Source organism: Prosthecobacter sp., assembly GCF_044378005.1.
Taxonomy (GTDB): Bacteria; Verrucomicrobiota; Verrucomicrobiia; order Verrucomicrobiales; family Verrucomicrobiaceae; genus Prosthecobacter.
On record NZ_JBILYB010000005.1, the window covers coordinates 57672 to 102524 of the forward strand.

The 44853-nt window shown below is 60.3% G+C and carries 34 protein-coding genes; 26 read left to right on the top strand and 8 right to left on the bottom strand.

The features are described from left to right. The first annotated feature begins 103 nt into the window (after positions 1-103). The 3 genes from fabG to rsfS all read left to right on the top strand — a co-directional run bounded on the left by fabG (position 104) and on the right by rsfS (position 2649). Positions 104-850 carry a 3-oxoacyl-[acyl-carrier-protein] reductase gene (fabG, locus tag AC6FTP_RS01995; protein WP_497205226.1) on the top strand — a complete coding sequence of 249 codons (747 nt, stop codon included), beginning with the start codon at positions 104-106 and terminating at the stop codon, positions 848-850. Between the two features lie 39 nt (positions 851-889). Next, positions 890-2083, top strand: a complete 1194-nt coding sequence (gene lepB / locus AC6FTP_RS02000; RefSeq protein WP_497205227.1) for a signal peptidase I — start codon at positions 890-892, stop codon at positions 2081-2083. 86 nt (positions 2084-2169) lie between these two features. Then, complete coding sequence (rsfS, locus tag AC6FTP_RS02005; protein WP_497205228.1) at positions 2170-2649, top strand: ribosome silencing factor; 480 nt, start codon at positions 2170-2172, stop codon at positions 2647-2649. A 1-nt stretch (position 2650) separates the two neighbouring features. Here rsfS and AC6FTP_RS02010 read toward each other — a convergent pair whose 3' ends face one another. Continuing rightward, a complete protein-coding gene (locus AC6FTP_RS02010; protein ID WP_497205229.1) occupies positions 2651-3646 on the bottom strand; it encodes a substrate-binding domain-containing protein in 996 nt (331 codons plus the stop codon). A 158-nt stretch (positions 3647-3804) separates the two neighbouring features. On the opposite strand from AC6FTP_RS02010, the gene AC6FTP_RS02015 reads away from it, so the two are divergent. Together AC6FTP_RS02015 and AC6FTP_RS02020 are read left to right on the top strand one after the other, a co-directional pair. Further along, positions 3805-6450 carry a protein kinase domain-containing protein gene (locus AC6FTP_RS02015; protein ID WP_497205230.1) on the top strand — a complete coding sequence of 882 codons (2646 nt, stop codon included), beginning with the start codon at positions 3805-3807 and terminating at the stop codon, positions 6448-6450. A 67-nt stretch (positions 6451-6517) separates the two neighbouring features. Continuing rightward, positions 6518-7684: a S1C family serine protease gene (locus AC6FTP_RS02020; protein WP_497205231.1), complete on the top strand. Its 1167-nt coding sequence runs from the start codon at positions 6518-6520 to the stop codon at positions 7682-7684. Positions 7685-7702: 18 nt separating this feature from the next. On the opposite strand, the gene AC6FTP_RS02025 is transcribed toward AC6FTP_RS02020, so the two are convergent. After that, positions 7703-8503 carry a TatD family hydrolase gene (locus AC6FTP_RS02025; RefSeq protein WP_497205232.1) on the bottom strand — a complete coding sequence of 267 codons (801 nt, stop codon included), beginning with the start codon at positions 8501-8503 and terminating at the stop codon, positions 7703-7705. A 324-nt stretch (positions 8504-8827) separates the two neighbouring features. Here AC6FTP_RS02025 and AC6FTP_RS02030 point away from each other — a divergent pair, with 324 nt between their 5' ends. The 12 genes from AC6FTP_RS02030 to argF all read left to right on the top strand — a co-directional run bounded on the left by AC6FTP_RS02030 (position 8828) and on the right by argF (position 24764). Then, complete coding sequence (locus tag AC6FTP_RS02030; protein ID WP_497205233.1) at positions 8828-11248, top strand: DUF1549 domain-containing protein; 2421 nt, start codon at positions 8828-8830, stop codon at positions 11246-11248. Positions 11249-11353: 105 nt separating this feature from the next. Then, positions 11354-13783 carry a S8 family serine peptidase gene (locus AC6FTP_RS02035; protein WP_497205234.1) on the top strand — a complete coding sequence of 810 codons (2430 nt, stop codon included), beginning with the start codon at positions 11354-11356 and terminating at the stop codon, positions 13781-13783. Positions 13784-13830: 47 nt separating this feature from the next. Then, positions 13831-14652 (top strand): HEAT repeat domain-containing protein, encoded by an 822-nt coding sequence (locus tag AC6FTP_RS02040; protein WP_497205235.1) that lies wholly within the window; start codon positions 13831-13833, stop codon positions 14650-14652. A gap of 44 nt (positions 14653-14696) precedes the next feature. Further along, on the top strand, positions 14697-15947 hold the full coding sequence (locus AC6FTP_RS02045; RefSeq protein ID WP_497205236.1) for a polysaccharide lyase 6 family protein: 1251 nt from the start codon (positions 14697-14699) through the stop codon (positions 15945-15947). A gap of 579 nt (positions 15948-16526) precedes the next feature. After that, complete coding sequence (locus tag AC6FTP_RS02050; protein WP_497205237.1) at positions 16527-16859, top strand: hypothetical protein; 333 nt, start codon at positions 16527-16529, stop codon at positions 16857-16859. A 483-nt stretch (positions 16860-17342) separates the two neighbouring features. Beyond that, positions 17343-18875: a replicative DNA helicase gene (gene dnaB, locus AC6FTP_RS02055; RefSeq protein ID WP_497205238.1), complete on the top strand. Its 1533-nt coding sequence runs from the start codon at positions 17343-17345 to the stop codon at positions 18873-18875. Between the two features lie 85 nt (positions 18876-18960). Beyond that, entirely contained in the window at positions 18961-20280 is a 1320-nt protein-coding gene (locus tag AC6FTP_RS02060; protein ID WP_497205239.1) for a bifunctional UDP-3-O-[3-hydroxymyristoyl] N-acetylglucosamine deacetylase/3-hydroxyacyl-ACP dehydratase, read from the top strand. 41 nt (positions 20281-20321) lie between these two features. Further along, entirely contained in the window at positions 20322-21116 is a 795-nt protein-coding gene (lpxA, locus tag AC6FTP_RS02065) for an acyl-ACP--UDP-N-acetylglucosamine O-acyltransferase (protein ID WP_497205240.1), read from the top strand. A 6-nt stretch (positions 21117-21122) separates the two neighbouring features. After that, the gene (locus AC6FTP_RS02070; RefSeq protein WP_497205241.1) at positions 21123-21578 is read left to right on the top strand and encodes a deoxycytidylate deaminase; all 456 of its coding nucleotides are present in this window, start codon (positions 21123-21125) and stop codon (positions 21576-21578) included. Positions 21579-21662: 84 nt separating this feature from the next. Continuing rightward, entirely contained in the window at positions 21663-22520 is an 858-nt protein-coding gene (gene argB, locus AC6FTP_RS02075; protein ID WP_497205242.1) for an acetylglutamate kinase, read from the top strand. Positions 22521-22592: 72 nt separating this feature from the next. Next, on the top strand, positions 22593-23834 hold the full coding sequence (locus AC6FTP_RS02080) for an aspartate aminotransferase family protein (protein ID WP_497205243.1): 1242 nt from the start codon (positions 22593-22595) through the stop codon (positions 23832-23834). Positions 23835-23864: 30 nt separating this feature from the next. Then, positions 23865-24764, top strand: a complete 900-nt coding sequence (gene argF, locus AC6FTP_RS02085; protein WP_497205244.1) for an ornithine carbamoyltransferase — start codon at positions 23865-23867, stop codon at positions 24762-24764. Positions 24765-24823: 59 nt separating this feature from the next. On the opposite strand, the gene AC6FTP_RS02090 is transcribed toward argF, so the two are convergent. Then, positions 24824-26248: a sulfatase family protein gene (locus AC6FTP_RS02090; protein WP_497205245.1), complete on the bottom strand. Its 1425-nt coding sequence runs from the start codon at positions 26246-26248 to the stop codon at positions 24824-24826. A 111-nt stretch (positions 26249-26359) separates the two neighbouring features. Here AC6FTP_RS02090 and AC6FTP_RS02095 point away from each other — a divergent pair, with 111 nt between their 5' ends. Both AC6FTP_RS02095 and AC6FTP_RS02100 read left to right on the top strand, forming a co-directional pair. Next, the gene (locus tag AC6FTP_RS02095) at positions 26360-27322 is read left to right on the top strand and encodes a D-alanyl-D-alanine carboxypeptidase family protein (protein ID WP_497205246.1); all 963 of its coding nucleotides are present in this window, start codon (positions 26360-26362) and stop codon (positions 27320-27322) included. A gap of 51 nt (positions 27323-27373) precedes the next feature. Beyond that, on the top strand, positions 27374-28468 hold the full coding sequence (locus tag AC6FTP_RS02100) for a 6-phosphofructokinase (protein WP_497205247.1): 1095 nt from the start codon (positions 27374-27376) through the stop codon (positions 28466-28468). A 15-nt stretch (positions 28469-28483) separates the two neighbouring features. Here the strand turns inward: AC6FTP_RS02100 and AC6FTP_RS02105 are convergent, their stop codons facing one another. The 4 genes from AC6FTP_RS02105 to uvrA all read right to left on the bottom strand — a co-directional run bounded on the left by AC6FTP_RS02105 (position 28484) and on the right by uvrA (position 36640). Next, a complete protein-coding gene (locus tag AC6FTP_RS02105) occupies positions 28484-29878 on the bottom strand; it encodes an AsmA family protein (RefSeq protein ID WP_497205248.1) in 1395 nt (464 codons plus the stop codon). A 94-nt stretch (positions 29879-29972) separates the two neighbouring features. Further along, the gene (gene rpsI / locus AC6FTP_RS02110) at positions 29973-30365 is read right to left on the bottom strand and encodes a 30S ribosomal protein S9 (RefSeq protein WP_497204174.1); all 393 of its coding nucleotides are present in this window, start codon (positions 30363-30365) and stop codon (positions 29973-29975) included. 31 nt (positions 30366-30396) lie between these two features. Beyond that, entirely contained in the window at positions 30397-30831 is a 435-nt protein-coding gene (gene rplM / locus AC6FTP_RS02115; RefSeq protein ID WP_497205249.1) for a 50S ribosomal protein L13, read from the bottom strand. A 154-nt stretch (positions 30832-30985) separates the two neighbouring features. Continuing rightward, a complete protein-coding gene (uvrA, locus tag AC6FTP_RS02120; protein WP_497205250.1) occupies positions 30986-36640 on the bottom strand; it encodes an excinuclease ABC subunit UvrA in 5655 nt (1884 codons plus the stop codon). A 156-nt stretch (positions 36641-36796) separates the two neighbouring features. Between uvrA and AC6FTP_RS02125 the strand changes: the two genes are divergently transcribed. The 7 genes from AC6FTP_RS02125 to AC6FTP_RS02155 all read left to right on the top strand — a co-directional run bounded on the left by AC6FTP_RS02125 (position 36797) and on the right by AC6FTP_RS02155 (position 43041). Next, the gene (locus AC6FTP_RS02125) at positions 36797-37210 is read left to right on the top strand and encodes a response regulator (protein ID WP_497205259.1); all 414 of its coding nucleotides are present in this window, start codon (positions 36797-36799) and stop codon (positions 37208-37210) included. A gap of 134 nt (positions 37211-37344) precedes the next feature. After that, on the top strand, positions 37345-38505 hold the full coding sequence (carA, locus tag AC6FTP_RS02130) for a glutamine-hydrolyzing carbamoyl-phosphate synthase small subunit (RefSeq protein WP_497205251.1): 1161 nt from the start codon (positions 37345-37347) through the stop codon (positions 38503-38505). A 113-nt stretch (positions 38506-38618) separates the two neighbouring features. Continuing rightward, a complete protein-coding gene (gene scpB, locus AC6FTP_RS02135) occupies positions 38619-39359 on the top strand; it encodes an SMC-Scp complex subunit ScpB (protein ID WP_497205252.1) in 741 nt (246 codons plus the stop codon). A gap of 12 nt (positions 39360-39371) precedes the next feature. Beyond that, positions 39372-40505: a bifunctional chorismate mutase/prephenate dehydratase gene (locus AC6FTP_RS02140; protein ID WP_497205253.1), complete on the top strand. Its 1134-nt coding sequence runs from the start codon at positions 39372-39374 to the stop codon at positions 40503-40505. Positions 40506-40604: 99 nt separating this feature from the next. Continuing rightward, positions 40605-41096, top strand: coding sequence for a 3D domain-containing protein (locus tag AC6FTP_RS02145; RefSeq protein ID WP_497205254.1), 492 nt, complete (start codon positions 40605-40607; stop codon positions 41094-41096). Positions 41097-41099: 3 nt separating this feature from the next. Beyond that, on the top strand, positions 41100-41756 hold the full coding sequence (locus AC6FTP_RS02150; RefSeq protein WP_497205255.1) for an endonuclease III domain-containing protein: 657 nt from the start codon (positions 41100-41102) through the stop codon (positions 41754-41756). Between the two features lie 229 nt (positions 41757-41985). Then, entirely contained in the window at positions 41986-43041 is a 1056-nt protein-coding gene (locus tag AC6FTP_RS02155; protein ID WP_497205256.1) for an Mrp/NBP35 family ATP-binding protein, read from the top strand. Between the two features lie 1075 nt (positions 43042-44116). Here AC6FTP_RS02155 and AC6FTP_RS02160 read toward each other — a convergent pair. Continuing rightward, positions 44117-44752: a fibronectin type III domain-containing protein gene (locus AC6FTP_RS02160; RefSeq protein ID WP_497205257.1), complete on the bottom strand. Its 636-nt coding sequence runs from the start codon at positions 44750-44752 to the stop codon at positions 44117-44119. Positions 44753-44853: the final 101 nt, after the last annotated feature.

Below are 44853 nucleotides of genomic sequence, written 5' to 3' on the forward strand. Positions count from 1 at the left end.
GAAGAGGCGTGTTTCTAGGCTAGGACGAGCCGGGCACGATGAAAAGTTTAAACTTGGATTGTAACCGCCCTTGCCAGCCCATGACCGCCCTCCATGATGGCGCATGGGTAAACTCCAAGATAAAGTCGCCGTCGTGACCGGTGCCGGACGTGGCATCGGCAAAGCCATTGCAGAAAAATTCGCCTCTGAGGGGGCCAAAGTCGCCATTGTCAGCCGCACGGAAGCCAATTCCCAGGCCGCTGCGGAGTCCATCAACGCTTTGTATCCAGGTGCCGCCAAAGGCTATGCGGTGGATGTCGGCAACGGTGCCGCCGTGGCTGAGATGGGCAAGCAGGTGCTGGCCGACTTTGATCGTGTGGACATTCTGGTGAACAACGCCGGTGTCACCAAGGACGGTCTGCTCCTGCGCATGAGCGAGGAAGACTGGGACTTCGTGGTGGATACGAATTTGAAGGGCGCTTTCCACATGGTGAAGGCCTTTCAGCGCAGCATTCTGAAACAGAAAGGCGCACGCATCATCAACATCGCCTCCGTCATCGGCCTGATGGGCAACGCGGGTCAGGCGAACTACGCGGCGAGCAAGGCGGGCCTCATCGGCTTTACCAAGTCGCTGGCGAAGGAGTATGCAGGCCGTGGTGTCACGGCAAACGTCATCGCTCCCGGCTTCATCGCCACGGACATGACGGGCGTGCTGGATGACAAGGTGAAGGCGGCCATTTTGGAAAAGATCCCGCTGGGTGACTTCGGTCAGGCTGAGGACATCGCCGCAGCCGTTACCTTTCTGGCCAGCCCGGAGGCTCGTTACATCACGGGCCAGGTGCTCGCCGTCGATGGTGGCATGGTGATGTGATCTCACCGCGTTTCCCTCCTCATTCACACCGCTGACCTCATGTTCTTTTTCACACCTCGCTATCTCAAGCACGCCCAGCTCCTGCACAAAGGCGTCACCCGCTTCATCAACTACAAGCGCGACCTGCTGCCTGCGGCGAAGCTTGATGAGATCGAGACCCTGCGCAGCAGTCTCGAAGACGCGATGAAGACGAAGAACAAGGAGCGTCTGAAGATGCTCAATGAGGAGATCAACCGCGTGTGTGAAAAGGCCATGCCCGAGGCGGCGCCGAGTGAGATCGCTGACAATGTGGAGGTCATCTTTGTGGCCATCGTCATTGCCCTCGGCATCCGCGCCTACATCGCCCAGCCCTTCCAAATCCCGACGGGTTCCATGCAGCCGACGCTGAATGGCATCACCGCGGAGGCCACGGCGGAAGATCCGTCACCAGGTATCTTTGGCTGGGTGGGCTCCATCTTCTCCAGTACGCGTCACATCAATGTGGTGTCGGATCACACAGGGAACCTGCGAGCCAGGGAGCCGCTGACGGAGCATCGCTTCCTGATTTTCATGCCGTATTGCAAGCTGCACTTCGAGGACAAGCATACGATCACGATTAAATCCCCGAAGACTCAGCTGCTCAATGAACTCCAGCTTATCGAACATCTGAATGCCGATCCAGTCCTCACCGGGCGCGATACGCCTGATCGGCGCTGGGGGCGCGAGCTGCCCGGCGGACTGCCAGTCAAAGAAGGTCAGCTCCTCGCTCGTGGCGTGGTACACAATGGGGATCACGTCCTCGTGGACAAAGTTAGCTACCACTTCCGCTCACCGACGCGCGGCGAGGTGTTCGTTTTCACCACAAAGCATATCCGAGGCATCAACGTGCCCGCCGAGCAGGGCTCGCAACACTACATCAAGCGCCTCGCCGGTCTTCCGGGAGATCTCCTGGATGTGCAGTCGCCCAAGCTTTTCATCAATGGCAAGGAAGCTGAGGAACCAGGCTTCAAGAAAGTCATGCAAGGCACTCGGGACGAGCCTGTGAACGGCTACCGCGGCTACGGCTTCGCTGAAAACGTCGGCGGCATGATCAACAAGATCAATCTCCATGACGAAGACTACTTTGCCATGGGGGATAACAGCTACAACAGCAGCGACTCCCGCGTCTGGGGCACCGTGCCCGAGCGCAACCTCGTCGGTCCGGCGCTGTGGTGCTACTGGCCGATCACTTCGCACTGGGGTCGCATTCGTTGAGCCTAGATCACGTGTGCTTTCTCGATGCAGGCTTGCGTTGAGGACGAAAGTGGGTTCTGAGTCGGGCTATACCTTACCAATCACTCATGGACGCCCTCGAAACCGCGCAATTGTGCGCCAAGTATGCCGATGATAAAAAAGCCGAGAACATCGTGCTGCTGGATCTACGCGGCCTTTCTCCCGTTACGGATTTCTTTGTCATCTGCTCTGTAGGATCCTCTCCTCAGCTTCGTGCTGTGCGGGATGAGGTCGTGGTTCAGATGCGCGAGAAGCATGGCATGAAGCCGCTCATTGTGGACGGTTCCTTCGACAGCCAGTGGATCATCGTGAATTTCCCCAACGTGCTCGTGCATGTGCTGTCCGAGGAAAAACGTGAATACTACTCCCTGGAAGAACTTTGGGGCGATGCGCCTGTGGTGCCCTGGGCACCAGAAGTTCCTGAGCCTGTGAAGCCGGCGAAGAAAGCCGCCAGAAAAAAGGTGGCCGCGAAGAAAGTTGCTGCCAAGAAACCGGTCGCCAAGAAGGCTGCGGTTAAAAAGGCTCCTGCAAAGAAGAAGAGCGCCTGATTTAAAGGGCTGGCAGCGGCGGAGGTCCGCTACGGCGCAGATCATCGACCGTCTTGGGGGTGATCGCGATGGGCGCGACTTTGTAATTCGGCTTCGGGGTGAAGTTCGGATCTTCTGCACGTCGCAGGATGATCTGCCAGGCCAGATCCACGAGTGGAGGCTGATAGACGGAGGCATCAATGACGCCACTGTTTACCAGCGAGAGTCCGCCTTCGTCGCCAAGAAAGCCATCGGAGCCGATGATGAGCACCTCCTGGCGCTGAATTCCAAGTGCGAAGGCTGCTCCCAGGGCCATGGAGTCGTTGTGAGCATAGAGCACGTCGAACCGGTTTTGGAGGCGCATCGCCTCGGTGGTTCGCTCCCTGCCTCCCTCTCGTGTCCACTGACCGGGAGCATCATGCACGAGGATGAGTCCAGGCACCTTGCTCACTTCCTCCATGAACCCCTCATGACGAGCGGTGCTCAGTGGGCTGTTTTCATCCCCGCGAAGTTCGACGAGGCGCCCGACAATCTCGTTCTTCGCTTCATCCTGAGCCTTGAGGGTGAGTGAGCGCACAGCGATTTCACCCGCAAGTCGGCCCAACTGGCGTTGATCCACCACAAGCGTGCTGGAAGAGGGCAGGGGAGGGGTGCCTTCACCCAGTGAGATGACCAGAACTCCCTCCTGCACTGCTCGCTTCACCTCCTGCAAGAGGGCATTGGAATCAATGGGAGTGATGATGATGGCGTAGGGCTTGTTGGACAGCACTTCAGCAAGCTGCCTCGCCTGTTTATCCGCACTGCCAGCAGCATCGAGTGTTTTGAGGACGTATTCCGCCCGATTGGCGGCAAAGCGCTTGAGCATCAGTGTCTGCCCCATTTCGAAGGGGTGCTGGAGGTCAGCCGAAAGCAGCAAGACGAGCTTCGAAGTTGAAGCCTGGGGTGTCGGCTCTTTTTTACAGGCCGGGAGAATGGCCAGGGAGACGAGCAGTAGGAGAAGGGTGAACCTGGAAATCATGCGGGCGGCAGGTATGAAGCCACGAAACAGCAGAGCCGACAAGCTTCGTCTCACTTCAATGGCACACGATCTGCACTTTCCCACACATCCTCCTTGCCAAAGCGCGGGCATTCAGGTTCTCCTTTCTTAAATCTCATATTCTCTTCAGCACGACTTTCATGGCGGAACGCTACAAGATCTACGAACAGCTCGGCGCAGGCGGCGTTGGTACGGTCTATCGTGCTTACGACAATGAACTGAAGCGCTGGGTGGCCATCAAGCGGCTCATCAGTTCTAAAGATGCCGGAGCTGATGAGAAACTCATCGCCGATCTCCGCCGTGAGGCGGATGCCCTGGCCTCCCTGCGCAATCCAAACATAGTCACCGTCTTCGATGTCGCCAGTGATGCGGAGGGGCTCTTCATGGTCCTTGAGCTGCTCGAAGGCGAAGATCTGGCCGACGTCGTCGCACGCGGGCCGTTGCATTACGATGACTTCAAAGAACTGGCGAGTCAGACGATGGAAGGGCTGCTGGCCGCGCATCAGCGCCACATCCTGCACCGCGACATCAAGCCCGAGAACATCAAGGTCGAGCGGCTGCCCGGTGGCCGCATGCAGTCAAAGATCATCGACTTTGGTCTCGCCCGCTCAGGATTGCGTGCACGCAAGCAGACGGAGGATCAGAGCGGTTCCGTGATGGGTTCCATTCACTACATGGCTCCCGAGCAGATGACCCGGAAGCCGGTGGATGAAAAAACAGACCTCTATTCCCTCGGATGTGTCTTTTATGAAGCGCTCTCCGGACGCAAAGCCTTTGATGGAGAGACCGTGGCGAGCGTGATCGACAAACACATCAATCACGATCTCGTGCCACTGCACATTGTGGCCCCGCATGTGCCGCCGTGGCTCGGAGCCTGGGTCATGCGCCTCATGGCTTGCAAGCCCGAGGACCGCCCCGCCTCGGCTCAGCAGGGTATCGAAGAATTTCGTGCTTGGGAAAAAATGGCCTCCGCCCCGCAGGTCATGCCGTGGATGCCGATGGGTTACGCCCCGGTGCCAGCGCCCTACCCTCAGGCCATGTATCCCACGGGATCAGTGCCTCCCATGGCGTCTCCCACCACCAGTTCCGTTCCGGTGCAGGCCATGTATTACCAGACAGGGCAGGTCCCGGCATATCAGACGGGACAGGTTCCCGCTTATCAGACAGGGCAGGTACCGGCTTATCAGACGGGTTCTGTTCCGCAGGCGCAACCCATCGTGGAGACTGCCGCGCGCACGACGCAGATCCATGCTCCTTCAGCGAAGCAGAAAGCCACACCGCAGCGCCCCCAGGTAGCGCGACGTCCAGCCCCGGCATCGAGCCCCGTCAAAACTCACGGCGTCTCACAGATTCAAAAGTATGCTCTGATAGGCATCGGCGTCCTGGTCATCCTGATCATCGGCATGTTCCTGGTGGGAGGCGGCTCGAAGAATGACGGTGATAACGAAGTCGCCAGGGCACCAGCCGCTGGCAAATCCAGCGGTGGGGAAAAAATCATCTTCCAGCTTCCCAATGATCGTCAGTATCCGCCCCAGGATGATGATTTGGTCCTCCACCTCGTCTCCAACATAGGGCAGGTGAAAAACACCAAGGATGCCACAGGGCGTCCACATTCCGCCAATAACAACGAGCCCATCTTTGAATGGCATGACCTGGCCAAGCGCGGCGAAAGCAATGTCATGCGTGCTTTTCAAAACTCAGCCACCTACGCCCCACTGCGGCAGAATTGGAATCACATGAATGTGAAGAGCGGTCGTGTGGCCTTTGATTTCCATCCACGCAATGACAAACCTTCAGCCCTCCTTCTGACGGATCCAGGCAAAGAGTCCGCCCACTTCCCATTTGGCTCCAGCGCAGTCAAAGCCCCGCGCGGGCTCACCCTCAATATCGTCTTCCAGGCGGATTCCGCCAGCCTGCCGACTCGGGTCCTGACCCTGCTCAATGCCAGTGGCAGCAGCGTCTCACTTTCAGTGACCAAGGACAAACATCTCCTCGCTGAGTTCATCAACGACAGCGGCAAGCGCAGCAGCATCACCAGCAAGGATGTCGATGGCACCAAGCCTGTGACCGCCGCGCTGACCTGGGCCGCCGACTCGGGGGAGACGGCGATGCGAGCCCGAGATGGCTCGGACAAAGGATTCAATGCCAAAGGCACCAGTCTCCCCGCACCCGAGCAGCCACTGACCAAGCTGCAGCTTGGACGTGTCGCCGATGCCAAATCCGTCATGGTGGGCAAAGCCGATCAGTTCTCCGGCTGGCTCGCTGAAGTCGAGATGTATGCTTCCGTCCTGCGCCCTGACCAGCTCCAGCTCCTGGAAGGGCCGAACATCAAAAGCTACTACTTCAACACGATTCCTCCACTCGCCCAGCGCCTGAAGACCAAACTCCCGCAGATCGAGCCGCGCTCTGCCTGGAAATACAAACCCAGCCAGAATGAGGTGGAAGCCAAAAACGTCGCCGATGGCAACGTCACCAACCGCTGGAGCACCAAGGCCCGCCAATCCCCCGGCCAGTGGTTCCAGGTCGAATTGCCCGCCGAAGAAGAAGTCGCCGGACTCGCGCTCGATTGTCAGGGGGCTTCAGGCGACTACCCCCGCAAATACCATGTCGAGCTTTCCAGCGACGGCAGCACTTGGGCCAAAGTGAACGAGGGTGAAGGCAAAGGGCCGCTCATCGAGATCGTCTTCAGCTCACCGCAGCGTGCGCGCTTTGTGCGCATCACCCAGGACAGCACCACCAGCACGAATGACTGGGCCATTTGCGAGCTGGTGCTGTTCAAGAAGTAGCCTCGCGAGCTGAATACACGTCCGCCTGCTTGCCATCCGTGAGGCATCGCGCATCGTAGCCGCACGCATGGACACTTTTCGTCGCATCATCTTCGCCCTCGCCATTTTTGTTCTCGCCTCAGCGGCTTTCTCCCTCTGGCGCGGCCAGCAGCCCGGCTACGGCCTGCTGAATTTCCTGCGTGGTGAAAAGCCCGGCCAGGAGCAGTTCAGTGCTCCCGAGACCCCGAAACTCAATCTCGATGACGTAAAAATCCTCTCGGCCATGAACGATGAGTTTTCCAAGCTCAGCGCCGCCGTGTTGCCCAGCGTCGTCAGCGTCACCACCCGCACGCTTCGGCGTGGCCAGACCGCCTGGCATCCCTACTTTGGTCTCGTCGCTGGCAGGCCGCAGGTCGTACCCGGACTCGGATCGGGAGCCATCATTTCCAAAGAAGGCCACATCATCACCAACTACCACGTCATCGCTGATGTCAGTGAGGTCATGATCACCACCAACGACAACAAAAAATACCCCGTCCGTATTCTCGGAGCCAGTCGTGAGCGAGACATCGCTCTGCTCAAAATTGACGGCACCAAGAACGACTTCCCTGCGCTCACCTTTGCCAATAGCGACGCCGTCAAAGTCGGCCAGATCGTCTTCGCCGTCGGCAATCCCTTCGGCCTCAGCGGCACCGTCACCCAGGGCATCATCAGCGCCCGCGACCGTCACCTCAGTGACAGTCAGCTCAGCTATCTGCAAACGGATACCGTCATCAATCCCGGCAATTCCGGTGGCCCGCTCGTCAACATCCGGGGTGAGATGCTCGGCATCAACGTCGCCATCTATCGCGGCGATGAAAGCGTCCGTGCCTGGCAGGGCGTGGGTCTGGCCGTTCCCTCCAACGATGCCAAGGCCGTCATCGACGCCATCCTCTCCGAATCCAAAGGCGGCAACTCCGGTTACCTCGGGCTCGAACTCAGTTCCGAATCCGTCGCCATTGACGCCAGCCTCGGCACCTCCACCACCGGGGCCTACATCACGGATCTCGATGCTAACTCCCCCGCCGCGCTTGCCGGCCTTGTGCCAGGTGATGTCGTCACTGCCTTGAATGAAAAGCCTTTCCGCAACCCTCGCGAGCTGCTCAGTGAGATCCGCCAGCTCGCTCCCGGCAGCAAGGCCACTCTCACCGTCTTCCGAAATGGGCAGATCGTCGTCGTGCCAGTCACCGTCGGCCAGCGGCCCGACATGCAGTAAGCGGTATCAGTCGTCACTTCAGCTTTGAAACTTGCCGCCCTGTGTCATGAAGGCGCGGGGGTTATCCCAGGCCACGCGCTGGATCATCTCTGCTGACCAGCCGCGCTGGCGCATGGCCTGCATCGTCTTCGGCACCGCCAGGGGATCACTCACGCCCCAGTCACAGGCGCTGTTCATCCAGATGTGCTCTGCACGCCGATGCTCCAGCATGTCGATCGCCCGGTGTGGCGTGCATTTGCTCTCAGGATAGAGCGTGATGCCCGCCCAGAAGCCCTGATCCAGCACATGGTCGATCGTGTGCTCCTCCACATGGTCGATGATCACCCGCTCCGGCGTGATCTTCGGGAAGTTCTTCAGCGCCTGCACGATCAGCTTCGTCCCCTTCAGCTTGTCCTCCAGGTGCGGCGTGTGGATCAGCACCAGTTGATCATGATCCTGCGCCAGTTGCACATGCTGCTCGAAGATGCGCAGCTCATTCCTGCTGTTCTTGTTCAGGCCGATCTCGCCGATGCCGAGCACATTCGGCTTGTTCAGGAATTGCGGGATGAGCGCCATCACATCCTCCGCCAGCTTCATGTCCTCGGCTTCCTTGGGGTTGATGCACAGCCAGCAGAAATGCTGGATGCCGAAGCGTGCTGCGCGCTTCGGTTCATACTCCGTGATCTGGCGGAAGTAGTCGTAGAAGCCCTCGGCAGAGGCGCGGTCAAAGCCCGCCCAGAACGCCGGCTCGCAGATCACCTCACAGCCAGCCAGTGCCATGCGTTCGTAATCGTCAGTGGTCCGGCTGACCATGTGGCCGTGAGGTTCGATGTAGGGCATGAGCTTGGAAAAAGGGATTGTTTGTGGGCAAACAAGAGCAGTGCCCAGCCCTTTGGTCAAACCATCCTCAACAAGCCGGCATGTGTCCGTGAACCGTGTTTCAGGGTGCCCCTTCCATCTCAGGATCAGGTTCAGCGTCAGGGAAAGAAGGTCTCCATACTCACTCGACGGCAGGGAAAGGAATCGCCCCTTCGGTCCACGTCGTTCGGTTTGAATGCAGCATCTGGAGGCGTCGTGCTGACCATGGCTTGGCACTGGCCGCAGAAAATGGGTGGCGAGTTCTGCCGCAAGAACCCTGCTGGCTGGCTTCGTTTCTCTCCGCGAATGTTTCGCTCCCTGCTCCTTCTGCTCCTGACCTCCATCACCGCCCGTGCGGTGGACTTTTCCCATGAGATCGTGCCCCTGCTGAAAAAGCACTGCGCCGAGTGCCATGCGGGCGACAAGAAGAAGGGCGGCTTCTCCTTCAACACCCGCGCCGATCTGCTGGAAGGCAGCGAAAACGGCCCGGTGATTACCAAGGGCAGTGTGGACAAGAGCCGCCTCATCGAGGTCATCCTCTCCACGGACAGCGATGACCAGATGCCGCCGAAAGGGGATCGCCTCAGCGCAGCGGAGATCGCTTTGCTCAAAGGTTGGGTGGCCGCAGATGTGCCGTGGGAGGAAGGTTTCGCCTTCAAAAAACCCGCTTATGAACCCACGCTGGCACCCCGCAAACCGGAACTGCCCGCCGCTTCCGCACCGGGACGTGATCACGCCATCGACCGCATCCTCGATGCCTATCTCACGAAGCATCAAAAGCCCGTGCCCGAAGGCATCGACGACGCCACCTTTGCCCGCCGACTCTATCTCGATCTCACGGGCTTGTTGCCGCAGCCGGAGGCGCTTCAGAAGTTCCTTGCGGACAAGGCCGCTGACAAACGTGCGAAGCTCGTGCAGGCACTGCTCAGCGATGATCTCGGCTATGCAGAGCACTGGCTGACCTTTTGGAACGACCTGCTGCGCAACGACTACGGCGGCACCGGCTTCATCACCGGCGGACGCAAGCAGGTGAGCAAGTGGCTCTACGAAGCACTGGCCACGAACAAGCCGGCGGATCAGCTCACGCGGGAACTCATCGCCCCGCCAGGGGACGAGAGCCGGGGATTCATCGACGGCATCAAATGGCGCGGTGAGGTGAGCGCCGGGCAGACGGTGGAGATCCAGTTCGCGCAGAGCGTGGGGCAGAGCTTCCTCGGCATCAATATGAAGTGCGCCTCCTGCCACGACTCGTTCATCGACCGCTGGAAGCTGGACGAAGCTTATGGTTTGGCCGCCATCTACTCCACCCGCCCGCTGGACATCACCCGCTGTGACAAGCCCACGGGTCGGCTGGCCACGGCCTCATGGTTGTTCCCTGAGTTAGGTCAGGTGGATGCCAAAGCCTCCCAACCCGAGCGCCTGAAGCAGCTCGCCGCGCTGCTCACGCATCCGGGCAATGGCCGCTTCACCCGCACCCTGGTGAACCGCCTCTGGCACCGCCTCATGGGCCGGGGAATCGTCCACCCGCTGGATGCCATGCAGACAGAGCCTTGGAGCAGCGACCTGCTCGACCACCTCGCCACCTACCTCAGCGATCACGGCTACGACCTGCGGCAGACGCTGGCGCACATCGCCACCAGTCAGGCTTATCAGAGCCGGGCTGAAGTGGTGGAGAAAGGGGCCGACGACCACGGCTACACCTACACCGGCCCTCGCAGCAAGAGGCTGACGGCGGAGCAGTTCATCGACGCCATCTGGCATCTCACCGGCACGGCTCCTGCCAAGATGCATGCCCCGGTGATGCGCGGCAAACTCGACCCCGCCGCCGCGAAAGCCATCCAGATCAGCGCCCAGTGGATCTGGGGAGACAGCGCCAAGGCCGGTCCCCCTGCCGCTGGCGATACCGTCACGCTGCGCACGACCTTCAAGCTCGATGCCGAGCCCACCAGCGCCAGCGCCGTCGTCACCGCCGACAACAGTTTCGACCTCTTCGTGAACAACCGGAAGGTGAGCAGCGGTGACAACTGGAGCCAGCTCGAAGCCGCGCCCATCCATGCCGCGCTGAAGAAGGGAGCCAACAACATCGTCATCATCGCCAAGAACGCCGGCAATGGCCCAAACGCCGCCGGAGCCTTCTTTGAATCCCGCATCCGTCTGGAAGGAAAGCCCGAACAAACCATCCTGACCGACGCGAGCTGGGAGTTCCACACCGCCGCGCCCGCTGGCAAAGAAGGCCGCCTCGGAGCCCTGCCACCGAAAGGCTGGAAGCCCGTCACGGTGGTGGCAGCCCTGCCCGTCTGGACCGCCGCCGTGAATCGTGAAGCTCCCGCCCTGCTCGCCCAGGCCGCGCTCGGCAGCCAGCAGCCCATCCGCGCCAGCCTCATGAAGAGCGACTTTCTCATGCGCACCCTGGGCCGCCCGAACCGCGATCAGATCGTCTCCATGCGCCCCGATGACCTCACCACGCTGGAAGCCATCGACCTCTCCAACGGTGCCATTTTAACCGACACCCTCGCCCGTGGTGCCAAGAACCTGATGGCGAAGAAGCAATGGGCCGATCTCCCCGCCTTCACGCGCTGGCTCTACCTTTCCACGCTCTGCCGCGAGCCTACCCAAATGGAGCTCAGCGAAATCACCTCTGCCTTGGGTAATGAACTCACCGAGCAGACGCTGGCGGACACGCTGTGGAGCGTCGTCATGCTGCCGGAGTTTCAGCGGGTGAGATAGCCACGCGGAGTTTTTTTCAGAATCTGCGCAAGTCGCGGAGGTAGCATGCATCCGGGAGGCATGGGGCACCAAGTGGCCCCGCTAAACTTCACCCAGATACCTCCCATGAAACCTACCCTCCTCGTCTCCTTGCTCCTGTCCGTTTCCGCCCTCCACGCTGGCGCTCAGGATTTCTCCATCGTCCGCGCTGACAAACGGCGTGCCACCCTTCAGCCAGACACCTCTCAGGTCGCCGTTCAGATGGTGGACGGAGTGTCCATCGCTGCCCGCCCTGAATTCCAGGAAGTGCAGAAGCTCCGTCCCGCAGGCTGGGCGCGTGTGTTGCGTCAGGCGGATACCGCCGTGAAAACTGGATTGTCCAGCCACGTCCGGGCACGTATTGCCGATCAGTTGAGGAATCCCAAAGTGGCCTTTGCCGCTCCTGTTCTGAAAGGCGCGAACGGCGAAGAACTCGTCCCTACCCAGTCCTTCCTGCTCAAGCTGCTGCCGGGGCAGGACATGAACCGCTTCCTCCAGGCTCTCAACCATCCAGCCATCGCTCGCGTTCGCCGCCTCAGCCGGGATGGGGTTCATCAGGTCACCACCAATCTCCGCGATGGCTGCGCCGTGATGGACCTCGCCGCCACCATCGCGACTCGTGCCGGGGTGAAGCTGGCCCAGCCAAACTTCCGTTTCACGGCTGAGATGGATGCTGATGCCAGCGATCCAGCCTTTACTGAAGCAATTAGTTGGGGGCTGAAGAACACGGGGCTGCGCAGCGGCGTTGCTGGCTTCGACATGAATGCCACGCAGGCCTGGGATGTCACGACGGGGTCTTCCTCCATCCTCCTGGCCATCTTTGATGCGGGCATCCAGCAGGGACATCCCGAGCTGAATCAGGTGCCTGGCTTTGACTTCACCCCGGAAGAACGTGAGGGCGGCGGCACACCACCCGCATTGGCAGACGATGTTCATGATCACGGCACCCAGGTGGCCAGTTGCATTTCAGGCCGTCAGAACAATGGCATCGCCTCCTGTGGCATCGCCCCTGGCGTACGCTGCATGTCCATCCGCTGGGCGGTTGCCTTTCGCAGAGACAACGGGCGCATCGGCTTGGATGGTGATGACAGCAACCTGATCGAAGGCTTGGAAAGAGCGCGCGATGAAGGAGCACGTATTACCGTTCATTCTTGGGGCCAGTCTGGTGCCATCGACGCAGTCGAGGAAGTCTTCGAAAGCACCCGCCGAGATGGTATGATGCATTTCGCCTCCACGGGCAACAGTGCCAACAAGGTCGAGAACTTCGACAGCGATCCCTTCATCGCCTGGCCTGCGGCAAGTCCCCATGTGCTTGGCATTGGTGCGGTCAATCGTTTTGGAACTCGCACCGCATTCTCCCAGTTCGGCAGGGCCACGACTCGTGGTGCCGGCGGGGTGGACTTCGTCGCCCCAGGTGAAGAAGTCGCCACGGTGGTGCGTGCGGTGAACATCAACAATTCGGCGTCCATCCTTGCCCGCTCAGCCAATGGCACTTCGTTTTCCTGTCCTTATGCTGCTGGCGTGGCCGCTCTCATTCTTTCCCAGCAACCAGGCCTGACTCCGACCCAGGTGGAAGATTTGATGAGCTCTGGCAGCCGTGACATGGGAGCACGTGGTTGGGATCGCGAGACTGGCTTCGGCATGGTGAACGCCTTCCGCAGCCTGCCTGATGACCATGGCAACACGCCTGCTGCGGCGACCCGGATCGGCTCCACCTCCACAAGCCTCGGTTACTTCAACCGCAGCAATGACATCGACTGCTTCCGAGTGACTCTGGCAGAGATCTCGAGCATGACCATCTACACCACAGGCACCACGCCCACCCGCTGCGAGATCCTCAATGCTTCAGGCGCGCTGGTCGCCGTCAATGCCACCCAGCCTGGGGCCAATCTGGATGCGACAGGCTTCCCCGGCTGGACCTCCGGGAATGCCAGGTTTCACATCAGCTTGGCGGCAGGCACCTATACTATCCGCCTCAATGCCCAGGCTGCCTTCGAGGGAACCTACCGGTTGATACTCGACCGTCGCGCTGCCTTCCCTGAGATCACCGTGCTGGGCAACAATCGCATCATCCTCGATGGCGACACGACATCGGAATCGGGCGATCACACCAGCTTCGGCACGACCCGCCCTGGCGTCGCCGTCACCCGCACTTTCACCATTCGCAATGACGGTCACAACACTCTGCGCATCAGCAACGCAAACAACATCGATGGCAACCGCGTGCCACTCGTCCAGGTGACTCCTGTGACTACACCTGCCGGTGGAGTGCGTGACATCCCCGTCCCACAGCCAACGCCCGTGCCTGCCCCAGTCCACTTCCGCGTCACCACCAGCCCGGCTTCCGAAATCTTGCCAGGACGCAGCACTACGTTCACGGTGACTTACAAACCGATCGGCACCGGCATTCACAGCCGCACGCTGCGGATCCAGTCCAACGACAGCGACGAGGCGGACTATGACTTCGTGATCTCAGGGTTGAGCACTTTCGTCCCTGGCACAGTGACTCTGCGCTGATCATAAGCCCCTGGCATTCCGGATCAAAAGCTCACCCGACACCCGCCATGAAAACGCCTCTGCTTCTCACCTGCTTCGGCACGGCTCTGATCATTGCATTCGCCGCCTCCTGGCGGGTGTCGGCTCCTTCCTCGATCTCTGTCTCGAAAGCCGCCCCAACCATCTCCGTCGTCTCACCCGTCGAAAGCCTGGAGCTTTCTTCTACCTCCAAGCCCATCCTTCAGAAAACCAACCGCAGTCTCTCCGACATCACCGCCGAGTTAAAGACCGCCACCCTGCGCACTCAGAAAGCCAGTCTCTGCGATGAACTCATCGCCCTCGGCACGGATGAAGCCATGCAGGCCTGGTCAGATGCCGTCCATGCTGAGCAGGATAACATCACCCGCTTGCACATGGCCGCCGCGCTAGATGCTCTGAGCACGGACAACGGTCTCGAACTCGTCACCTCCGCGCTTGCCTTTGCCACGGATGAAACGGTGCTGGACGCCGTGAACCGCACCCTCTCCCGCAGCGCCGATGCCGATACCATCGCCCACATCGTCGAACTCGCCACAGGCTCCGAACTCCGTCCCGGCCAGCAGCAGCGTGCGCTCGCCGCACTGGAGCAGATCACCAATTCCTATGCCACAGAGGGCCTCGCCCAGGCAGCGCTGAATCCGAATCCCGAGGTGCGTCGCGCCGCCGCCGCCAGCCTGGCAGGCATGGATACACCCGAGGCCGCGCAGGCGTTGTTGAATGTCCTCGCCCAGCTTCCCACCGAAGCCCTCATCGAGCGCGGCACGCTTCGTCACCACCTTTCTGAAATGCCCGCCGCCGCCTCGCTCCTCCTCGCCACCGGTGATCCCGTTCTCGCGGCGCTCGCTCAGTGAAAGCACCTTGCTGGATGCCGTTCGCGCGCCTTCATGGCCCACCCATGCGCGCCCTCCTTCCTCTCCTCGGTCTCGTCACCCTCCTTCAGGCAAAGGACATTCCCGTCACCGATCCCGCCGCGCTGCCTGCTGCTCAGCCCGGAGATACCCTGGTCCTTCCCGAGGGTGAATTTCGCGACGTGGAGCTTCTCTTCATCGGCACTGGCACGAAGGCCGCGCCGATCACGCTGAAAGCCGCTGTGCCCGGCAAGACGATCTTCACCGGCAAGAGCACGCTCCGTCTCACGGGCGAGCATCTCGTCATCGACGGGCTGCATTTCAAAGAACCTGATCCGAGTGTTGGCGACATCATCCTCTTCCGCAAAGATTCCAAGACGCTCGCCAATCATTGTCGGCTAACGAACTGCGCCATCACCAGCACGCTGAAGGAGGACGGCACTCAGGAGAGCCGCTGGCTCGGGCTCTACGGCATCGGCCACCGAGTGGACCATTGCAGCTTCAGCGGCAAGACAGGGAAGGGGACCACCTTCGTCGTCTGGCTTGGCAAAGAGGGAGACGGGGAGCACCAGATCGATCACAACTACTTCGGCCCGCGTGAGAAGCTCGGCAAGAACGGCGGCGAAACCATCCGCCTCGGCGACAGCAAGACCTCCATGATGGCCGCCGCCTGCATCGTCGAGCACAACCTCTTTGAGAAGTGCAACGGCGAGGCCGAGTGCATCTCGAACAAATCCTGCGGCAACCTTTACCGTGACAACACCTTCCTCGAAGTCGGCGGCACCCTCACGCTGCGCCATGGCAACGGCTGCACCGTCGAGCGCAATGTTTTCATCGGCAATGAAGTCAATGGCACCGGCGGCATCCGCATCATCGGGGAGGACCACCTCGTGCGGGACAACTACCTCGAAAACCTCACTGGCGACAAAGCTCGCTCCTCCATCTGCCTCATGCTCGGCGTGCCAAACTCACCCGCGAACCGCTACTTCCAAGTCCAGCGCGCGAAGATCACCGGCAACACCCTCGTCAATTGCGAGCACCCCATCACCATCGGCGTCAGCGATGGCAAAGACGCCTCGCTGGCTCCCATCGACACCGTCTTTGAGGGCAATCAAATCGCCTCTCCCAAGTACACCCTTATCGAAGCCCTCTGCGACCTCGGCGGCATCACCTGGAAAGCCAACACCGTCGCCGTCAAAGACCTCGGCATCCCCGCCACGGCGGGCATCGAGATCGGCGAGCCCAAGATTGCCAAGCTCAAGCCCATCGCCCGGAGCGAGGTGGGTGCGGCTTGGTGATTGGGTCGCAGGTCATTTGTGTTAAACCGGCGGTTGCTCAGAGGGAATGGCTGAGGGTTTCCGGCCATGCATCTCGTTCCTGCCCCTTCAGGGGTACCCTCATGTGATCCGCAGAGCGGCAGCATCTTGCCCCGGCTCGGATTCCTCACGCCGCAATCCGGCGCGAGGGACGGCAGTCTCCGTTGACCCAATCCCTGATCCATTACGCCACCTGGGAGCCTACGGCACCTCGTCCCGTAACACGGCGTGGCGGTCGTGAGACTCCGGGTTGCCGTTTCCTGATCCATTACGCCACCTGGGAGACTCCGACATCTCAGCTGGTAATCCGGCGCGGCAGGTCGGAGACTTCAGGGTGCCATTCCCTGATCCATTGCACCGCCTGGCAGGCTCCGGGTTGCCGATCCCTGATCCATTGCGCCACCTGACAGTCTCCGGCACCTCAGCCGGCAATACGGCGTGGGTCGGGGGAGACTCCTGAGGGCTAGTTGCTGATTCATTACGCCACCTGGGAGACGACGGAACGTCAGCAGGCATTTCCAGTCTTGCTCCCGAAGCCTCTGATCTGGTAAAACCTGATTCATGGCCAACCGCAGCCGATCCCCCGCCGATGCCAACGATCCCGCCGGACAGAATCGGGATCTCATCTTCGCCCTGCTGGCAGATCCCGTGAGGCGTCGGCTCAGCGACGGTCACCCGCACACGGCCACGAGCTGCGCCCGGCATGTCCACCGTCGCCTGGATGCCGCCCTGAAGCATCTGATCGCCCTCCGGGAAGCCCACGTCATCACCACCCGCCCCGACCCCGTGGACTCCCGCCGCCAGCTCTACACCCTGGCCGAGCACATCCCCGTGCAGAAATCCGATGCGGGTCCGGTGGAGATGGACTTCGGCTGCTGCCTGCTGCGGCTGTGAAGGCGGGGCGTGGGGAGGGTGCGGGGCGTGGTGGAGGGCGGGTAGGGCGCGCCGGAGTCGCGGAGCGTCTTGGAGTGCGGCGGCTGTGACGCCGCTTTCCGGTGTCTCCTTGTCTTCGTTCGCCGTGCGTGCCGACGAAAGCGGTGTCTTCGGGGCAGGCTTGCGCCGTGCCCCTCTGCCACCGCACTCCAGGACGCTGCCGCGTGGCTCCACACTGCGCAGAAGTCGCGGAGCGTCTTGGAGTGCGGCGGCTGTGACGCCGCTTTCGGGAGTCTGCTGGTTTTCGTCGGCGCTAGGTGACGTCGAAAGCGGTGTCGGCACCCTTTCAGGGTTTTGCCACCGCACTCCACGACGCTGCCGCGAGGCTCCACGCCGATCGGTGTGTGCTGGTTTGAGGGGAGCGACTTAGCCCCCACTCATCCACAGAGAAAGCCAGTTGCTCCCATTGTATTCACAACGGTTCGACGCCCTACTCCGCTGCCCATGGCCGAGTCTGCTACCAACCTCCTTCCTGCTGCTGCCGCTCCGGGCGAACTGCCTGCGCGTGATGCTGCCAAGACGCCGCAGGCCAATCCTTTCGGCCGGAAGAAGGGTGAACCCACCGCCGAGGAACTGCTGGCGAACATCAACCGCGCGCTGCCTTTCTCGGATGAAGCGGAGAAGGGTGTGCTCTCCAGCCTGCTCCAGGACCCGAACGAGCGTCTGGGAGAGAGCCGCATCACCCTGGCGGCGGCGGCTTTCTACCACGAGGCGAACCGCACGATCTACGAAAAGCTGCTGGAGTTCCACGACAAGAACCTGCCCATCGACCCGGTCATGGTCACAAATGTCTTGCGGGATCAAAACCTGCTCGACCGCGTCGGCGGACCGGCGGCGATCACGGAGTTGTTCACCTTTGTGCCGAGCCCGGCGCACTACCAGCACTACAAGAAGATCGTCCTCGACAAGTTCATGCTGCGTCAGGTCATCCACGCCTGCTCGAAGAACATCCACGAGGCCTATGAGTTCGGCAAAGAGCAGATGGATGGCGATGTCGGCACGCTGATGGACGTCGCCGAGCAGCGCATGCTGGCGGTGCGCGAATCGAGCGGCAAGGAGGACAACATGAAGTCCCTGTCCTCCCACGTCGCGGAGGCCATCGACAGCATCCAGTACATGCTGGAGCATCCGGGTCAGCTTCGTGGTCTGTCCACCGGCTACAGCGTTTTGGACAAACTCAGCTCGGGTCTGCAAGGCTCGGAAATGTTCGTCATCGCCGCTCGTCCTTCGATGGGTAAGACGTCCCTCGCGATGAACCTCGTCGAGCACGTCTCCGTGGATTGCGGCCACGCCACGGCAGTGTTCAGTCTGGAAATGAGCGCGACGATGCTGGTGCGTCGTCTTCTCGTCTCACGTGCCCAGCTTTCCATGCAGGATCTCTCCCGAGGTCTGCTCTCCCGGGCACAGCAGGAGGCTTTGGCGAAGGCCACGCGTGAACTGCAAAAGGCGCAGATTTTCATCGATGACACTCCGGGTCTCGACGTGATGGAGATGCGCGCGAAAGCCCGGCGTCTGAAAAAGCAGCACAACATCAAGCTGATCATGATCGACTACCTGCAGCTCGTGACCAGCAGCAGCAAGCGCGCGAAGGACAACCGCCAGATCGAAATCGCCGAGATCTCCGCCGGGATCAAAGGCATCGCCAAAGAACTCGACGTGCCGGTGATCGTGCTGGCTCAGCTCAATCGAGCGGTGGAAAGCCGCAAAGGTCAGCGCCCCGTGCTGTCTGACCTGCGTGAGTCCGGCTCCATCGAGCAGGATGCGGACATGGTGGGCCTGCTGACTCGTGAAGACTATGCCGGTGCCAAGATGGAAGTCGGCGACGAGGAAGCGGAGGCCAAAAAGAAGGGGCAGGCTGTGCTCATCCTGGCCAAAAACCGAAACGGCCCCACCGACGACGTGCCCCTGCGCTTCATCGACTACGCCATGCGCTTCGTGGAGCGCACGGGTGGGGAAGAAGAGCCGGACTCACCCTGATCGCTGGGGGCCAGCTCCTCCAGAAAGGCGGTTTCTCTTTGACCCCGCCATTTCATCCGGCTAAAACGACGGTCCTCTCCCGCCTATGTCCGCCATTGACCGCCAACACACTCTCGCCAAGCCGGCCTCCATCACCGGCACCTCCCTTCACACAGGAGAGCAGGTCACGCTGACCCTCCAACCTGCCCCGGAGAACTTCGGCTTCAAATTCCGCCGCATCGATCTCGAGGACAAGCCCTTCATCTCCGCCCTCGTCGAGAAGGTGCAGAAGGTTGAGCGCGCCACCACCATTGCCGAAGGCGGTGTCAACGTGCATACCGTCGAGCATGTGATCAGTGCCCTCACCGGCATGGGCGTGGACAATGCCATCATCGAGATGGACGCCAACGAGCCGCCCATCGTCGATGGCAGCTCGCAGCCCTTCGTCGAATTGATCAAGAAAGCTGGCGTCGTCGCCCAGGAAGCCCCGCGCAAGGTCTTCGAGATCCGCGAGCCCATCTATCAGGAGACTCGGGATGGTACCATCCTCACCATCGTCCCCGATAAAAAATTCCGCATCTCCTGCACGAATGTCGGCCCTGGAGGCCGCTTCACTCAGTTCCTCTCCCTGGAGATCAACCCCGAAACCTACGAGAAGGAAATCGCCCCCGCGCGCACTTTTGTTTATTACGAGGACATCGCCCCGCTGATGGAGAAGGGCCTCATCAAAGGCGGCACCCTGGAGGCCGCTGTCGTCGTCCGTGGCGACACGCTGCTTTCCAAGCAACCGCTTCGTTTCGACAACGAATTCGTCCGCCATAAGATCCTCGACATCATCGGGGATCTCATGCTCTGCGGGCGCCGCATCACCGGCCACGTCATCGCCGTGCGTCCCGGCCACGGACCGAACACCGAGCTGGCCCGCGCCATCGACTCTCAGTACAAAGCCATGCGTGCCATGGTGCCGCCGCCGCTCGCCATCCCAAGTGGTGAGGCTGTGCTGAGTGTCACCGAGGTGATGAAGATCATCCCTCACCGCTACCCCTTCCTGCTCATCGATCGAATCATCAATCTCGAAGGCGACACCAAGTGTACAGGCGTCAAGAACGTCACCATCAACGAGCCCTTCTTCCAAGGCCACTTCCCCGGACATCCCGTCATGCCCGGCGTGCTCCAGCTGGAGGCCATGGCCCAGGTGGCCAGCATCGTCCTCATGCGGATGCCTGCCCATCAGGGCAAGATCGGCTACTTCCTCAGTGCGGATAAGGTCAAGTGGCGCAAGCCCGTCATCCCTGGCGACACCCTCATCATCGAGACCGAGATCACGAAGACCAAGCGCAGCGTCGCCCAAGCCATCGGCCGCTGCATCGTCAACGGCCAGGTCGTCTCCGAAGCCGAACTGATGTTCAGCGTCGTCGATCGCTGATTCCCGTTTCGTCATTCGTCATTTTTGCCTTCGTCATTCCCGTGATCCATCCCACCGCCATCATTGATCCCACCGCCCAGATCGGCGCGGATGTCACCATCGGCCCCTATTGCATCATCGGCGCAGATGTTGTCATCGGCGATGGCTGCTGGCTCCAGCATCATGTCACGATCATGGGGCCTTCCAGGATCGGCAAAGGCAACAAGTTCTTCGCCTATGGCTCCATCGGCCAGCAGACTCAGGATCTGAAATACAAGGGCGAGCCGACCTGGCTGGAGGTCGGTGATGACAATACCTTCCGCGAATTTTGCACCGTCCACCGCGCCACATCGCCGGGGGACAAGACGACGATCGGCAGCCACAACAGCTTCCTTTCCTACGTCCACATCGCCCACGACTGCACCGTCGGGAACCACGTCATCTTTTCCAACAACGGCACACTCGCCGGTCACGTCACCGTCGAAGATCACGTGATCCTCGGCGGGCTCAGCGCCGTGCATCAGTTCTGCCGCATCGGCACCCGCTCCATCATCGGCGGCTGTTCCAAAGTCGTGCAGGACGTGCCACCCTACTGCACTGCTGACGGCAATCCCGCACGCGCTCGCGGCCTGAACATCGTCGGCCTTCAGCGCGCTGGTTTCACGCGCGAGCAAATGCGCGCCCTGCGCCAGGCCTTCCGCAAAGTCTATCGCAACGGTCTGAACAATGCGCAGGCCGTCGAAGAACTCCGAGCCGGCGAACTCACTCCCGAGGCCGCACACTTCACCGAGTTTGTCGCCAGCACCCAGCGCGGCATTCTCGTTGGTGGCAAGCACAGCGATGAGGAGGAAGATTGATCCATCATGAACTCGAATCGCCTCAGCATCCCCGAGTATGCCATGGCCCTGGCCCATGTCGCCAGTCTGCGCTCCGAGGATCCTTTTCGGAAAGTCGGTGCCGTCGCTCTCGATTTTGACAACCGCGTCATCGGCACTGCCTACAACGGCCTGGCTCCCGGATACAACGCCCCCGAAGGCTTCTGGAATGACCGCGAAGCCCGGCGCAAATACATGCTCCATGCCGAGGTGAACCTGTGCAGCCTCTTCACGCGTGGTGCAGCACGGCTCCTCGCCTGCACCACCATGCCCTGCACCAGTTGCATGCAGATGCTCTGTGCCTACGGCATCAAAGAAGTCTATTACCGCGACATCTATCCCGAGTCTGAGTCGCCGCTGATTGCCGAGCGCTACGGCATCAAGCTCATTCAGATGACTGGCTACCCCGAGTTGACGACTCAGGGAGCGCAGATCGTTGGCTGAAAAGTAGGCTCGTGACGAGAAAAACTCGTCACAAAGCTTGACGCTGCCTGTGGGGGCGTATGCTCCGCCCTTCCCCATTTGCCGATGACCGATCTCTCCGCCCAAACCCAGAAAGCCGATGTCCTGCTCGAAGCTCTGCCCTACATGCAGGGCTTCCGAGGCTGCACCTTTCTCATCAAAGTCGGCGGCAGCGCGATGGAGGACCCCATCGTGGTCGATCAGTTCCTGCGCGATGTCGTCTTCCTCGAAGCTGTGGGCATCAACCCCATCATCGTCCACGGTGGAGGCAAGGCCATCTCCAAAGCCATGCTCGAAAGCGGCCTCGAAGCCCGCTTCATCAACGGCATGAGAGTGACCGACGAGGAGACGATCAAAATCGTCGAGCAGACACTCGCTCGCGTGATCAACCCAGAGATCGTCACGAAGATCAATGCCTTCGGCGGCAAGGCCGTCGGCATTCCCGGCACGGAAGTTTTCCAAGGGCAGCGCATGAAAGCCGAACTCGGCTGGGTGGGCGAAGTCACGGACTGCAAGCTCGGCCTTATCCAGGCGGCGGTGGCGGGTGAATTTGTGCCCGTCGTCTCACCCGTGGCGCGTGACTTGGAGTCTGGGAAAACGCTCAACGTGAATGCCGACCTCGCCGCCTGCGCTCTCGCCACGCGGCTGAAGGCCACGAAGCTCATCTTCCTCAGCGATGTGCGCGGCGTGATGCGTGATCCGAAGGATGAGGCCACGCTCATCCCAAGTCTCGATGAAGCCTCCATCGCCGCTCTCAAGGCTGAAGGCATCATCAGCGGTGGCATGATCCCGAAAGTGGACTCCTCGCTGGAGTCACTCCGAGGCGGCGTGGGCAAGGTGCATCTCATCGACGGGCGCATCCCTCACGCGCTCATCCTCGAGATCTTCACGGACCGAGGTATCGGCACAGAGATCCACCTTTGATCCGAGCCGAACCGTAAGGACATCCCTTCCAAGCTCGCCGTCCTTCGAGCCAACCCTTTCTTTTTCACTTTCATGTCCCATCCCGAAACTCAATGGCTCAGCCAATATGTACTCCCGAACTACGGTCGCTACGATGTGTGGCCCGTGCGCGGTGAGGGCGCGTATGTCTGGGATCGCGATGGCAAGAAGTACCTCGACTTCGCCGGAGGCGTGGCCGTGTGCCCGCTGGGTCATTGCCCGCCGCCAGTCGTCAAAGCACTCACCGAGCAGGCTCAAACATTGATCCATGTCTCCAACTGGTACTGCATCGACAAGCAGGCCGAACTCGCGCGCATCCTCGTCGAGGAATGCGTGGAGATCCCCGGCAAGTGCTTCTTTTGCAACAGCGGTGCCGAGGCGAATGAAGGCCTCATCAAGCTTGCCCGCAAACATGGCCAGGCCACGGGCGGACGTTATGAGATCATCAGCTTCAGCGGTTCCTTCCACGGGCGCACCTTTGGCGCGATGACCGCCACGGCTCAGGAGAAGATCCACGGCGGCTTTGGGCCGCTGCCTCCGGGGTTTGTCTATTCGACCTTCAATGACATCGCCGCCCTCGAAGCCGCCATCACGGACAAGACTGTGGCCATTCTCGTGGAGCCGATCCAGGGCGAGAGCGGCGTGAATGCCGTGACGCCTGAGTTCCTGCGTGCCGCCCAGCGTCTCTGCCGGGAAAAAGATCTGCTTCTCCTGCTCGATGAAGTGCAGGTCGGCTTCGGCCGTGCTGGAGAAATGGCCGGCTGGCGCAGCATCATCCCCGGCGATGAGATTCAACCCGACGGCATTAGTTGGGCCAAAGCCATCGGCAGTGGTTTCCCGCTCGGTTCCTTCTGGGTGAATGATCGCCGTGATCTGAGCAAGCTGCTAGGCCCTGGCACGCACGGCACCACCTATGGCGGATCGCCGCTCGCCTGCGCTGTCGGCATCGCAACACTGCGCACCATCTTGGATGAAAATCTCTGCGCCAATGCCCGCGAGCGTGGAGCGGCCATCGCCGCTGCGGGTCGTGCCTGGAATCATCCGCTGATCAAAGAAGTACGCCAGATCGGTCTCTTCATCGGCTGGGAGCTCAATGCCGAAGCCATCGCCGCCAAATCCGGCGGCAAGCTGCCCTCCATCTTCCTTGCCCAAAAGCTGCTGGATGCCGGTATGATGGTCACGCCTGCCGGACCGAACGTTGTCCGCTGGCTCTCGCCCCTTAATATTACGGAAGCCCATGTTCAGGAAGGTTTGGGCATCTTCAAAGCTACGCTCGATCAAGTCTGCGCTGCTTGATCCTATTGACCATTTTGACCCGCTCACCTCATGAAGCATCTCCTTTCCATCGAAGAACTTTCCGCTGAAGAAATCGAAAACATCCTGTCTCTCGCCGCCACGCTGAAGAAGGACCGCAAAGCCTCGCCGCAGGTTCTCGCAGGTCAGCAGTGGGCGCTCATCTTCACGAAGTCATCGACCCGCACACGCGTGAGTTTCGAGGTCGGAGTGCGCGAGCTCGGCGGCCAGGTGATGTTCCTCTCCGGGGCGGATATTCAGCTTGGTCGTGGCGAACCGATCAAGGACACCGCCCGTGTCATGGGCCGCATGATTCACGGGGCCATCATCCGCACCTTTGCTCAGCAGGACGTGGTGGAGTTCGCCCAATACAGCGGCATTCCCACGATCAATGCCCTCACCGACGACGAGCATCCCTGCCAGATTCTCGCGGACTTGCAGACCATCAACGAACGCTTCGGCTCCTGGAAAGGCAGACGCGTCGCCTTCCTCGGTGATGGCGACTGCAACGTCGCCCGCTCCTGGATCTGGGCGAGCGCACGGCTCGGCTTCGAGCTTGTCATTGGAGCGCCAAAGCAGTTTCAGCCCGCCGCCGATTTCATGACCCGCGTGCCTGGAAACACCGTCACCGTCACCGATGATCCCAAGGCCGCTGTCGAAGGCATCGACGCCATCTACACCGATGTCTGGGTCAGCATGGGCAAAGAAGCCGAGAGCGCCGACCGCATCGAAATCCTCAAGCCATGGCAGATCGGTGCCGACCTCATGAAGCACGCGAAGAGCGACGCCATCGTCATGCACTGCCTTCCCGCCTATCGCGGCAAAGAGATCACCGAAACAGTGCTCGAACAGCACGCTGGCGTCATCTTTGACCAAGCCGAAAACCGCCTCCACGCGCAGAAGGCGGTGATGGTGCGCAGTGTGCGGGAGTAGCGTAGAACGACTTTGAAAGTCGTAAACTGGTGCCCCGAGTTTTTAACTCGGGCTTCCCATTACTCAGCGCGGCCAGCCTCACGACTGCCGCTGCCTTTGGGCTGCTTCATGAGGCTGTCTCCGAGTTCCGCGCGCATGGTTTCAGCATGTTTCTGAAGCTTGGTGACTTCGTCGGGGAACTGGGCGGCGACGTTCTTCGATTCGCTCACGTCAGTGTAGAGGTCGTAGAGTTCAGGCTGATCAATCTTCACCTGTTTGTAGAGGATGGGGATGCCTCCGGTGGCCTTGGGTTGGCCTGGAGGCACGGCGCGATAACCGTGTGGTAATTGGAGCTTCCAGCGTCCATCTCCGCTGGTGATGGCCTGGAGCTGGTTCTGCTCATAATAAAAAGCGTAGAAGTCGTGCGGGTTCTTCGCGCCGCTTTCACCCGCGACGATGGGCCAGCAATTGAGCCCATCGATCTTGTGCTCGGGCAGCTTGGATTCGATGACGCTGGCGATGGTGGGCAGGACGTCGATGGTCATCATCATGGAATCGGTGGTGGTGCCAGCAGGGATCTTGCCGGGCCATTTCATGATGCCAGGGACGCGGGTGCCGCCCTCCCAGCAGGTGCCTTTGCCCTCGCGCAGAGGTCCGGCGCTGCCAGCGTGCTCTCCGTAAGAGAGCCAGGGGCCGTTATCGGAGGAAAAGATGACCCAGGTGTTGTCTTCGAGTCCGTGCTTTTTCAGCGTGTCCATGACCTGACCCACGGACCAATCCACTTCGAGCATGACATCAGCGAAGAGGCCTTGGCCGGACTTGCCCTTGAATTGATCACTCACGAAGAGAGGCACATGCACCATGCTGTGGGCGAGGTAGAGGAAGAAGGGTTTGTCCTTGTTCTTCTCGATGAAGCGGATGCTGCGGGTCGTGTAGTCGGTGGTGAGGTGGGTTTGATCCTCGGGTGTGATCTCCTCGTCGATAGTGTGGTCGTTCTCGACCATGGGTAGCTTGGGATAAGCGCCCTTCTTTGCCTGCGGGTGATAAGGCCACATGTCGTTCGAGTAAGGGATGCCGTAGTATTCATCGAAGCCGTGCTTCACGGGGAGAAACGGGGGCAGGGAACCAAGGTGCCATTTGCCAACGGCGGCGGTGGCGTAGCCCTTTTGTTTCACGATTTCAGCAATCGTCATCTCATCAGCATGGATGCCATGTTTGGCCGAAGGCCCGAGCGCCCCGTGAATGCCGACGCGGTTCGGATAGCACCCCGTGAGCAGGGCGGTGCGTGAGGCGGAGCACACGGGCTGGGCGACGTGGAAGTTGGTGAACTTGCGTCCCTCAGCAGCGAGCTTGTCAATGTTTGGCGTTTGATAGCCCTGGGCGCCAAAGCAGCTTACGTCCGCATAGCCCATGTCATCCATGTAGATGATGACGATGTTTGGCGTGGCAGCGGGGGCTGAAGCCAGGCAGAGGCAAAATGAAATCAGGGAAGGGAAAAAGCGCATGGAAGCTCTGAACGCAGCCAGCGACTTCAGTCCTTCGGGTTTCATCAATCATCCAGGGGTGGAATCCCGTGTTGCCCATGGGGAAAGCTCTGCTAACGAAAGCGCACTCATATGCATTGCAGAATCCGCCCCCGGTTCTCCCCCCTCGCCGCGATTTTCGCCGGGCTTGTCTTGGTCAGTGTCACTCAGGCTCTGGCTCAATCGTCCGTCATCGTGGTGGACAGCTTTAATCGCAAAGTCCACGTCGCTGGCAACGCCAACAGCCGTCGTCCTGTCGGTGGACTGGCCAAGATCGCCACAGGCATGGTGGCGCTGGATTGGTCCGTGGCTTCGAAGGTCGGGGTCAACATCCTCGCACCAGTGCCTGCCTATGCGCCTCAGATGGCCGGGATCAATCTTCTCGGCCTCCAGCCGGGTGACAAGCTCACCATTCGTGACCTCATCTATGCCACCATGATGGGTGGTGATGATCTCGCTGCGATTGCTCTCGCCGATTTCGTGGGTCGTGATCATCTCTACCGCCTCGGACGGCAGGGTGATCCGCAAGTCGAGTTTGTCCGCCAGATGAACCAACTCGCCTATCGCGAAGGTGCCACCGGCACACGGTTTCAAAACCCGCACGGCTATGAAAACACCCGCACGCCCGGACTTTCCACGGCGGCAGACATTGCCCGTCTCACGCTTTATGCCGTCTCTCGTCCGGCGATGAGTTTTTATACCAATCAGCGCACGCGAAATGTCACCATCTACCGCAGCGGGCAGCAGCTCTCGGTGCCAGTGAATAACACGAACTCCCTGCTGGGTGACTCTGGCATCGACGGAGTCAAAGCCACAACCACTCCGCGTGCGGGAGGTTGTGCGGCGATCTCCGCCGAGCGTCCTGCTTCAGTTTATAAGCAACCAGACGGCAGCAGCCTCATCTATCGGCATCGGCTTGTCGTGGTCGTGCTTGGCTCCTCCAATCCCTTCGGTGAGGCCAAAGCCCTTTTGGACCAGGGCTGGAATGCCTACAACCGTTGGATCGCTGCCGGACGTCCGATCACAGACGAAAAACAACTGCTGAACAATTTTTAGCACCTGGTCGGCGCTCATTTTCTCATTTCAATTCCTCCTCAATCTAATCACATGCGAATCGGTATCCTCAACAGTGGCGGCGATTGCCCCGGACTTAATGCAGTCATCCACGGCGTCGTCGGCGCTGCTCACACCCTCGGCTGGGAAGTCGTCGGCTTTCGCGATGGTTTTGAAGGCCTGCTGCCTCCTGGCGATTACATGTTGCTGGACCCCTCACGGACCGTTGGTATCACGAAGCTCGGCGGCACCATCCTTGGAACGACGAACAAGGGGCATTTCGTTGCCAAAGTCGGTGAAGGAAATGTGTCTGAAGTCCCGAAAGAGATCGTCGAGAAAGCCAAGGCCACATTGCGTCATCTGGAGATTGGAGCGCTCATCGTCGTCGGTGGGGATGGCTCGCTGACGACTGGCTTGCAGCTTTACAACATGGGCGTGCCTGTCATTGGAGTGCCGAAGACCATTGATAACGATATCCAAGCCACGGCGATGACCTTTGGCTTCGATAGTGCTGTCCACTCCGTGGTCGATGCGCTAGATCGCCTGCACACGACCGCTGAAAGTCACAAGCGTGCTATCGTGCTCGAAGTCATGGGACGTCATGCCGGATGGATCGCCCTGTACGGTGGTATGGCCGGCGGTGCTGATGTCATCCTGCTTCCCGAGATTCCTTTCAAGATGGAGTATGTGGCCGATGCCATCCGCCAGCGAGACGCCCGTGGGCTGCATAGTACACTCATCGTGGTGGCTGAAGGCGCGCGTATGGAGAGCGGTGAGCTTTTGAAGAAGGAAAATGTCGGTGGCAAAGGCGAGGATCGCCTCGGCGGAATCGGCGAGTATGTGGCGAAGAAAATTGAGGAGCTTACAGGCAAGGAAACGCGCTCCTGTACACTCGGACACCTCCAGCGCGGAGGTGCACCGACTGCCCTCGACCGTATTCTCGGCGTACGATTCGGTGCCATGGCCGTCAGCCTCATCGAGCAGGGCAAGTTCGGCCGCATGGTCAGCTACCAGCAGTATCAGGTCGGTGATGTCAGCATCGAAGAAGCGGTGAACCAGCTGCGCCTCGTGAAATCTGACAGCGAGATCGTCAATGCAGGTCGTAGCATCGGCATCTGCTTTGGTGACTGCAAAGTCGCCCTGGGCTGATTTGGTTCGCTTGGGCTAGAGCTTCTTGAAGAGCCCTTGCAGCAGGTCATTAAGGCCCTCGCCGCGAATAAGGTTCTTGAGGATGCGATCTAGCTTCGGCTTGATCTTCGGATCGGAGAGAGAGCCTCCGCTTTCGATATCGAAGGTCAGGCGTCCACGTTCATCAGCCAGCGCCTTCATCAGGCCTTTGGTGATCGTTTCGCCCAACTGGGCCTGAGACATGCCCTTTTGCAGACGATCCTGAAGTTCCGGGCCGCAGGAAAGCCGGAACTCCATTTCATGACTGTCCTGGGAGGTATCGATCCATGATTTTTTCTCGATGGAGATATCATATTCAGGGAAGCTGAAGAGGGTGTCGGCACGCAGCCAGAAGCGGTTGTTTCGATAAATGCCTTCCACCACAGCTGCCTGCTGCAGCGGTCCGCCGACACGAACGGGTGTGAGGTCGATGCCGTATTCCATGAGCTTCTTCATTTCTTTCCCCGCCGCATCTCCCATCGTGATGTGTCCCGCCAGAGTGGAACCTTGGGCAAGAGTGAGTTTGAGCACCGAAGTGGGCATCCAGTCGCCTGTATTTGGATCGATGGGAACGATGCTGCCTTCACCGCTGAGATTCAGATTGGCCAGCTCTGCCGGACGCTTCACTCCGCCGATCCGCGCTTGTCCCGTGACTTGGATCTGACTGCTGATCTTCGCGGTCATTCGGTTGTGATTGGCCAGGTCTCGCGGGTCGATGTCGATACCTGTGAGGGTGAAATCGAGGTCTCGGATTTGAACAGTCGAGCCCGAACTCAGGATGGTCAGCGAGCCATCTTCAATTACTGCGTTGCTTACGGCAAAGGAAAAACGTGCGTTGGATTCGGAAGCTGGTTCAGATGGAGAATGGGCCGAGTTCTGTGAAGGTGGAGTCGATAATTCATTCAGCGGTAAAGCGCTTGATGCTGAAGTCTTGGATTCTTCGGGCTTCGGTTTTTTGAAAAGTGCCTCCAGCGAACTCTTCCCCTGGGCATCCTGAGTTTCCGTCACGGCAGGGGAAAGGATTCGGAGTTTCTCCACAAACAGACGGCGGTTCAAGAGGTCCTCGAGTTTGACCTCCAGCACGATCTCCGGAATGAGGATGGGGACGGACTTTGCCGAAAGTGGTGCCCGCTCGGCCAATGGTTTGCCCACTTCCGCATCGCGTGGAGCAATCAGCACTCCTTTGAAGCTGAGTTGGGCGGGCTTGGAGAAGAGGCTCAGCTTTGCTTCCTCAATGTGCATGCGGCAGTTCGTGTTCGCCTCCATCTGCGTCACCCAGATCTCGGGGCCCATCTTGCGCATGACCCACCATGAAAACCCGACCAGGCTGGCAGCCAGCAGCAAGCCGAGGACGATGAGGAGAATGAGAGAGAGGCGCAGAAGCTTTTTCATGTGAGTCAGGCTAGGCGGTGACGCCAAAAAGAAAACCCTGTCTTTTGCAAGACAGGGTTTCCAAAAACCAATGAACCAAAAAATCTCTCGGAGATTAACGCTTCGAGAACTGGAAGCGCTTACGAGCACCAGGGCGACCTGGCTTTTTACGCTCCTTGGCGCGGGAGTCACGGCAAAGAAGGCCAGCCTTTTTCAGCGTTCCACGAAGCTCAGGATTCACAGCGATCAGGGCGCGAGAGATGCCGAGCATCACCGCACCCATCTGGCCGGTCACACCACCGCCATCGGCGTTGATCTTGAAATCGTAGGTCTGGCGGCTGTTGGTCAGAGCCAGGGGGATGATGATCTGATTCTGCAGAGTCACCGTTGGGAAGTATTCTTCGAAGTCACGGCCATTGACCGTGATGGAACCGGAACCTGGAAGGATGCTGACGCGCGCGATGCTGGTCTTGCGGCGGCCGGTGGTGGTGGCGAGGGGCTTGCTCATGAACTTGGATCAATCTTGGGAAGGGTGTGAATCAGGCAACAGCGAAGGGCTGTGGGTTCTGGGCAACGTGGGGATGCTCGTCTCCAGTGTAAACCTTGAGCTTGGTCACAATCTTGTCGCCAAGGCGGTTGTGAGGGACCATACCCTTCACGGCACGATGGATGAGAAGCTCAGGGCGGCGCTGGCGAACCTTCTCAGCGGTTTCAACCTTCTGATTGCCGATGTAAACGGCGGTCTTGCTGGTATAAATCTTCTGCTGCTCTTTTTTGCCGGTCAGCTTCACCTTGTCAGCGTTGATCACGACCACGAAATCGCCGGTGTCCACGTGAGGAGTGAAAGTTGGGCGGGTCTTGCCGCGGATCAGATTGGCGGCAGCCACAGCCACTTGGCCGAGGACTTGATCCTTGGCATCAATGATCCACCACTGGCGGTTCACGGTTTCGGCTTTCGCTGAGAATGTCTTCATAAAGGTGCTTTGAGGGGAGGCCACGAACTGATTGAGTGTCCGTGGAAAGAGGGCCGCGAGAATAGAAGCGCGAGTCAGAGTGTCAACCGGAAACTCGGGTTATTCACAATGCTTTTTTGAGGACCAAAAAGGGGAGGGCAGGATTTGGCTTCAATCATGACTGCAATGCCCTCAAAAGGAACGGTGCGGTGACACTGGTTTTGTGTTTGGCGACTTGCTCGGGGGTGCCGCTGGCGACGAGTTGGCCGCCTTCGGTGCCGGCTTCGGGGCCGATGTCGATGAGGTAGTCGGCTTCGGCGAAGACGTCGGGGTGATGCTCGATGACGACCACGGTGTGGCCTTCATCGACGAGACGATGGAGGACGTCGAGGAGACGGCACACATCGCTCATGTGCAGGCCGATGGTGGGCTCTTCGATGAGGTAGAGGTTCCGCTTTTCGGTTTTCAGGCCGCGCAGCTTTTGGGTGATGGTTTTGCCCTGACCGACGCTGAGTTCGGTGACGAGCTTCATGCGCTGGGCCTCGCCGCCGCTGAGCGTGGGGCTGGGCTGGCCGAGTTGGAGATAGCCGACGCCGGTGTCGGCGAGCAATTGCAGCGGTCGGGCGATGCGGGGCTGACTGGCGAAGAAGTCGGCGGCCTCGGTGATGCTCATGCGCAGCACTTGGCCGATGTTTTTGCCGTTGAAGTCGATCTCCAGCGTGGCGCTGTTGAAGCGCAAACCCTGGCAGATTTCGCAGGGAACACGCGTGGTGGGCAGGAAGTTCATTTCCACTTTGATCTCGCCATTGCCCTGGCAGGCTTCGCAGCGGCCACCGTCGGTGTTGAAGGAAAAACGACCGGCATCATAGCCGCGAGCGCGTGAGGCGGGGACTTGGGCGTAGAGCTTCCGAATGTCGTCGAGCACGCCGACATAGGTCGCCGGGCAGGAACGCGAGGTCTTGCCGATGGGGGACTGATCCACCTCATGCACGGCGGTGATTTGATCAAAGCCGTGGGCGCTTTTCCAGGGCTTCTCCGTGATCTTGGCGGTCTTGCTCGTGGCCAACTTCGCCACCGGGCAAAGGACGCTGTGCATGAAGGTGCTCTTGCCGCTGCCGCTGACGCCGGTGATGACGGTCAACCGCCCGATGGGGATGCTGACGCTGATGTTGCGGAGGTTGTTGGCGTGGGCGCCGTCGATGGTGAGCCAGCCTTCCTTCTTTTTCGCAGCAGGCAGTGGTCGCCGCTCGCCACGGAGCGGATGCTTCAAAGGTGAGCGCAGCTCTTTGCCAGTGACGCTGTTCTTGTCTTTGAGGATGTGGGCAAGCGAGCCCTGGCTGATGACTTCGCCACCGAAGCGGCCCGCGCCAGGACCGAGGTCGATGATGGTATCGGCGCGGCGCATGGTTTCGTCATCGTGTTCGACGACGAGGAGCGAGTTTCCCTTATCCCGCAAGGCGACGAGCGTGTTCAGCAGGCGAACGTTGTCGCGCGGATGCAGGCCGATGGTCGGTTCATCGAGAACATAAAGCACACCGCGCAGGTTTGAGCCGAGCTGGGCGGCGAGTCGGATGCGCTGGGCTTCACCACCACTGAGTGTGTCGGCACTGCGATTGAGCTGGAGGTAGCCGAGGCCGACTTCACTCATGAAATGCAGCCGCTGTTTGATCTCGGCGAGGATGTCTCGCGCGATCTCGCCCTGCGTGCCGGTGAAGCTGAGTTTGGCGATGTGCTGCACGGCTTCTTCGGCGGCGAGGCCGTTCAGATCTTGGATGCGGAGGTGCTCGGTCTTTTTCTCCTTGGGGCCAGAGGGCAGCTTCACAAACATCGCCGTCTGATTGAGCCGGCTACCGCCGCAGCTTGGGCAAAGAACGCGCTCGGTGGGGGTGTCGTCGTCTTCGTGGCGGGTGAGGCGGCGCTCTTCTTCGAGCTCGGCGGCGAGCTGAGACATGTCGTCATGACGTGGCGTGGCGCCGTGATCGGAGACGATGAAGCCGAAGCCTCGGCATTGCTGACACCAGCCATGTGGGCTATTGAAGGAGAAGAGACGCGGGTCGAGTTCTTCGAAGCTGAGATCGCAGCTCGGGCAGCTCATTTCGGTGCTGAGCACCTGCGAGGTTTTGTCGCCTAGGAAGAGCTTCACATTCCCCTTCCCCATCTTGAGCGCCTTGTCCACAAGCGGGCGGAGTTCGAGGATGGAGAGGCCTTTCGGCACCTTCGCGACGACCGCGTCGATGCTGTGCTCTTTGAATCGAGCGAGCGGTTTGAAGTTCGCGGTGTCGCGAAATTCGCCATCAACGAGCAAGGTGCTGATGCCCTGCTTGCGGGCGTTTTCGGCCACTTCGGTGTGGAAGCCTTTGCGGGCTTTGATCAGCGGCGCGAGCAACTGAACCGGGCCTTTTTTTGCCTGATCGGCGATGGTTTGCGTGATGGCCGTGGCGCTTTGTTTGACCACAGGGACATCGCACTTCGGACAATACTGCGTGCCAAGCTTTGCAAACAAGAGCCGCAGGAAATGCCAGACCTCCGTGACCGTGGCGACGGTCGATTTGCCACCGCCGCGCGAGATGCGCTGCTCGATGGCGACCGTGGGCGGCACGCCGGTGATGAGATCGACTTCCGGCTTCTCCATCTGCTCCACAAAGGTGCGTGCATACACCGACATGGAGTCGAGGAAGCGCCGCTGGCCTTCGGCAAAGACGAGGTCGAAGGCGAGAGTCGATTTCCCACTGCCGCTCAGGCCGGTGACGACGACAAATTGGTCGCGCGGGATGTCGAGGGTGATGTTCTTGAGGTTGTGCTCGCGGGCTCCTCGGATGGAGATGGCGTTCGCTGTTCTCGGTTCGCTGTTCTCCGTTTTCCGCGTGCGAGCTTTGGCAGGCTTCTCAGCAACTGTGAACTGAGAACCGAGAACTGAGAACTTCTCCTTCAGGTGCCGCCCCGTAAAAGACTCCGCACATTCCGAAACCTCCTCCGGCGTACCGACGGCGACAATCTGACCGCCTGCGGCTCCGCCATCGGGGCCGAGGTCGATGACCCAGTCGGCGCATTGGATGACGTCGAGGTTGTGCTCGATGACGATGAGGCTGTTGCCTTCATCGACGAGGCGCTGGAGCAGTTTCACCAGCAGGGCGATGTCGTCGAAGTGCAAGCCGGTGGTGGGTTCATCGAGCAACAGAAGGCTGGTTTTGCTCTTGATCGGCGGCTGTTTGGCAGAGTCGATGAGATGGCCGACGAGCTTCAAGCGCTGCGCTTCACCACCACTGAGGGTGTTGAGCGGCTGACCGAGTTTCAGGTAGCCGAGTCCGGCTTCGACGAGGATGCGAAGTTGATCGGTGACCACCTTGGCGCGGCGTTTCAGCGTGCCTTCGAGCGGGCTGAAGAACTCCACGGCTTCCTCGATGGTCAGGCCGAGCACGTCATGGATGTTTTTGCCGTTCAGGCGGATCTTCAGCGCGTGCGGTTGGTAGCGTTTGCCATCGCACTCGGGACAGGTGACGAAGAGATCGCTGAGGAACTGCATCTCGATCTTTTCATAACCCGTGCCCCAGCAGCGCTCGCAGCGTCCATCGCCACTGTTGAAGGAGAAAAAGCCTGCCGTGACTCCCTGCTCCAAGCCTTCTTCGCAGTCGGCAAAGATCTGCCGAATGGCGTCAAAGGCTCCGATATAAACCGCCGGAGTGCTGCGCGGAGTGCGAGCCAGCGGTGACTGATCCACCATGATGACCTGACTGAGCTGCTCGACACCGCTGATGCTTTTCACTCGCCCAGGCTCATCTTCACAAACCTCGCCGCGAAGGCGCTGAAGGTTCCGGTAGAGGACTTCGTGAATGAGCGTGCTTTTCCCAGAGCCTGAGACGCCCGTGATGCAGCAGAACACACCGAGTGGGATGTCGAGATCGACGTTCTTGAGGTTGTTTTGGCGGGCACCTCGGAGGCTGAGCCATTTATGATTTACGATTTTTGATTTATGATTTCCTGAAGCAGGAGTGACTGGTCTCCGCTGAGCCGGAATCGGAATCGACTTCAAACCCGAGAGGTAATCCCCGGTGAGTGAGCCTTTTTTGAAAAGAAGGCCATCCAGCTCGCCGGAATAGACGAGTTGGCCGCCTTTGTCGCCGCGACCGGGGCCGATCTCGATGATGTTGTCGGCGGCACGCATGACGCTTTCTTCGTGCTCGACGACGAGGAGCGTGTTGCCTTTGTCTCGCAGGCCTTCCATGACGCCGATGAGGCGACCGATGTCGCGCGGATGCAGGCCGATGCTGGGTTCGTCGAGGACGAAGAGGGTGTTCACCAAGCTCGCGCCGAGGCAGGTGGTGAGGTTTACGCGCTGGAGTTCGCCGCCGCTGAGCGTGCGGGTTTGGCGATCGAGGTGAATGTAGCCGAGCCCGGCGCGATCGAGGTAACTCAGGCGGCTGGCGATCTCGTCGCGCAGCATCGTGGTGGCGTTGTCGGCAGCGGGCAGGCTCTGCACGAGCGGCAGCAGATCGGTAACGGGCAGGTTCCAGAGGTCGGCGATGGTTTTGCCGACGACGCGGAAGTTGTAGGCGTCCTTTTTCAGGCGTCCGCCATCGCAATCCTGGCAGGTCGTGTAGGCGCGGAAGCGGCTGAGGAAGATGCGGACGTGCATCTTGTAGGCGCGGGCTTCGAGCCATTTGAAGAAGCCTTTGACGCCATACCACTGGCCGTTGCTCCAGGCACGCTCGGGGTCTTTGTCCTCGCCTTCGATGAGCCATTTTTGATGCTCAGCGGGCAGGTCGCAGAAGGGCGTGTCGAGATCGACCTTCCTGCGCCGTGCCGCACGTTCGAGGTCGTCCTGGCTTTCGCGGTAGGTGTTGCCGGAGAAGGCTTTCACGAGTCCGCCACGGATGCTGAGCGACTCGTCGGGCATCGCTTTCGTCAAATCCATGCCAAGCGTGCGGCCAAAGCCTTTGCAGGTGGGGCAGGCACCGATGGGGTTGTTGAAGGAAAAGAGGCCAGGCGTGGGCGCGGGAAGCTTCAGATCGCAGTCGGCGCAGCGCCAGTCGGTGGAGAAGGATTTGAGATCCGAGATTTCAGATTTGAGATCGCCAAACACCACGGAGATCTGGCCTTTGCCGAGCCGCAGCGCCGCTTCGATGGCTTCGCTGAGGCGGGCGGTGTTCTTTTTCTCTAAAATGATCCGGTCCTGCACCACGAGCACCATGGCGGGGAGCTTGCGGCCTTTCATGGCGGCGGGCTCGTCGGTGCGGATCAGCTCGCCGTAGATCCAGAGGCGGAGGTAACCCTGGGCTTGGAGAAAGGGGAAGAAGTCTTCGATCTTCGTGTCTTTCGGCACGGGCACATTGAAGCCGACGAGAGCTTGTTTGCCAGCATGAGCGCTGAGCAGCTCGCGCTGGATGCTCTCCGCCGTCTCCGGGCGCACAGGGCGATGGCACTCCGGGCAGGTCGCCTCGGCTAGGCGGGGGAACAGCATTTTCAGGTAATCATTGATCTCCGTGATGCTGCCGACGGTGCTGCGCGTGGAGCGGATGTTGTTCACCTGCTCGATGGCGATCGCGGGCGGGATGCCGTGGATGGCGTCCACCTTCGGCTTGTCCATACGCTCGAAGAACTGCCGCGTGTAAGGGGAGAAGGTCTCCACATAGCGCCGCTGGCCCTCCGCATAGACCGTGTCGAAGGCCAGAGAGGACTTCCCGCTACCGCTCGGGCCGGTGACGACGCTGAGTTTGTACAAAGGGATGTCCAGGTCGAAGCCACGCAGGTTGTTTTGCCGAGCGCCCCGGACTTGGATCACATCGGATAGAGCGGGGGCAGACGTGGATTTGGCGGCAGCTTTTTTCGGCATGGGGTTGCGGTAGGTAGAGGCTACGCTCGCCGTGCGCAAGTGCGCGTCTGTTCACTTGAACCAATCTTTGATGTGTCGAAACGAGGGTTGTTTACGTGTCCTTAAATTCACAACTCAGGATTGCTTATCGAGGTCGATACGGTCAATACTCTGAGTATGGCTAATGTAATTGTTATTGAGGATCATCCTCCCGTGCTCAAGCTGCTGCGAACTTTCTGTTCTGAAGCCGGGCATGAGGTGATGGCCTTTGATAATGGACGCGCAGGGCTGGCTGCCATCCGTGAACTCAATCCCGAAGTCGCCTTGGTGGATCGGCGGCTCGGCGACTGCGATGGGGTGGACATCATCGCTGAAGCTCGGTCTGATTCGCCTTCGACACGTTTTGTCATGGTCTCAGGCTGCACGGAGACACGAGACATCGTCACCGCCATCCGTCGCGGAGCTTGTGATTACGTCACCAAACCGTTCACGCAGACGGACATTACGAGCGCCTTGGACCGTGCTTTGTCCGAACCAGTAGACGTGATTCCCAGCCGGACGAAATTGGTGATCCTTTGCCCGAAAAACTAGGCGTGGTCAGACGAGGTCAGGGAAGGGAATGATCAGGGCTAAGCCATCTCAAATCGAAGGCAGATAAACCCGCCGTTTGCATTCCTAGAACTGCCGCGCTAGGTGCCGAGAATTTCCCCACACGCACACCCTTGATGAAAGCAATTCTGGCACTCGAAGACGGACGGTATTTTGAAGGCACATCCTTTGGCGCCGCTGGCACCACGAATGGCGAGGTCTGCTTCAACACGTCCATGACCGGCTACCAGGAAGTGCTCACCGATCCTTCCTACCGCGGCCAGATCGTCACGATGACCTACCCCATGATCGGGAACTACGGCATCAATGCGCTCGATGACGAAAGCCACGAGCCCCACGTGCGCGGCTTTGTGATTGAGGAACTCTGCGAAGTGCCCAGCAACTGGCGCAGCACCGAGTCGCTCGATGCTTACCTGAAGCGCTACAACATCCCCGGCATCCAGGGCATCGACACCCGCGCGCTCACGAAGCACCTCCGCACCCTCGGAGCCATGCAGTCTGTCATCACCACCGAACTCACCGTCGAGCAGGCCATCGAGGCCGCGAAAAAGAGCCCGCCAATGAGCGGCAGTGACTACGTTAAAGAAGTCACCACGAAGAAGGCTTATCGCTGGGACCCCGAAGACCAGGAGAGTCGCCTCTGGGACATCCCGAGCCCGAGCCAGAACCGCGTAGGCGGCCCCACGGGTGCCTCCCACGATCTCCCGAACGCGAAGCATCACATCGTGGCCTACGACTTCGGCATCAAACGCAACATCCTCCGCAGCCTGCGTCAGGCCGGATTCAGCGTCGAGGTCGTGCCCGCCACGGCCACCGCGAAAGAAGTGCTCGCCAAGAATCCCGACGGCGTCTTCCTCTCCAACGGCCCCGGCGATCCCGCCGCGCTTGGCTACATCCACAGCGAGATCAAGCAACTCATCGGCAAGACGCCCATCTTCGCCATCTGCCTCGGCCACCAGCTTCTCGGTCACGCCTATGGTGGCAAGACCTTCAAGCTCAAGTTCGGCCATCGCGGTGGCAATCAGCCGGTCAAAGACCTCCGCAGCGGCAAAGTCAGCATCACCGCCCAGAACCACGGCTTCGCCATCGACCCCGCTAGCCTGCCCTCGAACGTCGAAGTCACCCACATCAACCTCAACGATGGCACCGTCGAAGGCATGCGGCATCGTGAGGCACCTGTGATCAGCGTCCAATACCACCCCGAAGCGGCTCCCGGCCCGAATGACGCGAAGTACTTCTTCGCCGAGTTTTCCAAGCTGATCGAAACCGCCAGTTGAGCCAGCACCATCTGGGTGAAATCCCCAAGTTCAGGCTCCCGGTCCGCCCCTGAACCCGTCTTGACTCCCCCCGCGCGCTCGCTTTGGGTACGCGCCCCTTTCCCTCCCTGCTCATGGAACTGACTGCCATCGTCGAAGCCCTCCTTTTTGCCACCCAGGAACCACTGCCCCTCACGCAGATGGCCACGGCGGTGAAGGAGACTGCGAAGGAGATCCACGAGGCCGCCAGCGAAGTCCACGAAGGCGCGGATCAGCCCGCAGAGATCCCGGCCTACCTCCAGCCTCTGCTGACGGTGGACGAGCTTTCCATCCGTGAGGCCATCGACACGCTGGTCGCCCATTATGAGGCGGATAAACGCTCCTTCACCATCGTCGAGCGGCCCCATGGCTGGCGACTTTGTGCCAAAGCCGACTACGCGGAGTGGTGCCGCGCGCTTTATCCTGGCAAGAAAGTCCAACGCCTCAGCCTGCCCGCCTTGGAGACTTTGGCGATCATCGCCTACCGCCAGCCCATCACCAAAGCCGGCATCGAGGCCGTTCGCGGCGTCAGTGTGGATACGATGGTTCAGACACTCGTCGAGCGTGGCCTCATCCGCATCGAAGGCCGGGCCGAACTTCCTGGCAAACCGCTCCTTTATGGCACGACGGAGGCTTTCCTCGATCACTTCGCGGTGAAGAATCTCGATGAGCTGCCCAACGCCCAGGAACTCCGCCGCGTGAAGCTGCCCAGCGCTCCTGATGAGCAGCCCAATGCAACCCCCACCGAGACGCAGCTTTCTCTCGAACCTGCTCCGCTGGCCGACTTCGCCGAGGAGTCTGCCTCTGAGGCTGGAGAAGCCACTGCCGCCGAGTAAAGCACCCCTGCCATGCCCGATCAGCCCCCAGCTCCAGACGCACCAGAGCAGGCCGCTCAGGGACTTGGCGGCATCCGCGTCCAGATCGATGCCATCGACGAGCAGCTCATCCGTCTGCTCAATCAGCGCGCCGACCTCGTGCTCGAAGTGGCCGAGGTGAAAAAGAAAGCCGGGCTCGACATCTACGTCCCCGGTCGTGAAGAGGCACTCCTGCGCAAGCTCTGCCAGATCAACACTGCCCAGCACGGCAAACTCACCGAGAAAGCCATCCGCTCCATCTTCCGCGAGATCATGAGCGCCGCCCTCGCCCTGGAGGACAGTTTGAAGATCGCCTACCTCGGCCCTGCCGGCTCCTGGACCCATCAGGTGGCCGTCCACAAGTTCGGTAACAGCGTCGAATACATCGCCGAAGCTTCCATCGAGGGAGCCTTTGCCTGCGTCGCTTCCCGCGAAGTCGATTACGCCGTGCTGCCCATCGAGCACAGCACCGAGGGGGCCGTCCATCACACGCTCGACCACCTCGTCGATGCCCAGCTCCAGATCTACGCCGAGATCCTCTGGAAGGTGGAAACCATCGTCATGGCGCAGGACGACGACTCCCCGCCCTCCGCCATCTACGGCCATCCGCAGATGATCGCTCCCTGCCGTGTCTGGCTGGCGCAGCGATTCCCCGGCGTGAAGCTCATCGAGAGCGCCTCCTCCAGTCTCGCTGCCACTCATGCCGAGACTGAAAAGGGCGTCGCCGCCCTCGGAACGCCTTTGGGAGCCGAGCTGCATGAGCTGAAAGTCATCGCCGCCAGCCCGAGCGAGGTCTCCAGCCGTGCCCGCTTCATCATCCTCGGTCGCCGCAGTGGCGACCCCAGTGGCAATGACAACACCATGCTCGTCGTCCACGCCAAAGATCGTGTCGGAGCCCTGCTGGAAGTCCTCAAAGTCTTCGCCACCCGCAACGTCAACGTCCGCCAGATCGAGAACCGCCCCGTGCTCGACGACGCCACCGGCACTCAGGCCCGGTTCTTCCTCGAAATCAGCGGACACCACGAGGACGCCACCTTGAAGGAAGTCATCCAGGAGCTGACCCAGCTCGGCTCCACCGTCAAAGTGCTCGGCAGCTACCCCGCCCCTCGCTGGGTCGAGGAGCGGTGACCCAGGGGGGTGAAATCAGAGATTGCAATCGACGCGCAGTTGCCCAAAACTGACCCCGTCCCCTGAGACATTGTTAAGTAATTAGCCTTTTTTGAAACAATGCCCCGCCTCTTCCTCCTTCTCCTTTGCGGCCTGACCGCCCTATCCCTGGCCTCCTGCGCCAGCAATTCAGGTGGCCGTGTCGTCAGTCGGAAGAGCACCCGCATCACCGGCGTCCGCACCACCGCCTACACCCACAGCGAGTCTGACCACATCATCTACGGCGCACGCAGCGCCGTCGGCAGCCAGCTCAAATACGGCACCGTCCGCAGCGCCGCCGCTGACTGGTCCGTCTTCCCCGTCGGCACCATCTTCCAGATCGAAGGCACCCCTTATATCTACCAGGTGGACGATTACGGCTCCGCCCTCGTCGGCACGAACACCATCGACATCTACCAGCCCACGAAGGCCCACATGAATGCCTGGGGCGTGCGCAACGTGAACATCCGCGTGCTCAAATGGGGCTCCTTCTCGAAGAGCGTGGCCATTCTCAAAGACCGTCAGGCCTATGGCCACGTCCGCCGCATGGTCAGTCGCATCTCTCGCAGCTAAGCCGTGACCAAGGCCGAGCGCGCAGACCACGTCCTCCGCCGTCTGGCCGAGCTGTATCCTGATCCACCCATCCCGCTGGATCATACGGATGCCTTCACGCTCCTGATTGCCGTCCTGCTTTCGGCGCAATGCACGGACATCCGTGTGAATCAAATCACCCCCAGGCTCTTCGGCGAGCTAGGCCGCACCCCGCAGGCCTTGGCAAAGCAGCCCGTCTCCGCCATCGAGGCCATCGTCAAACCCTGCGGCCTCGGCCCTCAGAAGGCCAAAGCCATCCAGGCGCTATCCCAGATCCTCCTCGACGAGCATAACGGACAGGTCCCCGCCGACCTCGAAGCCCTGGAGCGGCTCCCCGGCGTTGGCCACAAGACCGCCCAGGTGGTCATGGCCCAGTCCTTCGGCGTCCCCAGCTTCCCCGTGGACACCCACATCCACCGCCTCGCCCAGCGCTGGAAGCTCACCGACGGCAAAAATGTCCTCCAGACCGAGCGCGACCTCAAACGCCTCTTCCCCGAGTCCGCCTGGAACAAGCTCCACCTCCAGATCATCTTCTACGGCCGCGAGTTCTGCACCGCCCGCGGCTGCGACGGCACCGTCTGCGAGATCTGCACGACGCTGTTTCCTGAGCGGAAGAGGGCGCTGAGGACGAAGAAGGCGTAGTTTGGAATGACGAATGACGAAGTTCCTAATGACGAAAGAATGACGAAGGCCTAAATCCCAACCCCAGCCATTCGACCTAATATCGGACCGCTTCGCCATTCGGGCTTACTCATTCGTCATTCAACGCTTCCCCCTTGCCTTTCCCGCCCACCCGTTGAACCAGCATCGTATCTTCTTCCCCCTTCTGGTTTCGTCATTCGTTCATTAGTCATTCGTCATTTCCCATCTCATGCCCACCGAGTCCGACATCCGCGCCGCCCTGGCCACCGTCCGTTACCCCGGCTTCAGCCGTGACATCATCTCCTTCGGCCTTGTCAAAAGCATCGCCGTCGAGGGCGGAAAGGTCACCGTCGAGATCAGCATCGCCACGCGTGATCCCAATATCCCCCGCCTCATCCACGAGCAGGCCATCGACGTCCTCAACAAGATCCCCGGCGTCACCGAACCGCGCCTGAACTTCGACATCAAAGAGCCGCCGAATGCCGCCACCGGCAGTGCGGATAAGCTCCCCAAGTCCAGCATCCCCGGCGTGAAGAAGATCATCGCCATCGCCTCCGGCAAAGGCGGTGTCGGCAAGAGCACCGTCGCCTCCAACCTCGCCATCGCTTTGAGCAAAACAGGCGCCAAAGTCGGCCTCTGCGACTGCGACCTCTACGGCCCCAGCATCGCCCACATGTTCGGCAGCAACGAGCGCCCCTACCAGAACGAAGAGCAGCAGATCGTCCCCATCGAGCGTTACGGCCTCCAGCTCGTCAGCATGGGCTTCCTCCTGGAGGACGACAGCCCCGTCATCGTCCGCGGCCCCGTCGCCACACGCTACACCCAGCAGTTCCTTCGTCAGGTCGCCTGGGATGATCTCGACTACCTCATCCTCGACCTCCCCCCCGGCACCGGCGACATCCAGCTCACCATCGTCCAAACCGTCGCCCTGGACGGCACCCTCATCGTCACCACACCGCAGGAGGTCGCCCTGATCGACGCGCGCAAAGCCGTGTCCATGTTCCAAAAGGTGAATGTCCCCATCCTCGGCATCATCGAAAACATGAGCCACTTCCTCTGCCCCAGCGACGGGCAGGTGTATCACATCTTCGGCAAAGGCGGCGGCGAGCACGAAGCCAAGCGCCTGGGAGTCCCCCTCCTCGGCCAGATCCCCATCGAAATGAGCGTCAGAGAAGCCGGCGACGAAGGCCACCCCATCGCCCTCGAAGACACCGCCAAGTCCGCGTCATCCAAAGTCTTCCACGACATCGCCGCCAAGCTCCGCGCCGCCGTGCCGGTGGGGTGAGGGCTTCGGACTAAAGGCGTCCTTCATATGGGGCTCTGATCCAGTAGATAAACACATCCGCCTCTGTGACCTCCATGAAAACCTCGTTCGACTGGAGATCGATTGGTGAGAGCCTGTCGGACGAAATGGATCTTTGTGGGTGCCACCACGAAGGTAAATGAGTTGCCCAAGAAGGAAGAGTCTTGAGTCCACCAGATGTCATTCCTCGGAGGCGCTCGGAAAGTAGTGCGTCTGCAACTCTAGCTCTGTAAAACACAAAGTATCCCCAAGCATCACGCCCGCCTACCGAAGGGTCCTGCCACTCAACGCGTTGGATTCCCACTGGCTCGATCAAAGGCGAATCTGGATAAAGCCAGACATCGCTCGACAGCGTCTTGCGATCCAAACGAACTGGAGAACTCACAAACCACTTTCGGCTGAGCACCTGAGGGCCGCTTTCTGACAGTAAGTAATGCCATGCCGAAGCACCAATCACGGCGAGGCATATCAGCCCCATGCATATCCCCGCGACAATGGATTTTGGATGTGTCATTGGGTTCCGTGTAATGTGAGTGCGTAATCATCATTCCGTCCCGCACAACACGCGCAGAGATCCGCCCATCTATGCCACAAGCCCCCAAATCCTGGCAAGAACGAAGGCATCGGAGAGAAACTCCTCCGACCCCAGCCTCGGAGAGGCGGCAGGCAATAGCCCACGGATTCATCCGTGGGTAGGCGCGGGCGACATGTCCCCATCGCCAAGAGTCCCGGCAGGGACGAAAGAAGGCATCGCAGGCCGGACACGTCCCGATCATCCCCCGACCCATCGCGCATTCCAACGGCTAAACGTGATCCGCCATCTCCGGCGACTCTCTTTCGTCCCTACCGGGACTCTGGCTCTTTGAGCGTCGTGGTCGTCTAGACCCACGGATAAATCCGTGGGCTATGGTCTTTCGCCTCTCCGAGGCTTCAGCGACGCTGGGGAATGCTCCTCCGACGGGTCCATGCTGCATCGGCGACGGCACCCGACACCTCTCAAAACTCCGGGCCGACGTGCGCTGTGTCGTGGTTGGCATGGAAAGAACACCCCCCAGCACTACAGCACCCGGATCTGCGCTGGATCACTCCAGGCACCCATCACCCCTTTCAGGCCCACCGTCCGCACGCGTACCCAGACCAGCGTGCCGGGCGTCAGGCCGCCCAGTTCCGCGCGACCGCGCTGATGATAGCCCCTCTGCTGCCAGCCCTCCTCGTGGTTTGGATCGCCCAGGTGAATCTGGATTTCATTCATGCTCTTCTCCTTCGCCGGTTTGTAGCGCAGCTTGATGACGCCGCTCAGCACCCCGTGGCTCAGGCGCAGATTCTGCGGCGCGGCGGGTGGGGAGGTATCCACCGGGCGCGCCGTCGAGTAATGGGGGAAGCCGCTCTTCTCCACGATCATCGCATCCCCTTTGGCGACCGAGTTGACGTACATGCCCAAGGCCCGCAACGACCTCTCCAAAGCCTGGCGCGCCACTTGAAAAGCGATCACCTCCGCCTTCCCGCGGCTGGCGCGTGCAGCCAGACTCTCCGCGCAGGCAGTGATCAGCGTTTCCAGCGTTGCCATGCTCACCGGCGGCACCGGAAAGGTGGCCGCATTCTCACGCATCCTGTCATGGATGATCCACGCCGCCGGGGAGAGCTCCATGTCCAGGTGACGGAGGAAGTCGATGGAAGCTTTGATTTTGCTCATGGTAGGAAAGGGAGGGGGAAAACACGCCATGCCTGATGAAGACGGCCGAACAAGTCATGCTAATGAAAAAAAAGCCCGCAGGCCAAGCGCAAAATCCGGCA

Coding starts and splice junctions, on each gene's coding strand:
- AC6FTP_RS02025 (WP_497205232.1), bottom strand. CDS start 8,503: ATGCCCTACATCGAACCTCACGGCCACATGGTCAGCCGGACCACTGAC.
- AC6FTP_RS02010 (WP_497205229.1), bottom strand. CDS start 3,646: ATGATTTCCAGGTTCACCCTTCTCCTACTGCTCGTCTCCCTGGCCATT.
- dnaB (WP_497205238.1), top strand. CDS start 17,343: ATGGCCGAGTCTGCTACCAACCTCCTTCCTGCTGCTGCCGCTCCGGGC.
- AC6FTP_RS02070 (WP_497205241.1), top strand. CDS start 21,123: ATGAACTCGAATCGCCTCAGCATCCCCGAGTATGCCATGGCCCTGGCC.
- fabG (WP_497205226.1), top strand. CDS start 104: ATGGGTAAACTCCAAGATAAAGTCGCCGTCGTGACCGGTGCCGGACGT.
- AC6FTP_RS02050 (WP_497205237.1), top strand. CDS start 16,527: ATGGCCAACCGCAGCCGATCCCCCGCCGATGCCAACGATCCCGCCGGA.
- AC6FTP_RS02060 (WP_497205239.1), top strand. CDS start 18,961: ATGTCCGCCATTGACCGCCAACACACTCTCGCCAAGCCGGCCTCCATC.
- AC6FTP_RS02095 (WP_497205246.1), top strand. CDS start 26,360: ATGCATTGCAGAATCCGCCCCCGGTTCTCCCCCCTCGCCGCGATTTTC.
- scpB (WP_497205252.1), top strand. CDS start 38,619: ATGGAACTGACTGCCATCGTCGAAGCCCTCCTTTTTGCCACCCAGGAA.
- carA (WP_497205251.1), top strand. CDS start 37,345: ATGAAAGCAATTCTGGCACTCGAAGACGGACGGTATTTTGAAGGCACA.
- AC6FTP_RS02030 (WP_497205233.1), top strand. CDS start 8,828: ATGTTTCGCTCCCTGCTCCTTCTGCTCCTGACCTCCATCACCGCCCGT.
- AC6FTP_RS02105 (WP_497205248.1), bottom strand. CDS start 29,878: ATGAAAAAGCTTCTGCGCCTCTCTCTCATTCTCCTCATCGTCCTCGGC.
- AC6FTP_RS02035 (WP_497205234.1), top strand. CDS start 11,354: ATGAAACCTACCCTCCTCGTCTCCTTGCTCCTGTCCGTTTCCGCCCTC.
- AC6FTP_RS02045 (WP_497205236.1), top strand. CDS start 14,697: ATGCGCGCCCTCCTTCCTCTCCTCGGTCTCGTCACCCTCCTTCAGGCA.
- AC6FTP_RS02015 (WP_497205230.1), top strand. CDS start 3,805: ATGGCGGAACGCTACAAGATCTACGAACAGCTCGGCGCAGGCGGCGTT.
- AC6FTP_RS02160 (WP_497205257.1), bottom strand. CDS start 44,752: ATGAGCAAAATCAAAGCTTCCATCGACTTCCTCCGTCACCTGGACATG.
- AC6FTP_RS02145 (WP_497205254.1), top strand. CDS start 40,605: ATGCCCCGCCTCTTCCTCCTTCTCCTTTGCGGCCTGACCGCCCTATCC.
- AC6FTP_RS02125 (WP_497205259.1), top strand. CDS start 36,797: ATGGCTAATGTAATTGTTATTGAGGATCATCCTCCCGTGCTCAAGCTG.
- rplM (WP_497205249.1), bottom strand. CDS start 30,831: ATGAAGACATTCTCAGCGAAAGCCGAAACCGTGAACCGCCAGTGGTGG.
- lepB (WP_497205227.1), top strand. CDS start 890: ATGTTCTTTTTCACACCTCGCTATCTCAAGCACGCCCAGCTCCTGCAC.
- argB (WP_497205242.1), top strand. CDS start 21,663: ATGACCGATCTCTCCGCCCAAACCCAGAAAGCCGATGTCCTGCTCGAA.
- uvrA (WP_497205250.1), bottom strand. CDS start 36,640: ATGCCGAAAAAAGCTGCCGCCAAATCCACGTCTGCCCCCGCTCTATCC.
- argF (WP_497205244.1), top strand. CDS start 23,865: ATGAAGCATCTCCTTTCCATCGAAGAACTTTCCGCTGAAGAAATCGAA.
- AC6FTP_RS02155 (WP_497205256.1), top strand. CDS start 41,986: ATGCCCACCGAGTCCGACATCCGCGCCGCCCTGGCCACCGTCCGTTAC.
- rpsI (WP_497204174.1), bottom strand. CDS start 30,365: ATGAGCAAGCCCCTCGCCACCACCACCGGCCGCCGCAAGACCAGCATC.
- AC6FTP_RS02090 (WP_497205245.1), bottom strand. CDS start 26,248: ATGCGCTTTTTCCCTTCCCTGATTTCATTTTGCCTCTGCCTGGCTTCA.
- AC6FTP_RS02020 (WP_497205231.1), top strand. CDS start 6,518: ATGGACACTTTTCGTCGCATCATCTTCGCCCTCGCCATTTTTGTTCTC.
- AC6FTP_RS02140 (WP_497205253.1), top strand. CDS start 39,372: ATGCCCGATCAGCCCCCAGCTCCAGACGCACCAGAGCAGGCCGCTCAG.
- AC6FTP_RS02080 (WP_497205243.1), top strand. CDS start 22,593: ATGTCCCATCCCGAAACTCAATGGCTCAGCCAATATGTACTCCCGAAC.
- rsfS (WP_497205228.1), top strand. CDS start 2,170: ATGGACGCCCTCGAAACCGCGCAATTGTGCGCCAAGTATGCCGATGAT.
- AC6FTP_RS02100 (WP_497205247.1), top strand. CDS start 27,374: ATGCGAATCGGTATCCTCAACAGTGGCGGCGATTGCCCCGGACTTAAT.
- AC6FTP_RS02040 (WP_497205235.1), top strand. CDS start 13,831: ATGAAAACGCCTCTGCTTCTCACCTGCTTCGGCACGGCTCTGATCATT.